General features: G+C 72.1%; 53 protein-coding genes, 1 tRNA gene and 1 pseudogene (1 of these 55 only partly in view). 39 read left to right on the forward strand and 16 right to left on the reverse strand.

Annotated elements, in window-relative coordinates:
- A pseudogene (locus tag B9O00_RS33155) lies at positions 1-346 on the forward strand (IS481 family transposase); the annotation flags it as partial.
- A gap of 133 nt (positions 347-479) precedes the next feature.
- Here B9O00_RS33155 and B9O00_RS22840 read toward each other — a convergent pair.
- Positions 480-1,238 carry an SDR family NAD(P)-dependent oxidoreductase gene (locus B9O00_RS22840; RefSeq protein ID WP_085125059.1) on the reverse strand — a complete coding sequence of 253 codons (759 nt, stop codon included), beginning with the start codon at positions 1,236-1,238 and terminating at the stop codon, positions 480-482.
- Between the two features lie 61 nt (positions 1,239-1,299).
- Positions 1,300-2,247: a diacylglycerol/lipid kinase family protein gene (locus B9O00_RS22845; protein WP_085125060.1), complete on the reverse strand. Its 948-nt coding sequence runs from the start codon at positions 2,245-2,247 to the stop codon at positions 1,300-1,302.
- A 170-nt stretch (positions 2,248-2,417) separates the two neighbouring features.
- Here B9O00_RS22845 and B9O00_RS22850 point away from each other — a divergent pair, with 170 nt between their 5' ends.
- Positions 2,418-3,323, forward strand: a complete 906-nt coding sequence (locus B9O00_RS22850) for a UDP-2,3-diacylglucosamine diphosphatase (RefSeq protein WP_085125061.1) — start codon at positions 2,418-2,420, stop codon at positions 3,321-3,323.
- Positions 3,323-4,333, forward strand: coding sequence for a glycosyltransferase family 4 protein (locus B9O00_RS22855; protein ID WP_085125062.1), 1,011 nt, complete (start codon positions 3,323-3,325; stop codon positions 4,331-4,333). Before B9O00_RS22850 ends, B9O00_RS22855 begins: the two co-directional genes overlap by 1 nt.
- Positions 4,334-4,394: 61 nt before the next feature.
- On the opposite strand, the gene B9O00_RS22860 is transcribed toward B9O00_RS22855, so the two are convergent.
- Positions 4,395-5,348, reverse strand: a complete 954-nt coding sequence (locus B9O00_RS22860; RefSeq protein ID WP_143596324.1) for a DUF1176 domain-containing protein — start codon at positions 5,346-5,348, stop codon at positions 4,395-4,397.
- A 187-nt stretch (positions 5,349-5,535) separates the two neighbouring features.
- On the opposite strand from B9O00_RS22860, the gene B9O00_RS22865 reads away from it, so the two are divergent.
- From B9O00_RS22865 to B9O00_RS22880, 4 genes are read left to right on the forward strand one after another with little or no spacing between them, the layout of a single operon-like run.
- Positions 5,536-7,356 (forward strand): ABC transporter ATP-binding protein, encoded by a 1,821-nt coding sequence (locus B9O00_RS22865; protein WP_235017181.1) that lies wholly within the window; start codon positions 5,536-5,538, stop codon positions 7,354-7,356.
- Positions 7,357-7,370: 14 nt separating this feature from the next.
- Positions 7,371-8,129, forward strand: a complete 759-nt coding sequence (locus tag B9O00_RS22870) for a lysophospholipid acyltransferase family protein (protein ID WP_085125065.1) — start codon at positions 7,371-7,373, stop codon at positions 8,127-8,129.
- A 12-nt stretch (positions 8,130-8,141) separates the two neighbouring features.
- Entirely contained in the window at positions 8,142-9,119 is a 978-nt protein-coding gene (gene lpxK / locus B9O00_RS22875; RefSeq protein ID WP_085125066.1) for a tetraacyldisaccharide 4'-kinase, read from the forward strand.
- Positions 9,100-10,011, forward strand: a complete 912-nt coding sequence (locus B9O00_RS22880; RefSeq protein WP_085125067.1) for a lysophospholipid acyltransferase family protein — start codon at positions 9,100-9,102, stop codon at positions 10,009-10,011. Before lpxK ends, B9O00_RS22880 begins: the two co-directional genes overlap by 20 nt.
- Before the next feature lie 221 nt (positions 10,012-10,232).
- Here B9O00_RS22880 and xseA read toward each other — a convergent pair whose 3' ends face one another.
- On the reverse strand, positions 10,233-11,720 hold the full coding sequence (gene xseA, locus B9O00_RS22885; protein ID WP_085125068.1) for an exodeoxyribonuclease VII large subunit: 1,488 nt from the start codon (positions 11,718-11,720) through the stop codon (positions 10,233-10,235).
- Positions 11,721-12,050: 330 nt separating this feature from the next.
- Here xseA and purD point away from each other — a divergent pair, with 330 nt between their 5' ends.
- Positions 12,051-13,325, forward strand: coding sequence for a phosphoribosylamine--glycine ligase (gene purD / locus B9O00_RS22890; protein ID WP_085125069.1), 1,275 nt, complete (start codon positions 12,051-12,053; stop codon positions 13,323-13,325).
- A 22-nt stretch (positions 13,326-13,347) separates the two neighbouring features.
- Here the strand turns inward: purD and B9O00_RS22895 are convergent, their stop codons facing one another.
- The 4 genes from B9O00_RS22895 to B9O00_RS22910 form a co-directional block, all read right to left on the reverse strand.
- Positions 13,348-13,665, reverse strand: a complete 318-nt coding sequence (locus B9O00_RS22895) for a hypothetical protein (RefSeq protein ID WP_085125070.1) — start codon at positions 13,663-13,665, stop codon at positions 13,348-13,350.
- On the reverse strand, positions 13,662-14,363 hold the full coding sequence (locus tag B9O00_RS22900) for a class I SAM-dependent methyltransferase (protein ID WP_085125071.1): 702 nt from the start codon (positions 14,361-14,363) through the stop codon (positions 13,662-13,664). The genes B9O00_RS22895 and B9O00_RS22900 overlap by 4 nt, the downstream gene beginning before the upstream one ends.
- Positions 14,360-15,514 carry an aminotransferase class I/II-fold pyridoxal phosphate-dependent enzyme gene (locus B9O00_RS22905; RefSeq protein WP_085125072.1) on the reverse strand — a complete coding sequence of 385 codons (1,155 nt, stop codon included), beginning with the start codon at positions 15,512-15,514 and terminating at the stop codon, positions 14,360-14,362. The genes B9O00_RS22900 and B9O00_RS22905 overlap by 4 nt, the downstream gene beginning before the upstream one ends.
- A 149-nt stretch (positions 15,515-15,663) precedes the next feature.
- The gene (locus tag B9O00_RS22910) at positions 15,664-16,257 is read right to left on the reverse strand and encodes a DUF6615 family protein (protein ID WP_143596325.1); all 594 of its coding nucleotides are present in this window, start codon (positions 16,255-16,257) and stop codon (positions 15,664-15,666) included.
- Between the two features lie 199 nt (positions 16,258-16,456).
- Between B9O00_RS22910 and B9O00_RS22915 the strand changes: the two genes are divergently transcribed.
- A complete protein-coding gene (locus tag B9O00_RS22915) occupies positions 16,457-17,299 on the forward strand; it encodes an HTD2 family dehydratase (protein WP_085125074.1) in 843 nt (280 codons plus the stop codon).
- Here the strand turns inward: B9O00_RS22915 and B9O00_RS22920 are convergent.
- Entirely contained in the window at positions 17,296-17,997 is a 702-nt protein-coding gene (locus B9O00_RS22920; RefSeq protein ID WP_085125075.1) for a class I SAM-dependent methyltransferase, read from the reverse strand. The two genes, B9O00_RS22915 and B9O00_RS22920, sit on opposite strands and share 4 nt — an antisense overlap.
- Positions 17,998-18,007: 10 nt before the next feature.
- On the reverse strand, positions 18,008-19,093 hold the full coding sequence (gene mutY / locus B9O00_RS22925; protein ID WP_085125076.1) for an A/G-specific adenine glycosylase: 1,086 nt from the start codon (positions 19,091-19,093) through the stop codon (positions 18,008-18,010).
- A 41-nt stretch (positions 19,094-19,134) separates the two neighbouring features.
- Between mutY and B9O00_RS22930 the strand changes: the two genes are divergently transcribed.
- From B9O00_RS22930 to B9O00_RS22965, 8 genes are all read left to right on the forward strand, one after another.
- Positions 19,135-19,635 (forward strand): DUF721 domain-containing protein, encoded by a 501-nt coding sequence (locus B9O00_RS22930; protein ID WP_085125077.1) that lies wholly within the window; start codon positions 19,135-19,137, stop codon positions 19,633-19,635.
- Between the two features lie 241 nt (positions 19,636-19,876).
- Positions 19,877-20,530: a DsbA family protein gene (locus B9O00_RS22935; protein WP_085125078.1), complete on the forward strand. Its 654-nt coding sequence runs from the start codon at positions 19,877-19,879 to the stop codon at positions 20,528-20,530.
- A gap of 48 nt (positions 20,531-20,578) precedes the next feature.
- On the forward strand, positions 20,579-24,043 hold the full coding sequence (gene smc, locus B9O00_RS22940) for a chromosome segregation protein SMC (protein WP_085125079.1): 3,465 nt from the start codon (positions 20,579-20,581) through the stop codon (positions 24,041-24,043).
- A 223-nt stretch (positions 24,044-24,266) separates the two neighbouring features.
- The gene (locus B9O00_RS22945; RefSeq protein ID WP_085125080.1) at positions 24,267-24,641 is read left to right on the forward strand and encodes an AtpZ/AtpI family protein; all 375 of its coding nucleotides are present in this window, start codon (positions 24,267-24,269) and stop codon (positions 24,639-24,641) included.
- Between the two features lie 18 nt (positions 24,642-24,659).
- A complete protein-coding gene (locus B9O00_RS22950; protein ID WP_200808637.1) occupies positions 24,660-25,409 on the forward strand; it encodes a F0F1 ATP synthase subunit A in 750 nt (249 codons plus the stop codon).
- An 83-nt stretch (positions 25,410-25,492) separates the two neighbouring features.
- A complete protein-coding gene (locus tag B9O00_RS22955) occupies positions 25,493-25,717 on the forward strand; it encodes a F0F1 ATP synthase subunit C (protein WP_085125081.1) in 225 nt (74 codons plus the stop codon).
- Positions 25,718-25,815: 98 nt separating this feature from the next.
- A complete protein-coding gene (locus B9O00_RS22960; protein ID WP_085125082.1) occupies positions 25,816-26,436 on the forward strand; it encodes a F0F1 ATP synthase subunit B family protein in 621 nt (206 codons plus the stop codon).
- 6 nt (positions 26,437-26,442) lie between these two features.
- On the forward strand, positions 26,443-26,925 hold the full coding sequence (locus tag B9O00_RS22965; RefSeq protein ID WP_085125083.1) for a F0F1 ATP synthase subunit B family protein: 483 nt from the start codon (positions 26,443-26,445) through the stop codon (positions 26,923-26,925).
- 16 nt (positions 26,926-26,941) lie between these two features.
- On the opposite strand, the gene B9O00_RS22970 is transcribed toward B9O00_RS22965, so the two are convergent.
- Positions 26,942-27,373, reverse strand: coding sequence for a nucleoside deaminase (locus tag B9O00_RS22970; protein WP_089229771.1), 432 nt, complete (start codon positions 27,371-27,373; stop codon positions 26,942-26,944).
- A 175-nt stretch (positions 27,374-27,548) separates the two neighbouring features.
- Here B9O00_RS22970 and B9O00_RS22975 point away from each other — a divergent pair, with 175 nt between their 5' ends.
- The 5 genes from B9O00_RS22975 to B9O00_RS22995 all read left to right on the forward strand — a co-directional run bounded on the left by B9O00_RS22975 (position 27,549) and on the right by B9O00_RS22995 (position 34,643).
- Complete coding sequence (locus tag B9O00_RS22975; protein WP_085125085.1) at positions 27,549-27,977, forward strand: DUF3775 domain-containing protein; 429 nt, start codon at positions 27,549-27,551, stop codon at positions 27,975-27,977.
- A 137-nt stretch (positions 27,978-28,114) separates the two neighbouring features.
- Entirely contained in the window at positions 28,115-28,921 is an 807-nt protein-coding gene (locus B9O00_RS22980) for a pseudouridine synthase (RefSeq protein ID WP_367575465.1), read from the forward strand.
- A complete protein-coding gene (gene rsmD, locus B9O00_RS22985; protein ID WP_085125086.1) occupies positions 28,902-29,471 on the forward strand; it encodes a 16S rRNA (guanine(966)-N(2))-methyltransferase RsmD in 570 nt (189 codons plus the stop codon). Before B9O00_RS22980 ends, rsmD begins: the two co-directional genes overlap by 20 nt.
- A gap of 287 nt (positions 29,472-29,758) precedes the next feature.
- Positions 29,759-31,960, forward strand: coding sequence for a calcium-binding protein (locus tag B9O00_RS22990; protein ID WP_085125087.1), 2,202 nt, complete (start codon positions 29,759-29,761; stop codon positions 31,958-31,960).
- Positions 31,961-32,117: 157 nt separating this feature from the next.
- Complete coding sequence (locus tag B9O00_RS22995) at positions 32,118-34,643, forward strand: beta strand repeat-containing protein (RefSeq protein WP_085125088.1); 2,526 nt, start codon at positions 32,118-32,120, stop codon at positions 34,641-34,643.
- 88 nt (positions 34,644-34,731) lie between these two features.
- Here the strand turns inward: B9O00_RS22995 and B9O00_RS23000 are convergent, their stop codons facing one another.
- On the reverse strand, positions 34,732-36,342 hold the full coding sequence (locus tag B9O00_RS23000) for a phosphoenolpyruvate carboxykinase (RefSeq protein WP_089229772.1): 1,611 nt from the start codon (positions 36,340-36,342) through the stop codon (positions 34,732-34,734).
- 108 nt (positions 36,343-36,450) lie between these two features.
- Positions 36,451-37,206 (reverse strand): HugZ family pyridoxamine 5'-phosphate oxidase, encoded by a 756-nt coding sequence (locus B9O00_RS23005; RefSeq protein WP_218822918.1) that lies wholly within the window; start codon positions 37,204-37,206, stop codon positions 36,451-36,453.
- 100 nt (positions 37,207-37,306) lie between these two features.
- Here B9O00_RS23005 and B9O00_RS23010 point away from each other — a divergent pair, with 100 nt between their 5' ends.
- From B9O00_RS23010 to ptsP, 7 genes are all read left to right on the forward strand, one after another.
- Positions 37,307-37,507, forward strand: coding sequence for a YgaP family membrane protein (locus B9O00_RS23010; RefSeq protein WP_085125089.1), 201 nt, complete (start codon positions 37,307-37,309; stop codon positions 37,505-37,507).
- Between the two features lie 265 nt (positions 37,508-37,772).
- On the forward strand, positions 37,773-38,471 hold the full coding sequence (locus tag B9O00_RS23015) for a response regulator transcription factor (RefSeq protein WP_085125090.1): 699 nt from the start codon (positions 37,773-37,775) through the stop codon (positions 38,469-38,471).
- Between the two features lie 81 nt (positions 38,472-38,552).
- Positions 38,553-40,292 (forward strand): sensor histidine kinase, encoded by a 1,740-nt coding sequence (locus B9O00_RS23020; protein WP_085125161.1) that lies wholly within the window; start codon positions 38,553-38,555, stop codon positions 40,290-40,292.
- 93 nt (positions 40,293-40,385) lie between these two features.
- The gene (gene rapZ, locus B9O00_RS23025) at positions 40,386-41,756 is read left to right on the forward strand and encodes an RNase adapter RapZ (protein ID WP_085125091.1); all 1,371 of its coding nucleotides are present in this window, start codon (positions 40,386-40,388) and stop codon (positions 41,754-41,756) included.
- Between the two features lie 113 nt (positions 41,757-41,869).
- On the forward strand, positions 41,870-42,280 hold the full coding sequence (locus tag B9O00_RS23030; RefSeq protein ID WP_085125092.1) for a PTS sugar transporter subunit IIA: 411 nt from the start codon (positions 41,870-41,872) through the stop codon (positions 42,278-42,280).
- Positions 42,281-42,292: 12 nt separating this feature from the next.
- Positions 42,293-42,580, forward strand: a complete 288-nt coding sequence (locus tag B9O00_RS23035) for an HPr family phosphocarrier protein (RefSeq protein WP_085125093.1) — start codon at positions 42,293-42,295, stop codon at positions 42,578-42,580.
- Positions 42,570-44,384, forward strand: coding sequence for a phosphoenolpyruvate--protein phosphotransferase (gene ptsP, locus B9O00_RS23040; protein ID WP_085125094.1), 1,815 nt, complete (start codon positions 42,570-42,572; stop codon positions 44,382-44,384). The genes B9O00_RS23035 and ptsP overlap by 11 nt, the downstream gene beginning before the upstream one ends.
- Positions 44,385-44,416: 32 nt before the next feature.
- On the opposite strand, the gene B9O00_RS23045 is transcribed toward ptsP, so the two are convergent.
- Complete coding sequence (locus tag B9O00_RS23045; protein WP_085125095.1) at positions 44,417-45,109, reverse strand: YfbU family protein; 693 nt, start codon at positions 45,107-45,109, stop codon at positions 44,417-44,419.
- Positions 45,110-45,379: 270 nt separating this feature from the next.
- Here B9O00_RS23045 and rpmI point away from each other — a divergent pair, with 270 nt between their 5' ends.
- The 4 genes from rpmI (at position 45,380) to pheT (ending at position 49,613) form a co-directional block, all read left to right on the forward strand.
- Positions 45,380-45,583, forward strand: a complete 204-nt coding sequence (gene rpmI / locus B9O00_RS23050) for a 50S ribosomal protein L35 (protein ID WP_085125096.1) — start codon at positions 45,380-45,382, stop codon at positions 45,581-45,583.
- A 30-nt stretch (positions 45,584-45,613) separates the two neighbouring features.
- Positions 45,614-45,970: a 50S ribosomal protein L20 gene (gene rplT, locus B9O00_RS23055; protein ID WP_085125097.1), complete on the forward strand. Its 357-nt coding sequence runs from the start codon at positions 45,614-45,616 to the stop codon at positions 45,968-45,970.
- A gap of 161 nt (positions 45,971-46,131) precedes the next feature.
- Entirely contained in the window at positions 46,132-47,202 is a 1,071-nt protein-coding gene (pheS, locus tag B9O00_RS23060; protein WP_085125098.1) for a phenylalanine--tRNA ligase subunit alpha, read from the forward strand.
- A 2-nt stretch (positions 47,203-47,204) separates the two neighbouring features.
- The gene (gene pheT / locus B9O00_RS23065) at positions 47,205-49,613 is read left to right on the forward strand and encodes a phenylalanine--tRNA ligase subunit beta (RefSeq protein ID WP_085125099.1); all 2,409 of its coding nucleotides are present in this window, start codon (positions 47,205-47,207) and stop codon (positions 49,611-49,613) included.
- 126 nt (positions 49,614-49,739) lie between these two features.
- Here pheT and B9O00_RS23070 read toward each other — a convergent pair whose 3' ends face one another.
- A complete protein-coding gene (locus B9O00_RS23070) occupies positions 49,740-50,489 on the reverse strand; it encodes an SIMPL domain-containing protein (RefSeq protein WP_179243980.1) in 750 nt (249 codons plus the stop codon).
- Positions 50,490-50,674: 185 nt separating this feature from the next.
- Here B9O00_RS23070 and lepA point away from each other — a divergent pair, with 185 nt between their 5' ends.
- The gene (gene lepA / locus B9O00_RS23075) at positions 50,675-52,477 is read left to right on the forward strand and encodes a translation elongation factor 4 (RefSeq protein WP_085125100.1); all 1,803 of its coding nucleotides are present in this window, start codon (positions 50,675-50,677) and stop codon (positions 52,475-52,477) included.
- Between the two features lie 34 nt (positions 52,478-52,511).
- Here the strand turns inward: lepA and B9O00_RS23080 are convergent, their stop codons facing one another.
- Positions 52,512-52,826, reverse strand: coding sequence for a hypothetical protein (locus B9O00_RS23080; protein ID WP_085125101.1), 315 nt, complete (start codon positions 52,824-52,826; stop codon positions 52,512-52,514).
- Positions 52,827-53,006: 180 nt separating this feature from the next.
- Between B9O00_RS23080 and B9O00_RS23085 the strand changes: the two genes are divergently transcribed.
- From B9O00_RS23085 to B9O00_RS23105, 5 genes are all read left to right on the forward strand, one after another.
- A tRNA-Ser gene (locus B9O00_RS23085) sits at positions 53,007-53,096 on the forward strand.
- A gap of 93 nt (positions 53,097-53,189) precedes the next feature.
- The gene (locus B9O00_RS34190; RefSeq protein ID WP_085125102.1) at positions 53,190-53,576 is read left to right on the forward strand and encodes a GIY-YIG nuclease family protein; all 387 of its coding nucleotides are present in this window, start codon (positions 53,190-53,192) and stop codon (positions 53,574-53,576) included.
- The gene (gene bla / locus B9O00_RS23095) at positions 53,573-54,433 is read left to right on the forward strand and encodes a class A beta-lactamase (RefSeq protein ID WP_085125103.1); all 861 of its coding nucleotides are present in this window, start codon (positions 53,573-53,575) and stop codon (positions 54,431-54,433) included. The genes B9O00_RS34190 and bla overlap by 4 nt, the downstream gene beginning before the upstream one ends.
- A 103-nt stretch (positions 54,434-54,536) precedes the next feature.
- Positions 54,537-55,322 (forward strand): polyphosphate kinase 2 family protein, encoded by a 786-nt coding sequence (locus B9O00_RS23100; protein WP_085125104.1) that lies wholly within the window; start codon positions 54,537-54,539, stop codon positions 55,320-55,322.
- A gap of 80 nt (positions 55,323-55,402) precedes the next feature.
- Positions 55,403-55,590: the 5' portion of a M48 family metallopeptidase gene (locus tag B9O00_RS23105; RefSeq protein WP_085125105.1), read on the forward strand. It continues 544 nt past the right edge of the window; only the first 188 of its 732 coding nucleotides appear in the window; the start codon lies at positions 55,403-55,405; the stop codon falls past the right edge of the window.

Below are 55,590 nucleotides of genomic sequence, written 5' to 3' on the forward strand. Positions count from 1 at the left end.
CAACCTGGAGCGGCCGCACGAGGCGATCGGCATGAAGGTCCCCGTCGAGCGCTACCAGCCCAGCCGGCGGGCCTTGCCCGAGCGCCTGCCGGCGATCGAGTACGAGCCCGAGGACGTCGTGCGCTGGGTCGACCAGAACGGCTGGATCAGCTACCGCGGGCGGCGCCGCAAGATCGGCAAGGCCTTCCGTGGCACCCCGGTCGCCCTGCGCCCCACCCAGATCGACGGACGCCTCGACATCTTCTTCTGCCATCAGAAGCTGGCGTCCCTCGACCTCACCGAGCAGACTGAGCTCAAACCCGTCCACAATGTCCCCGAACGGGTGTCCACTATGTCCCCGGTCTGAACAGCCTGTCGAAGGGTGAAGCGAAAGCGGCCCCGGCCGTGCCGGGTCGGCTCGCGCTTCGCGCCGCGCTACGCGCGGTTCGACAGGCTCACCATGAAGCCGATTGGGCGCGCGTGGCGTGGAGTGTCGCCCCTCACTGCATCCGCATGCCGCCGTCGAGGCGGATGGTGTCGTTGCTCATCATCGGGTTGCCGACGATGGTCATGACCAGCGAGGCGAACTCCTGGGGCGTGCCGAAGCGCTTCGGGAAGGGCGTCTGCTGGGCCAGGTTGTCCTGGACGTCCTGGGGCATGTTGAGCAGCAGCGGCGTGCCGATCAGGCCCGGCGCGATGGTCATGACGCGCACGCCGAAGCGCGCCAGCTCGCGCGCCGCCGGGGTCATCATGCCGATGATGCCGGCCTTGGAGGCCGAATAGGCGGCCTGGCCGACCTGGCCCTCGAAGGCGGCGATCGAGGCGGTCGAGACGATGACGCCGCGCTCGCCGTCGGCGTTCAGCGGCTCGGCGGCGGTCATGTCGGCGGCGGCCAGGCGCAGCAGGTTGAAGCTGCCGATCAGGTTGACCTCGATGACCTTCTTGAAGGCCTCGAGCGGCATCGGGCCCTCCTTGCCGACGATGCGCTTGGCCGGCGCGATGCCCGCGCAGTTGACCAGCACCCGGCAGGGGCCGTGGGCCTCGCGCGCCCGGGCCACGGCGGCCTCGGCGGCGGCGGCGTCGGACACGTCGCAGGCCAGGCCCAGGCCGCCGATCTCCTTGGCGACGGCCTCGGCGGCCTCGCCGTTGAGGTCGAGCAGCGTCACCTTGGCGCCGGCGGCCGCCAGCGTGCGCCCGACCGCGGCGCCCATCCCCGACCCGCCGCCCGTGACGATCGCGCCCAAGCCCTTGACGTCCATGACTTCCGCTCCTCGCTGTCCTGTTGGCGGGGCGCGATATAGCAGAGCCCCGGCGAGGGGGCTAGCGTCGGGGCGGGAACACCAGGTTGAGGGCGTCGGGCAGCACGCGGATCGCGGCCGGCAGCGAGGCCAGGATGTCGCCGTCGCCCTGGATCGGGTCCTCGGCCGGGCCCTGGATCGAGACCTGGCGGCCGGTGACGATGCGGTAGTCGGGCAGGCGCGGCAGCAGGCCGAGCAGCAGGGCTGCGGCGTACTTGACGGCGTGCAGCCGGCCGGTCCGGCCGAACAGGCAGACCTCCAGGCTCGGATCGTCGAGCAGGGCGTCCGGGGCCAGCACGTAGCGGCCGCCGTAGAAGTGGGCGTTGCAGGCGACCGCCGAGGCCGCCGTGAAGACCTCGCCGTCGACGGTCACGCGGTAGAGCGGGAAGTCGTAGACCGCGAGCTGGCGCAGGGTCTGCCAGACGTAGGCCAGCTTGCCGATCCGCTTCTTGAGGCGGCCGTCGACCTGGGCGACGACATGGGCGTCGAAGCCGACCCCGGCCATCAGCGTGAAGGCGCGGCCGTTGGCCTCGCCGAGCGCGATCGGGCGGGCGGCGCCCTGGAGGATCATGCGGGCGACCGCCGCCGGCCGGGTCGACAGGCCGATCTCCTGGGCCAGCACGTTGGCCGTGCCGAGCGGCAGGATCGCCAGGGGGATGGTGCGGCCGCCGGCCTGGTTGGCGAGCAGGCCGTTGATCGCCTCGTTGATCGTGCCGTCGCCGCCGGCCACGACCAGGCGGTCGCAGTCGTCGCGGGCGAGCGCGGCGGCGTAGGCCTCGGCGTCGCCGCGCCGGCCCGTCGCCAGCTCCTCGATGCGGGCGCCGGCCCGGTCGAGCCGCTCCAGGACCGCGCCGTAGCGGCGCCAGCGCGCGCCTCCGGCGGTCGGGTTGTGGATGATGCGCAGGCGCAGCGGCCCGGCGGCCGGCGAGACGGGCGGAAAGAAACGCGGTCGGTAGTCGCTCGGTCTCATCTGGCGGTGATTACTTGTCGTGCGAACGGTTGCAGTTTTGTTTCCTTGGTGTGTATCTTTGCTTAATATTGTGCTTTTCGGTGGAGTCGCGCGCGATATCTTGATATAGCCGCTCTGGAGAAGTCGGGCAACGGCCGGATTTCCCACAGAGACTGCGACGAGAACGGCGCATGCAGGCCAGTCTTCGAAGTCAACGCTATCGGACGATCTTCCTGTCCGACATCCACCTCGGCACGCGCGGCTGCAAGGCCGAGTTCCTGTTGGACTTTCTCAGGTTCAACGAGGCCGAGACGATCTATCTGGTCGGCGACATCTTCGACGGCTGGCGCCTGCGGCGCTCCTGGTACTGGCCGCAGGCCCACAACGACGTCGTCCAGAAGCTGCTGCGCAAGGCGCGCAAGGGCGCGCGGCTGATCTACCTGCCCGGCAACCACGACGAGCTGCTGCGCGCCTACACCGGCCGTCACTTCGGCGGCGTCGAGGTGATGAGCGAGGCGATCCACGAGACCGCCGACGGCCGCCGCATGCTGGTGCTGCACGGCGACGCCTTCGACGGCATCGTCACCTACGCCAAATGGCTCGCCCGGCTCGGCGACTGGACCTACAACCTCGCGCTGACCGTGAACCACTGGTTCAACCTCGTCCGGCGTCGCTTCGGCTTCGGCTACTGGTCGATGTCGGCCTGGCTGAAGGGCCGGGTCAAGAACGCCGTGCAGTTCATCGACCAGTACGAGCAGGCGGTCGCCGAGGAGGCCCGCCGGCGCGGCGTCGACGGCGTGATCTGCGGCCATATCCACAAGGCCGAGCAGCGCATGATCGGCGAGGTCCTCTACATCAACGACGGCGACTGGGTCGAGAGCTGCACGGCCCTGGTCGAGCACTTCGACGGCCGCCTCGAGATCCTCAACTGGGCGGAGCTGCGCAACTTCTCGATGCTCGAGGCGGCCCGCGCGCTGCCCGAGCTGGAGGAGGAGGACGTGGCCCAGCCGGCCGCGGCCGCGCGCAGCGGCCTGGCCGACGGGCCGCAGCGCGACCTGGTGGAGGTGCTGCGGCGCCGGCTCGAGACCGCCGGCTGATGCGCATCCTGCTCGCCACCGACGCCTGGTTCCCGCAGATCAACGGCGTGGTGCGCACCCTCAGCCGGGTGGTCGAGGAGCTGGCGGCGCTGGGCCACGAGATCGAGGTGGTCCATCCCGGCCGCTTCCGCACCGTGGCCTGCCCGACCTACGCGGAGATCCGCCTGGCGGTGCTGCCCAGGTCCGGCGCGCTGGCGATCATCGAGGAGTTCCGGCCCGAGGCCGTGCACATCGCGACCGAAGGCCCGATCGGCTGGGCCGTGCGCAGCCTCTGCCTCGCCCGCAAGCTGCCCTTCACGACCAGCTACCACACGCGCTTTCCCGAGTACGTCTCGGCGCGCATGCCGGTGCCGACGGCGCTCGGCTACCTGGTGATGCGCTGGTTCCACCGGCCGTCCAGCGGGGTCATGGTCGCCACGCCGAGCCTGCAGCGCGAGCTCGAGGGCCGCGGCTTCCGCAACGTCAAGGCCTGGTCGCGCGGCGTCGACACCGAGATGTTCAAGCCGCGCAACGATCCGGCGGTCGACCTGCCGCGGCCGGTCTACCTCTACGTCGGGCGGGTCTCGGTCGAGAAGAACCTGGAGGCCTTCCTCGGGCTCGACTTCGCCCTCGGCAGCAAGCTGGTGGTCGGCGACGGCCCGCAGCTCGCCGAGCTGAAGGGGCGCTTCCCCAAGGCGCACTTCGTCGGCGCCAAGCAGGGCGAGGAGCTGGCCCGCCACTACGCCTCGGCCGACGTCTTCGTCTTCCCGAGCCGCACCGACACCTACGGCCTAGTCATGCTCGAGGCGCTGGCCAGCGGCCTGCCGGTCGCCGCCTTCCCGGTGCCGGGCCCGCTCGACGTCGTCGACGGCCACGGCATCGGCGTGCTCGACGAGGATCTCGCCTATGCCGTCGAGCGGGCGCTGGCGATCCCGCCCGAGCGCTGCCGGGCCCACGCCCTCAAGTTCTCCTGGCGCGCCTGCGCCGAGCAGTTCCTCGGCAACCTGCAGCCCTTCGCGGCGGCGGCGTAGCCCGGCTTCCGGCCCCGGGGCGGGGGGGGCCGGCCCCGGGGCCAACGGACCGCGACGCTGCTCAGTTGCGCTCGACCGTCCAGCGCAACTGGTCGGGATCGCGGCTGATGCGAAGCGCATCGCAGCGGCCGTCGTCGATCTTCAACACCGGGCAGCGCTGGCCGGTCTCGACCGACAGGGTCGCGTCGATGCCGCAGAGCCCGTCCTGCCGCTCCGAATCGACCGGGAAGGGGCCGATGCGCTCGCCGCTGGCCGCGGCGAAGAGCGAGATCTCCGGCGGCTCCTGGCCGTCGTCGAGCCCCAGCACCCAGCGGTCGGTGGCGCCGTCGCAGCCCGCCTCCGCCGCGACCAGGCTGCCCGCCAGCCAGGCGAGCTGGGGCGAATCCGCCTGCAGCCGGGCCAGCGTCTGGGCGGCCTGCCAGCTGCGGTCGGCCGGCCGGTGCGCCTTCAGCCAGGTCCCCGCCACGGCCGGCCAGTTGTTCGGGTCGGCGTCGGCCTCGCTCGGCGCGTCGGGGCAGTCCGGCTGGCTGCGATAGTCGAGGGCGACCGGCAGCGGCTGGGACAGGTCCCAGACGATCCGCTCGCCGCAGTCGCCCAGGCCGCGCGCCTTGGTCGTCAGGGTCAGGCTGTCGCCGTCGACGTCGGCCAGGCCGACCAGCTCGGGACGCCAGGCCAGCGTCGCCTGGTCCTGCCAGACGATACGGAAGGGGAAGAGCAGCGGCAGGGCGGTCAGGATGCCGGCGTCGTCGCCGCGCACCCGCCAGGCGCGGTAGCGCAGCTGGTAGGCATAGCTCTCGCAGGCCGCAAGCAGCAGCCAGTCGTTCCCGTCGAGCCGCGCGACCTTGAGCGGCGACGGCGGCATCGCCTCGGGCTGGCAGCCCTCGGGCCAGTCGACGCGCTCGCTCCAGGCCGCGAGATCGCCCTGCTGCAGCGCCGGCGGCAGCTCCATGGCCCGGCCGACGGCCGGCAGCAGCAACAGCGCCAGACCGAGCAGCGCCGACAAACCGTTCCTCATGCCCTTCTCCCGCCCGGTCGCTCCGCCGCCGGATCGCAAGCCTAGCGCCTGCAGGCCCCTGTCGGCCATGCGCCCTTTGCCCGCTGGCCTCCGGACCGGGGACGCCGGCCCTGCGCCCTTTGCTTGGTTCTGCCGCTGCGGCCATGCTAGACCACGCGCTCCCGAGACAGAGGCTTTCCGAGGGGCCGTGAGCGAGAAGCACAAGGCCAAGGTGCGCTGGGACGAGTCGACCAGGGTTCTGGTCGGCCGGCTGTGGCGCGAGCATGTCCGCCGCTACCGCGGCCGGATCGCCGTGGCGATCGTCTTCATGGCGCTGGTCGCCGGCTGCACCGGCGCCATGGCGCAGCTGATGGACCCGATCATCAGCTACGTCTTCTCCGAGAAGAACGCCGACCTGCTGTGGGCGATCGCCGGCGCCGCGCTGGTCGTCTTCACGGTGCGCGGCTTCGCCGCCTACGGCGAGTCGGTGCTGATGAGCCAGGTCGGCTTCCGGGTCGTCGCCGACCTGCGCCAGCGGCTCTACGAGCGCCTGATCCGCGCCGACGTCGCCTTCTTCAACGAGATGCCGCCGGGCCAGCTCGGCGCGCGCTTCGTCAACGACGTGCAGCAGCTGCAGAACACCGTCTCCCACGTCTTCACCGGCCTCGGCCGCGACTTCCTGACCGCCCTCGCGCTGGTCGCGGTGATGTTCTACCAGAACTGGATCCTGGCCCTGATCGCCTTCGTCGCCTTCCCGACGGCGATCCTGCCCGTGCTGCGCATCGGCAAGCGGATGCGCCGGGTCTCGGGCAACACCCAGCACCAGATCGGCCTGCTCTCGACCCTGCTCGACGAGACCTTCCACGGCGCCCGCCACGTCAAGGCCTACGGCATGGAGGGCTACGAGTCGGAGCGGGCGCGCGCGCGCATCGACGAGGTCTACGCCCTGCAGCTCAAGGGCAGCCGGGTACGCAACGTCACCCAGCCGCTGCTCGAGGTGCTCGGCGGCCTGGCGGTGATCGGCGTCATCCTCTACGGCGGCAACCTGGTGATCGCCGGCGACCAGGGCCCCGGCTCCTTCGCCGCCTTCATCACCGCCGTGCTGCTGGCCTTCGAGCCGGCCAAGCGCGTCGCCAAGCTGAACAACAACCTGCAGGAGGGCCTGGCGGCGGCCCAGCGCGTCTTCGAGCTGATCGACTACCAGCCCGAGATCGTCGACCGGCCGGGCGCGCGGCCGCTCGCGCTGGACGGCGGCGCGGTGCGCCTGGAGGGCGTCCGCTTCGCCTACGACGGCGCGCCGGAGGCGGCGCTCGACGGCCTCGACCTGGAGGCCCGCGCCGGCCAGACCGTCGCCCTGGTCGGCCCTTCGGGCGCCGGCAAGTCGACCGTGCTGAACCTAGTTCCGCGCTTCTACGACGTGACCGCGGGCCGCGTGCTGGTCGACGGCCAGGACGTCCGCGACGTCACCCTGGCCTCGCTGCGCCGCGCCGTCGCCTACGTCAGCCAGGAGGTCATGCTGTTCGACGACACGGTGCGCGCCAACATCGCCTACGGCCGCATGGAGGCGTCCGAGGCCGAGCTGGTCGCCGCGGCCGAGGCGGCCGGCGCCGACGGCTTCATCCGCGAGCTGCCCCAGGGCTACGACACGCCGGTCGGCCCGCGCGGCAGCAAGCTCTCCGGCGGCCAGCGCCAGCGCATCGCGATCGCCCGGGCGATGCTGAAGAACGCGCCGATCCTGCTGCTCGACGAGGCGACCTCGGCGCTCGACAGCGAGAGCGAGCGCCACGTCCAGCAGGCGCTCGGCAAGCTGAAGGAAGGCCGCACGACCCTGGTCATTGCCCACCGCCTCTCGACCGTGGTCGACGCCGACCTGATCCACGTGCTCGACAGGGGCCGGGTGATCGAGAGCGGCAGCCACGCCGAGCTGCTCGCCAGGGGCGGCGCCTACGCCCGGCTCTATGCCCTGCAGTTCGCGGACGAGCCGGCGCCGCAGGGCGAGGCCCGGCCGGTCGCCGTGGCCGGCGAATAGCGGACCGCGCGCCGATGAGTCTCGCCAAGCGTTTCGCGCGCTCGGACCGGGGCCGCCGCCTGCTGGCCGGCGCGATCGCGCTCTACATCCGCCTGGTCCACCGCACGACCCGCTGGGAGCGCGAGCTGCCCGAGGCGACGCGGGCGCTGATCGAGGGCGGCAGGCCCTGCGTCGTCGCCTTCTGGCACGGCCGCATGCTGGTCATGCGCGGCGCCTGGACCGACCGCCCCGAGCGCCTGCACGTGCTGATCTCGGGGCACCGCGACGGCCGGCTGATCTCGACGGCCCTCGAGGGGCTCGGCTTCCCCTCGGTCTCCGGCTCGAGCCGGCGCGGCGGCGCGACGGCCCTGCGCGCCATGGGCCGCGAGCTGGCCCAGGGCGCCTGCGTCGCGATCACGCCGGACGGGCCGAAGGGGCCGCGCATGCGGGTCAAGCCGGGTGCGATCAAGGCGGCCCAGCTGGCCGGCGTGCCGATCGTGCCGGTCAGCGGCTCCGCGCGCCCGGCCCGGCTGCTCGATTCCTGGGACCGCTTCCTGCTGCTGCGGCCCTTCGGCCGCGCCCGCATCGTCTGGGGCGAGCCGCTCGCGGTGCCGCGGCGCGCCGGCGAGGCCGAGCTCGAGGCCCTGGCCGAGGAGCTGGAGCGCCGCCTGATCGCGCTGACCGAGCAGGCCGATCGCGCCTGCGGCCAGGTCCCGGTCGCGCCGGACCCGAGACCGGCGCCGCGCGCGACGGCGACCATCGGGCGGAGGGCGCCCCTGGCGCCCGCCGACTAGGGACTCCCGGCCTTGCGCGCGCCCGACTTCTGGAGCGGACGGGGGGCGCTGTCGAGCCTGCTGCTGCCGCTGGCGCTCGGCTACGACCTGGCCGGCTGGCTGCGCTGGCGGGTCGTCAATCCGGTTCGGCTGCCCGTCCCGGTGATCTGCGTCGGCAACCTGACCGCCGGGGGCGCCGGCAAGACGCCGACCGTGCTGGCGCTGGTCGAGCTGCTGGCCGAGCGGGCGCTCGCCGTCCATGCCGTGACCCGCGGCTACGGCGGCCGCGAGCGCGGGCCGCTCAGGGTCGATCCGGCGCTGCACGACGCGGCGGCGGTCGGCGACGAGCCCCTGCTGCTGGCGCGCGCCTGCCCGACCTGGGTGGCGCGCGAGCGGGCGGCTGGTGCGCGGGCGGCCGCGGCGGCCGGCGCCGAGGTGCTGCTGCTCGACGACGGCCTGCAGAATCCCGGTCTCGCCAAGGACCTGGCGCTCGCGGTCGTCGACGGCGCCGCCGGGCTCGGCAACGGCCGCGTCCTGCCGGCCGGGCCGCTGCGCGAGAACCTGACCCGGGGCCTCGGCCGGGCCGACGCCCTGCTGTCGGTCGGCGGGGACTGGGCGCCGCCGCCGGCCGCCGCCGGCAAGCCGCTGCTGCGCGCCGAGCTGGTCGCGGAGACGGCCGGCGCGTGGCGCGGCCGGCGGGTCCTGGCCTTCGCCGGCATCGGCCGGCCGGCCAAGTTCTTCGACACCCTGGCCGGCCTCGGCGCCGAGCTGGCCGGCACCCGCGCCTTCGCCGACCACCACCCCTACACGGCCGCCGACGGCCAGGCGCTGCTCGCCGAGGCCGGACGGCTCGGCGCCGAGCTCGCGACGACGGAAAAGGACTTCGTGCGCCTGCCGCCGCCGCTCGCCGCGGTCACTCGGGTCTTGCCTGTGCACCTGCGATGGCGCGACAAGCGGAAGATCGACGCGCTGCTGGAGCGAGCCCTGGCCGATGGCCACCCCCAACCGTGACAAGTTCCTGACGAAGTACCTCCGCTATCCGGTCGAGGCGGCCTTCGCCTTCGCCTTCATGGGGCTGTTCAAGATCCTGCCGCTCGACTGGGCCTCGGCCTTCGGCGGCTGGCTGGGCCGGACCGTCGGGCCGCTGCTGCCGCTGTCGAAGCGCGCCTGGCGCAACCTCGAGCTGGTCTTTCCGGAGATGCCGGAGGCGCGGCGCCGCGAGATCGTCCGCGCCATGTGGGACAACCTCGGCCGCACCGCCGCCGAGTACCCGCACCTCGACACGATCAGCGATCCGAAGACCGGGCGGGTCGAGATCATCGGCGCCGAGCTGGTCAAGGGACCGGCCTCGGAGGGCCGGCCGGTGATCATCGCCGCCATGCACCAGGCCAACTTCGAGGTGTCGGTGGTCACCGCCGGCGCCCAGGGCATCCCGATGGTCGGGATCAGCCGGGCCGCCAACAACCCGCTGGTCCAGAAGGTCGCCGAGAAGATGCGCGGCGTCACGCCCGGCAAGCGCATCCCCAAGGGCGCCCAGGGCGCCCGGGCGCTGATCGCCGAGATGCAGAAGGGCTCGACGATCGGCGTGCTCAACGACCAGAAGTTCAACGAGGGCTTCGAGGCGCGCTTCTTCGGCCTGCCGGCGATGACCGCCGACGGTCCGGCCCAGATGGCCCTGCGCTTCGCCTGCCCGATCGTGCCCTCGCGCCTGGAGCGCCTGGGCGGCGCGCGCTTCCGCATGACCATCGAGCCGACGCCGGCCTTCACCCCGACCGGCAACAAGCGCGGCGACGCTCAGGCCCTGACCCAGGCGATCAACGACCGCTTCGAGGCCTGGGTGCGCGAGCGGCCCGAGGACTGGCTCTGGCTGCACCGCCGGTTTCCGAAGAGCTACTACCGGTAGGGTGGCGGCTTTCCTCAACCGTCGCCGCCACGCTCCCCTCCGTCATCCTCGCGAAAGCGAGGATCCAGAGAAAGGCGCCTGGAGCGCGGACGGACGACCGTCCGCGTGGGTGGAACCATCCTCTGGATCCTCGCTTTCGCGAGGATGACGAAATGGGGGGACGGAGAGAGAAGCGGACGACGGCGGTAGAGAAAGGGGACGGCTGCGAGAGGTCTCGCCCCCTACAGCAGCCGCTCCTGCGTCGGCGCAGCGGGTGGCGGCGCCTTCTTCCTCGGCGTGCCGCCGCCGCCGGCCACGGCCGGAGCGCGGCCGTCGGCGAACTGCAGCTCCAGGGCCTCGCCGGCCGCGAGCTGGGCGGCGCGGGTGACCAGGCCGTCGGGGCCGTGGACCACCGCGAAGCCGCGCTCCAGGGTCTTCTCGTAGGACAGGGTCTCCAGGCGCGCGCCCCAGGCCTCCAGGGCGTCGCGGGCCCTGGCGAGCTGGCGCTCGGCGCAGAGCGGCAGGCGCGTGCCGGCCTGGACCTCGGCGAGCGCGCGCCGGGCCGGCAGGGTCAGGCGCGGCACGACGCCCTCCAGGCGGTGCCTCAGCTCCGCGAGGCCCCGCTCGGCATAGGCGATCTGCTGGCGCGGGTGCGGCAGGCGGGCGCCGAGCTCGGCGGCCCGCGCGGCGCGGGCCTGCAGGAAGCCGCGCCAGGCGAGCTCCAGGCGCTCGATCCGCTCGTCCAGGGCCTGGCTCTTCTCGCCGAGCAGGCGGACCGGGTCTGGCAGGCCGCGGCCCAGGCTCTCGACCGCCGTGCGCCGCTCGGCCAGCAGGCGCTGGCCGGCGCCGAGCTTGCGCCGCTCCAGGTCGAGCAGTGTCGCGACCAGCTCGCCGCGCACCGGCACGGCGATCTCGGCGGCCGCGGTCGGCGTCGGCGCCCGGCGGTCCGAGGCGTAGTCGATCAGGGTCGTGTCGGTCTCGTGGCCGACCGCGGAGATCAGCGGGATCGCCGACTCGGCCGCGGCGCGCACCACGACCTCCTCGTTGAAGGCCCAGAGGTCCTCCAGGGAGCCGCCGCCGCGCGCCACGATCAGCACGTCGGGCCGCGGCACCGCCCCGCCTTCCGGCAGGGCGTTGAAGCCGCGGATCGCGCGGGCGACCTGCTCCGCCGCGCCCTCGCCCTGGACCAGCACCGGCCAGACCAGGACGTGGCGCGGGAAGCGGTCGGCGAGGCGGTGCAGGATGTCGCGGATGACGGCGCCGGTCGGCGAGGTGACCACGCCGATGACCTCGGGCAGATAGGGCAGCGGCCGCTTGCGCGCCTCGGCGAACAACCCCTCCTCGGCCAGCCTGCGGCGCCGGTCCTCGAGCAGCTTGAGCAGCGCGCCCTCGCCGGCCAGCTCCAGGCTGTCGATGACCAGCTGGTACTTGGAGCGGCCGGGGAAGGTGGTGATGCGGCCGGTCGCGACGACCTCCATGCCGTCCTCGGGCCGGAGGCCGAGGCGCGCCGCCGTGCCCTTCCAGCAGACCGCGTCGATCGCCGCCTCGGCGTCCTTCAGCGTCAGGTAGAGGTGGCCCGAGGCGGCGCGCTTGAAGCCGGAGATCTCGCCGCGCACGCGCACCCGCTCGAAGCGGTCCTCGAGGGTGCGCTTGATCGCCCGGCTGATCTCCGAGACGGAGAGCTCGGGCAGGTTGCCGGGGGTGGCTGCGGGGAGGTCGAGATCGGTCATGGCTTCTTTCTAACAGATTCCTCTCATGAGAGGATCGTGGATGTTGAAGCACTCATGACCGCGGAGCGAACCATGACTTCTCATGACTTGGCGCAAGATGGGCTCTCAGTTCTCAAGAAGGCAATATGCCAGTATCTTGGAGAAAATCCTGAGGGAAGGACTAATTCTCAGATCTCCAGAGACCTGGGGATTCAATCTCATCAAAACGGCAACCAACCAAATTATTTAGCATGGTCTGTCCTGGGTCTTCTAATGGAAGAAGGTCGCGTTTGTCGGGATGGCAGGCTATACCGACGCCGACAGGACTAGAAGCATAGAGAGATAACTCGCATGAGAATCCTGGTGGTCGGCGGCGGCGGCCGCGAGCATGCGCTCTGCTGGGCGATCGCGGCCTCGCCGCTCTGCGAGAAGCTGTGGTGCGCGCCGGGCAACGCCGGCATCGCCGAAGAGGCCGAGTGCCTGCCGATCGCGGCCGAGGACATCGACGGCCTGGTCGAATTCGCCGTCGAGCAGCAGCTCGACCTGGTTGTCGTCGGCCCAGAGGGGCCGCTGGTGCTCGGCCTGGTCGACCGGCTCGAGTCGGCCGGCATCAAGGCCTTCGGGCCGAGCGCCGCGGCGGCGCGCCTGGAGGGCTCCAAGGGCTTCATGAAGGATCTCTGCGCGCGCCACGGCATCCCGACCGCGCGCTACGGCCGCTTCTCCGACCCGCAGGCCGCCAAGCGGATGGCCCGCGAGCTCGGTGCGCCGGTCGTGGTCAAGGCCGACGGCCTGGCCGCCGGCAAGGGCGTCACCGTCGCCGGGACCCTGGACGAGGCCGAGCGGGCGATCGAGGAGGCGCTGGTCGGCGGCCGCTTCGGCGCGGCCGGCCACGAGGTCGTGGTCGAGGAGTTCCTGGCCGGCGAGGAGGTCTCCTTCTTCGCGCTCTGTGACGGCGAGCGGGCGCTGCCGCTGGCCTCGGCCCAGGACCACAAGCGCGCCTTCGACAACGACGAGGGCCCGAACACCGGCGGCATGGGCGCCTACTCGCCGGCGCCCGTCCTGACGCCGGCGCTGCAGGCCCGGGTCATGGCCGAGATCGTCGAGCCGACGGTCGCCGCCATGAAGGCCGAGGGCGCGCCCTTCAAGGGCGTGCTCTTCGCCGGCCTGATGATTGCGGCCGACGGCACGCCGCGGCTGCTGGAGCACAACGTCCGCTTCGGCGATCCCGAGTGCCAGGCACTGATGCTGCGCCTCAAGAGCGACCTGCTGCCGGCGCTGATCGCCGCGGCCGACGGGCAGCTCGCCAGCTTCGACCTGCGCTGGTACGACGAGGCCGCCCTGGTCGTAGTGCTGGCCGCGAAGGGCTATCCCGGCCGCTACGAGAAGGGCACGGAGATCCGCGGCCTGGAACGGGCGGCGCAGGTCGAGGAGGTGACGATCTTCCACGCCGGCACCAGCTGGTCCGAGAGCGGCGCCCTGACCGCGACCGGCGGCCGCGTGCTCGGCGTCGGCGCGCTCGGCGCGACCCTCGCCCAGGCCCGCGACCGTGCCTACCAGGCGGTCGAGCGGATCGACTGGCCCGAGGGCTTCTGCCGCCGCGACATCGGCGGGCGGGCGCCGAGGTGAGGGCGCAGGACGACCTGCGCCGTCACCCCTGAGCCGGCCGGCTGCGCCCGCGCCAGCCGCCGCGGCGGCCGCGGGCCGGCGGCTCCGCCGAGGCGGCCTCGCGCAGCAGGGCGATCAGGCGGCCGCGCGGGTCGTCGGGCGGCGGGCCCTCGGCGAGATCGTAGGCCTCGAGCAGGCGCGCCGCGGCGGCCTTCATGTCGAGGCCGTCGGGCAGCTTCAGGGTCCAGGCGAGCAGCAGGTCCTGGGCCGGGCCGGGGAACTCGGGGCCCATGCGCAGCACCTCGAGCACCAGGCCGCCCGGGTCCTCCGGGGCCGGCCGCTCGGGCAGCGGCGCGCTCATCGCCGGACCAGCAGGTTGGCGCGCATCGGCTGGGAGAAGACCCAGCCCTTCTCCGTCTCGCGGCCGAGCGCGCGGAAGGCCTTCTCCCAGTCGCTGCGGATCGCGGCGATCTGCGGGGCCCGCCTGGGGTCGACCTTCTCGAAGTCCCGCGCCGCCGCCTCGAAGTCGGCATAGACGACCTCGGTGTCGTAGAAGAGCTCCCGCTCCTGGCGCCAGCCGGGCCCGTCGGCGGCGCGTCGCAGGGCCGCGTAGGCCTCGGCGCGCACCGCCCTCTCGTCGTCGATCGGCCTGCCGAACTCGTAGGAGGCGCCCTCGGCGAGCGGCTCGACGATGCAGAGCCGGCCGTCTGCGGCCAGCACCCGCTGCGCCTCGGCCAGGGCCCGATCCATCAGGGCGGCCGGCACGTGGTGCAGCGAGTTGAAGAAGATCGCCGCGTCCTGGCTGCCGTCGGCCAGCGGCAGGGCCTCGGCGCCGGCCGTCAGGTAGCGCTCGTCGGCCAGCCGCGGCTCCGCCTCGGCCTCGGCGACCCGCGCCGCCTGCGGCTCGACGCCGGTCATCCGGGCGCCGCGCCTGGCCAGGGCCCGGACCAGCGAGCCCGAGCCGCAGCCGATGTCGACGATCCGGCTGCCCTCGAGCGCCAGCAGCTCGCCCAGCACCTCGGTGTGGCGGCGCTTCGGCAGGTTCCCCGCGGCGCTCATTCCGCCGGCTCCAGCCGCTCTTCGCCGAGCGCCTCCAGCGCGTCGGCGAAGAGCGGCGCGAAGGCGGCGCGCTCCTCCTCGGTGCCGACCGTGACCCGGACGTAGCGGTCGAGCGGCGGCTGGCCGGGCCGGCGCACGAAGACGCCGCGCTCGCCGAGCAGCTCGACCATGCGGATCGAGCGCCCGGCGCTGCCCAGGTCGAAGGCGACGAAGTTGGTCAGCGACGGCAGGGTCGGCAGGTCGAGGCGCTGGCCCAGGCGCCGGTAGTCCTCGCGGCCTTCGGCGACGCTGCGCACGACCGTGCCGGCGAAGGCCTGGTCGTCGAGCGCGGCCGCGGCGGCGAGCTGGGCCAGCCGGCCGACGCCGAAGTGCAGGCGGATCTTGTCGAAGGCCGCGACGATCTCGCGCGCCGCGACGGCGTAGCCGACCCGCATGCCCGCCAGGCCGTGGGCCTTGGAGAAGGTGCGCAGCCGGATCAGCCGCGGGTCCTCGGCCTCGACCGGCAGCAGCTCCTCGGCCGGTGCGAACTCGGCATAGGCCTCGTCGAGCAGCAGCAGGCAGTTCTCCGGCAGGCCCTCGAGCAGCGCCGTCACGGCGTCGCGGCCGTGGAAGCTGCCGCTCGGGTTGTCCGGGTTGGCGAGGTAGAGCAGCTTGGCCCGCTCGCGGCGGGCCGCGGCCAGCAGAGCCTCCAGGTCGTTGTCGCCGGCCTCGCGGTAGGGCACGAAGACCAGCCGGCCGCCGTAGCCGTTGACCTGGTAGTTGAAGGTCGGATAGGCGCCGAGCGAGGTGACGACCGCCTCGCCGGGCTCGACGAAGGCGCGCACGATCAGGCCGAGCAGGCCGTCGATGCCCTCGCCGACGACCAGGTTGCCGCGCGTCACGCCGAGCCGGGCCGCCAGCGCCTCGCGCAGCTCGTGGTGCTCCGGGTCGCAGTACCAGTTGGCGCGCTCCGATTCCCGGTGCAGCACGGCCTGGACCCGCGGCGAGACGCCGAAGGCCGACTCGTTGGCGCCGAGGCGCAGCGCGAAGACGCCGCCGCGCCGCCGCTCCAGGGTCTCCGGGCCGACGAAGGGCGTGGTCGCCGGCAGCGCCTCGAGCAGGCCGGTGAAGGCGGGGCGGAGGAGGGGGGAAGGGCGCGGGGCCTCGGACATCGCGCGGCTTTCTGCTGTCGTACGGTTTCGAGGGGGCGATGGGCGCGCCGCATCAGTCGACGCGCCGCGACCGCACCCTCGGCGGACAGCTTTATGGCACGGGCGATCTCCGGTTTCGAGAGGCGAAGGCGGGGGTGGCCGCCGGGCGATCAGCCGAGCCCGACCTCGTTCGCGAAGGCCGAGAGCGGCTGGTAGAAGCTGCTCTTCTTCAGCGCCGCCAGCGAGGTCTTGCCCTGGGACACGAGGGTCTTCACGACGTCCGCCGGCAGCCAGAAGATGCCGTTGTCGGCGCTGCTCAGCGGATTGAAGTTGTAGAAGAAGTAGTAGGCCTTGGCGAAGCCGCCCTCGTCCTGCGCCTCCTCGTCGATGCCGGCCGTCGTCTCCAGCAGCAGATCGACCTGCAGCTTGCCGGTCGATCCGACCGTGTGGTCGAGCTCGTCGTACTGCAGGGTCAGGGGGTTGAGCCGCTTGGCCTGGATCAGGAACAGCTTCTTGCCGCCGCTCGCCTTGTCGATCCAGATCAGGTCGGCGCCGGTCTTCGGCTCGTTGGGGAAGGACGGCACCAGGACGTCTGGGTCCTGGTCCTGCACCGTGCCGACCATCAGGGCCGTGAAGCCCTCCTCGCGCAGGGCGCCGAGGCTGAGCTGGAGGGTCTGCATGAGCTTGGCGACGGCCGTGCTCGCCGCGGTCAGGGCGGCCGCGAGCTGCTGCGTCGGCGTCTGGGTCGGGGGCTGGTCGGACATGCTTGTCTCCTTCGGTTCCGCGGCGGCGGCCGGGCGCGGGCTCTGCGTCAGGGCACCGATCAGCAGCGGCGCCAGCCAGTCCGTCATTGCCGCCTTTCCCCTCGCTCCGCTCCGCCGCTAAGCTTCGCGCCCGAAGCCAAGACGCGAGAGGAGCCAGCGGCGTGACGCGAGCAGAGGAACCGGGAGCGGCGGGCGGCCGATGAGCGGGGATTTCCAGGACTGGATCGGGCGCGAGCGGCTGGCCGAGGACCGCATCGACCTCAATCGCGCCGAGGGGCTGCGCGTCACGCTGGAGAGCCCGGACCCGGCCTTCGCCGAGGGCCGGCCGCTGCCCGAGCTCTGGCACTGGGCCTATTTCTGGGAGTTCCCGCCGCTCTCCGGAGTCGGGCCGGACGGCCATGCGGCGCGCGGCGAGTTCCTGCCGCCGCTGCCGCTGCCGCGGCGCATGTGGGCCGGCAGCCGCCTGACCTGGCACGCGCCGCTGCCGGTCGGCGCGGCGGCGCGGCGGACCTCGACCATTCTGAAGGTGGAACAGAAGACGGGGCGCAGCGGCCGCCTCGCCTTCGTGACGGTCGGCCACCGCATCGAGGGTCCCGGGGGCCTGGCGATCGAGGAGGAGCACGACATCGTCTACCGCGAGGCCGCCCAGCCCGGCGCGCCGCCCGCGGCCGGCCCCGCGCCGGCGCCGGCGGAAGCGCCCTGGCGCCGCGAGATCCGGCCGACGCCGGTGCTGCTGTTCCGCTACTCGGCGCTGACCTTCAACGGCCACCGCATCCACTACGACCAGCCCTATGCGACCGGCGTCGAGGGCTATCCCGGCCTGATCGTCCACGGCCCCCTGCTGGCGACCCTGATGGTCGACCTGGCGCGGCGCGAGGCGCCGGGGCGCCGGATCGCCGGCTTCGCCTTCCGCGCCCGCTCGCCGATCTTCGACACCGCGCCCTTCGCGGTCTGCGGCGCGCCGAGCGGCGACGCCGCCGCGGTCTGGGTCGCCGGCCCGCAGGGCGAGCTGGCGATGCAGGGCGAGGTGACCTTCGGCTAGCGGCGCCCTCTCTGGCCCGGCCTGCGGGCGGCGATCACGGCGAAGCGCTTGTCCTGGAACGGGCAGGCGACGGCCTCGAAGCCGAGGTCGCGCAGCCAGCCGAGCTGGCGCCCGAGCGGCGCGCAGCGGTCGTGCGCCATGCGTGCCTGCGCCGCCGTCAGGTCCTTGTTGGTGACCCCGGCCGCCTTGACCCGGAGCAGCCAGTCGAGGGCCCAGTCGCGCTCCTCGGCCTCGCTGCCGCCCAGCACCTGCTCGGCGTTGACGAAGACGCCGCCGGGCCTCAGCGCGGCGAGGACCCGGCCGTAGAGCGCCCGCTTGCCGGCATCGTCCAGGTGGTGGACGGCGAGCGCCGAGACGACCGCGTCCCAGGGGCCGCCGAGGGCATCGGTGGCGAAGTCCAGGCTGCGGAACTCGGCGAGCGGATCGCCGGCCAGGCGCTCGCGCGCCCGGGCCAGCATCTCGGCGCTGCCGTCGGTGACGGTCAGGCGCGCCCTGGGCAGGGCCTGGCGCAGCATCGCCGAGAACAGGCCGGTGCCGGCACCCAGGTCGAGGATCGCCGGCGACTCGGCGGCGGCGAAGGGCAGGGCGGCCAGCGCCGCCCCGTAGAAGCCGTCAAAGCAGGGGATCAGCTGGCGCCGGGCCCGGTCGTAGTCGCCGGCGTCGGCGCCGAAGGCGCGGGTCACCTCGGGCGTGCTCATCGTCTCTCCGTCACGCGAGGCCGTGGCGCAGCAGCTTGCGCATCACGGTCGGCAGGGCCTCGCCGGCGAGGCCGTCGATCGGCACCCAGCGCGCGCCGGCCGGCGAGTCGGTCGCCGCCGGCAGCTCCGCGCGCCAGACCCCCAGCTCCAGGTGGAAGTGGGTGAAGGTGTGGCGCACCAGACCGGGCAGCGCGTCCCAGGCGGCCGGCAGCGGGGCGCTGCCCAGGGCCTCGGCCTCGGCCCAGGACTCGGTTCGCCAGTCGGTCGAGGGCAGCTCGGCCATGCCGCCGAGCAGGCCCTTGTCGGGGCGACGGCGCAGCAGGACGCGGCCGTCGGCGCGCCGGGCCAGGAAGGCGACGCCGCGCCGGGTCGGCCTCTCGGCCTTCGGCGCCTTCGCCGGCAGGCGCTCGGCGATGCCCAGGGCACGGGCGCGGCAGTCGGCTTCGAGCGGGCAGAGCAGGCACTTCGGCTTCGCCGGCAGGCAGACCGTGGCGCCCAGGTCCATGGCGGCCTGGGCGTAGTCGCCCGGACGCGCGCTCGGGGTCAGGGTGGCGGCCAGGCGGCGCAGCTCGGGCTTGGCGCCGGGCAGCGGCTCGGCGACGGCGAAGAGCCGCGCGACGACCCGCTCGATGTTGCCGTCGAGCGGGCTCGCCGGCCGGTCGAAGGCGATCGCGGCGACGGCGGCCGCGGTGTAGGCGCCGACGCCGGGCAGGGCGAGCAGCGCCGCCTCCTCGTCCGGGAAGGCGCCGCCGTGGCGCTCGACGACGGCCCGGGCGCAGGCGTGCAGGTTGCGCGCGCGGGCGTAGTAGCCGAGCCCCGCCCATTCGGCGAGCACGGCGTCAAGCGGCGCCGCGGCGAGCGCCGCGACCGTCGGCCAGCGCGCCGTGAAGCGCTCGAAGTAGGGGCCGACCGTGGCCACGGTCGTCTGCTGCAGCATGATCTCGGACAGCCAGACCCGGTAGGGGTCGGGCGTCTCGCCCGGCCCGGCCCGCCAGGGCAGCCGGCGGCGGTGGCGGTCGTACCAGGCGAGCAGCCGGCCGGCGACCGTCTCGGCCGTCGGGCTGTCGGGCTGCGGCGGAGGTGGCCGGCTGTCCATGGGCTCCTCTATACTGGCCGCCGCCAGCAGCGGGAACCGCCTTGCGCAAGGACGACGACGAGACCAGGGGCCGGGGCCTGCGTGCCCTCGGTGTCATGGTGCCGGGCCTGACCCGGCCCCTGATGGCCCGGCGCAGCCGCGCCGAGGCGACGCTGATTCTCGACTGGCCGCAGATCGCCGGCCCCCTGGTCTCGGCGCGCAGCCGGCCGCTGCGACTCGCCTTCCCGAATCCGGCCGAGCGCCGCGACGGCGTGCTGACCCTGACCGTCGAGCCGTCCTTCGCCCTCGACCTGCAGCACCTGACCGGCCCGCTGGTCGAGCGCATCAACGGCCACTTCGGCTATCGCCTGCTGGCCGGCGTCAAGCTGGTCCAGGCTCCGCTGCCGCGCACCGCCGCGCCGGCCGCCACGCCGCGGCGCGCGCCCCTGTCGGCCGCCGAGTCGGCCCGGGTCGCGGCGCGCACCGCCGCCGTCGAGGATCCCGAGCTCCGCCAGGTGCTGGAACGGCTCGGCGCGGCGGTCTACGCCGACCGTTCCGAGTGACCGGGAGGTGGCCGGCAGCGCCCCGCTTGACGCCCTTGTGACTGGCGGCCGGCCGCGACGCTTGGCATCAGCAGGGCGGGCACCGGAAGGCGCTACAAGGCCGGGCGGACTCGGAATGCGCGACGACAGACGCCATGTCGGGCGTTGAACGTCAGGACGGCGGCAGGCCGGCCTTGTGGATATCTCCGGGCTTGAGCAGGGCGGTCGCCTTGCTTAGCATCAACATATAGTAGGTGAGACCATGAAACGCAGGACGATCTTGTTGGCGGCCCTGGCCGCTCCGCTGCTTCCGGCCGGCCTGGCGATGGCCCAGGACGCGAGCAAGAGCGAGTCGGGCACGGCCGCCCCGGCCTTCGATCCCAAGGTCGTCCATCCCGACGATCACGTCATGGGCAAGGCCGACGCGCCGGTCACGATCTTCGAGTACGCCTCGCTGACCTGCCCGCACTGCGCGCACTTCTCCAAGGAGGTCCTGCCCAAGGTCGAGAAGGACTGGATCGACACCGGCAAGGCGCGCCTGGTGTTCCGCCACTTCCCGCTCGACAAGCTGGCCCTGCTCGCCGCGGTGACCGCCGACTGCCTGGGCTCGGACAAGGCCTTCTTCGCCTACATCGAGATGCTGTTCGCCGACCAGGAGACCTGGGCGCGGGCCAGCGACCCCCTGGCCGCCCTCGGCCAGCGCGCTGCCCTCGCCGGCCTCGGCCACGACCGCTTCGAGGCCTGCATCAAGGACCAGAAGGCGATCGACGCCCTGCTGCAGCGGGTCATCGCCGGCCGCGACACCTTCAAGATCGAGGCGACCCCCACCTTCATCATCAACGAGCGCAAGGTCGAAGGCGCCCTGCCCTACGACGAGTTCTCCGCCGAGCTCAAGAAGGCTTACGGCGGCGCGTAGCGGCGGGCGCCGGCTCGGCCGGCGCGTCCCTCGGGAGCGACCGAAGGCTTGGTCCAGTTTCACAGACTCCGACTCTCAGGCTTCAAGTCCTTCGTCGATCCCACCGAGCTGCTGATCGAGCCGGGCATGACCGGCATCGTCGGGCCGAACGGTTGCGGCAAGTCGAACCTGGTCGAGGCGCTGCGCTGGGTCATGGGCGAGACCTCGGCCAAGCGCATGCGCGGCTCCGGCATGGACGACGTGATCTTCGGCGGCACCGGCGCCCGGCCGGCGCGCAACCTTGCCGAGGTCACCCTGTCGGTCGACAACAGCGACCGCCTGGCGCCGGCCGCCTTCAACAAGGACGACGACCTCGAGATCGTCCGGCGCATCGAGCGGGAGAAGGGCTCGCTCTACCGGATCAACGGCCGCGAGGTGCGCGCCCGTGACGTCCAGCTGCTGTTCGCCGACGCGGCCAGCGGCGCGCAGTCGCCGGCCATCGTCGGCCAGGGCCGGATCGGCGCGATCATCAACGCCAAGCCCTCGGAGCGCCGGGCCTTGCTGGAGGAGGCGGCCGGCATCTCCGGCCTGCACTCGCGCCGGCACGAGGCGGAGCTGAGGCTCAAGGCGGCCGAGACCAACCTGGAGCGCCTGGACGACGTCATCGGCACGCTGGAGACCCAGCTGCAGGGCCTGAAGCGGCAGGCCCGCCAGGCGACGCGCTACCGCAACATCGCCGACCAGCTGCGGCGCAGCGAGGCGGTGCTGTTCCACATCGACGCCGAGGCGGCGAAGGGCCGCGTCGCCCAGGCGCGCGGCGACCTGGCGGCGATCCAGGGCAAGGTCGCGGAGCTGACCGAGCTGGCGGCGACCGCCGCGACGCGCCAGAGCGAGGCGGCAGCGGCCCTGCCGAGCCTGCGCCAGGGCGAGGCGGAAGCCGCCGCCGCCCTGCAGCGCCTGCTCAGCGAGCGCGACAGCCTCGACCGTCAGAAGGCGGAGATCGAGGCGGCGCAGCGCCAGGCGGGCGAGCGGCTCGCCCAGCTCGACGCCGACCTGGCGCGCAGCGGCGCCCTGGCCGAGGACGCGGTCGAGGCCGAGACGCGCCTCGGCGAGGAGCGCCAGCGGCTGGAGCAGGCCGCGGCCGGCGAGGGCGCGGCGCGCGAGGAGCGCCAGCAGCTGCGCGACGGGCAGGCCGCAGAGGTCGCCCGGCTGGAGGGTGAGCATGCCGCGGCCGCCAAGGCCATCGCCGAGGGCGAGGCCCAGGGACGGGCGGTCGAGCGCCGTGTCCAGGAGCTCGGCCAGCGCCTGGCGCGCCTGCGCGAGCAGCTCGAGCGGGTCGGCCGCGAGCGCGGCGAGGCCGAGGCCAACTCCGCCTTCGCCGCCGAGGTCGAGGCCGCCGAGACCGCGGTCGGCGAGGCCGAGCGCGCCCTGGAGACGGCGCGCCGCGAGCTGGAGCTGGCCGAGGCGGCGACCCAGGCGGCGCAGCAGGCCGAGGCCGAGGCGCGCGAGGAGATGCAGCAGCGCGACCGGGCGCTGCACACGCTCGACGCCGAGATCCAGGCCCTCGACAAGCTGCTGCAGCGGCCGAGCGGCGACCTCTGGCCGCCGCTGCTCGATTCAGTGACCGTCTCGTCCGGCTACGAGGCGGCGCTGGGCGCCGCGCTCGGCGAGGACCTGGAGGTGCCGGCCGACGAGGCGGCGCCGGTGCACTGGCTGACCCTGCCGCCGTTCCGCGAGGCACGGCCGCTGCCGGCGGGCGCGCGGCCGCTCTCCGAGCTGGTCGAGGCGCCGGCGGTGCTGGCCCGCGCCCTGTCCCAGGTCGGTGTCGTCGAGAGCGAGGCCGCCGGGGCGCGGCTGCAGCCGGACCTGGGCCCGGGCCAGCGACTGGTCACCAAGGGCGGCGCGCTGTGGCGCTGGGACGGCTACGTCGCCGCGGCCGGCGCGCCGACCGCCGCGGCCCAGCGCCTGGAGCAGCGCAACCGTCTGGCCGAGCTGCGCCGGGAGCGGGCGCAGGTTGCCGGCCCGGTCGAGGCGGCGCGCACTGCGATGGCCGAGGCCAAGGCCGAGAGCGAGGCCCGCGTCGCCGCCGAGCGCGCGACCCGCGAGCGCCAGCGCTCGGCCTTCGCCGCCCTCGACCGGGCGCGCGCCGAGGCCGGGCGCCTCGCGGCGCGCCAGGCGGCGGCCGAGCAGCGCCTGGCGGCGCTCGCCGAATCGGCCGAGCGGGTCGCCGGCGAGGTCGCCGAGGCCGAGGCGGCACTGGCGGCGGCCGAGGCGGACCGGGCGGCGCTGCCGGATCTCGCCGAGGCCCAGGCGCGGGTCCACGAGCTGCGCGCCGCCCTCGCCGAGCGCCGTGCCGCGCTGACCAGCGCCGAGGCCGACCTGCAGCGTCTGGCCCGCGAGGCCGAGACGCGCCAGGAGCGGCTGCTGGCGATCGGCCGCGAATCGGCGAGCTGGCGCCGGCGCATCGAGGAGACCGAGCGCCACCAGGCCGAGCTCGCGGAGCGCCGCCAGCGCCTGCAGGCCGAGCTGGCCGGCCTCGCCGAGCGGCCGGCCGAGATCACCGCCCGCCGGGGCGCGCTGTCCGAGCAGATCGAGCGGGCGGAGGCGGCGCGCAAGCAGGCCGCCGACGGCCTGGCGCTCGGCGAGGCGGCCCAGGGCGAGACCGACCGGGCGCTGCGCGTCGCCGAGCAGGAGCTCGGCAAGGCGCGCGAGCTGATGGTGCGCGCCGAAGGCGGGGTCGAGCAGACGGAGCAGGCGCTGAAGGCCCTGGCCCAGCAGGTCGCCCAGCAGCTCGAGGTCAGGCTCGAGGGGCTGCTGCGCCTGGCCGAGGTCGCGCCCGACCAGGAGCTGCCCTCGCGCCCCGAGGTCGAGAGCAGGGTCCAGCGCCTGATCCGCGAGCGCGAGGCGATCGGGCCGGTCAACCTGCGCGCCGAGACCGAGGCCCAGGAGATCGGCGAGCGGATCGACGGCCTCAACACCGAGCGCGCGGACCTGATCGCGGCGATCGGCCGGCTGCGCCAGGCCATCGGCAGCCTGAACCGCGAGGGCCGCGAGCGGCTGCTCGCCGCCTTCGAGCTGGTCAACAAGCACTTCGGCGTGCTGTTCGAGCGGCTGTTCGGCGGCGGCCGGGCGCATCTGACCCTGACCGAGAGCGACGACCCGCTCGACGCCGGCCTGGAGATCATGGCCTCGCCGCCGGGCAAGAAGCTGCAGGTGCTGTCGCTGCTCTCGGGCGGCGAGCAGACCCTGACGGCGATCGCCCTGCTGTTCGCCGTGTTCATGACCAATCCGGCGCCGGTCTGCGTGCTCGACGAGGTCGACGCGCCGCTCGACGACGCCAACGTCGACCGCTTCTGCAGCCTGGTCGAGGAGCTGGCGCACTCGCTGTCGACCCGCTTCCTGGTCATCACCCACCACCGCCTGACCATGGCGCGCATGGACCGGCTGTTCGGCGTCACCATGGCCGAACGGGGCGTCAGCCAGCTGGTTTCCGTCGACCTGGAGCGCGCGGCGGCGCTGCGCGAGACCGCCTGAGCCGCCATATGCCGGCGCCCGGGCCTGGGGTGGATCGAATTATCCTTTTTTCCTCAATGACTTGCCCCGTCTTCGCGAGCGCGGCATCCAGGCTTGACGCCTCAACAGCCCGTCCGTATGGTGCGCGCGCTTTCCGGCGCACCCGAGGCCTCAAGTCGGGTCGGGTCGGCGGGCGTCCGCGGCACGGAGAGGTCGGCCCAGCCGGCCGGAAGGAGTGGCGCGCATGACCGACGGCGACGAGCCGCGTCCCGGAGACGGGAGTGGCGGGAGGCTGGAAGCGAGGATCTCGGCGGCGCGCAAGCGTCGCGACGACGGCCGGCGGCGGGTCGGGTCACTGGCCGGGGGCGGTACCAACGGGCTGGCGGTGGGCTTGCGCATCGCCAGCGAGATGGTCGCGGCCCTGGCGGTGTCGATAGGGATCGGGCTGCTGCTCGATACCTGGCTGGGGACCAAGCCCTGGCTGATGCTGCTGTTCGTCGTGCTGGGCGTGATGACGGCGTTCTACAATGTCGTGCGCACCGCCAAGGAGCTGGAGCGCCGGCGCAAGGCAGAGAAGGCGCAGGCCGGGCCCCCGGCCGCCGATGAACGACGAGGGTGAGGGAAGACGTTGGCCGAGTTGCCTGAGACCCCCGACAAGGTTTTTCCTGTCGATCCGCTGCACCAGTTCCAGATCCATTCGATCGTGCCGGTGAACGTCGGCGGCGTCGACCTGTCGTTCACCAACTCGGCGCTCTGGATGGCCATCGCGATCGGCCTGATTGGGCTGTTCTTCGTGCTCGCCACCGGCGGGCGGCAGCTGGTTCCCGGCCGCCTGCAGTCCGTCGCCGAGCTGATGTACGAGATCGTCGCCAACATGGTGCGCGACAACGTCGGGACCGAGGGGCGCCGGTACTTCCCCTTCGTCTTCACGCTGTTCATGTTCACCCTGTTCGGCAACGTGCTGGGCATCATCCCGCACAGCTTCACCTACACCAGCCACATCATCGTCACCTTCTTCATGGCCTTCGTGATCTTCATCGCGGTCACGGTGATCGGCTTCGCGCGCCACGGGCTGGGCTTCCTGCGCCTGTTCTTCCCGCACGGCGCGCCGCTGTGGACCTCGGTGATCCTGGTGCCGATCGAGCTGATCTCCTACCTGTCGCGGCCGGTCAGCCTCTCGGTGCGTCTCTTCGCCAACATGATGGCCGGGCACATCATGCTGAAGGTCTTCGCGGGCTTCGTCCTGCTGATGGGCCTGGCCGGCGTCGTGCCGCTGGCGGCGCTGGTCGGCATCACCGTGCTGGAGCTGCTGGTCGCGGTGCTGCAGGCCTACATCTTCACGATCCTGACCTGCGTCTACCTGCACGACGCGATCCACCTGCACTGACCGCCGGGGGCGCGGCGGGGCCGCGCGCCGGGGGCTGGCTTGTTCAATCCCTTGACATGAACGACTGACGAGGAGCCGGAAACATGGAAATCGAAGCCGCCAAGATGATCGGCGCGGGCCTGGCGACGCTGGGCATGATCGGTGCCGGCCTGGGCGTGGGCCAGGTCTGGGGCAACTACTTCACCGCGATCGCGCGCAATCCCGCCGCCAAGGACGAGATCGGCGCGAACATCTGGATCGGTTTCGCGGTGACGGAAGCCATCGCGATCTACGCGCTGGTCGTCGCCCTGCTGGTCCTGTTCGGCTGATCGTCGCGTCCTCGGCGCGGACGCCGGCCGGCCGGCCGGGCGTCCCGCGCCGAACGACACCGAGACAGCCGATCCCCTCGCGAAGGAGCCGGAACGCCATGCGGCGCATTCCCAGCCCGTTCCCGACGACGCCGCTGCAGAAGGCGGCCGCCGTGCTCACGGTGGCCGGCGGTCTGCTGTCGGCGCTGCCGAGCCTGGCTCAGGAAGCGGGCGAAGCCGCCCACAAGGGCCTGCCGCAGATCTCGCAGACCGACACCTTCCCGAGCCAGGTGTTCTGGGCGATCGTCACCTTCGCCCTGCTCTACGTCATGGTCGCCCGCGTGATCCTGCCCCGGATCGCCGGCACCATGGAGGAGCGGCAGGACAAGATCGACGACGACCTCAGCCGCGCCGAGAAGCTGAAGGGCGAGGCCGATCAGGTCATGGCCGACTACGAGCGCGGCCTGCAGACGGCCCGCTCCGAGGCCCTGGACCTGCTGCGCAAGGCGCAGGAGGCCTGGCAGGTCGAGGCCGACAAGCGCAACGCCGCCGAGGACGCCAAGCTGGCCGAGCGGATCAAGGCCGACGAGGACCGCATCGCCAAGGCGCGGGCCGAGGCCGAGGGCAACCTGAAGAGCGTCGCCGCCAGCGTGGCCGTCGCGCTGACCGACAAGCTGATCGGCGTCACCCCGCCGGACCAGCAGGTGTCCAAGGCCGTCGACGCTGTCGTGCAGAGGTAGCAAGCCATGTTCTCCAGTGAATACACCTGGCTCGCCCTCGCGCTGCTGATCGTCCTCGGGACGATCCTCTGGAAGGGCCTGAAGCCGATCCTGGCGGCGCTCGACGCCCGCGGCGAGCGCATCCGCCGCGAGCTCGAGGAGGCCCAGTCGCTCCGCGAGGAGGCCCAGAAGCTGCTCGCCGAGTCGAAGCGCCGCCAGCGCGACGCGATCGAGGAGGCCAAGCAGATCGTCGAGCACGCCCGGCACGAGTCGGAGCGCATGCGCGAGACTGCGCAGAAGGAGCTCGAGCAGTCGATCGAGCGGCGCCGCCACATGGCCGAGGAGAAGATCCGCCAGGCCGAGCTCGAGGCGCTCAACCAGGTCCGCAACCACGCCGTCGACGCCGCGGTCGCGGCCGCATCCCGCCTGATCGCCGAGAATCTCGACGAGGCGCGGATCGCCGAGGTGACCGCCAGGTCGATCCAGGACGTCGCCGCCAAGCTGAACTGACGGCCGCCGGGGCGCTTCAGCGGCGCGCCCGGAAGAAATCCTTCAGCAGCGCGCCGCAGTCGCGCTCCAGCACGCCGCCGATGACCTCCGGCCGGTGGTTGCAGGTCGGCTGCTCGAAGATCCGCGCGCCGTGCTCGACGCCGCCGCCCTTCGGATCGTAGGCCCCGAAGACCAGCCGCTCGATGCGCGCCAGGGCGATCGCCTGGGCGCACATGGCGCAGGGCTCCAGCGTCACGTAGAGCCGGCAGCCGGTCAGGCGCGGTGCCCCGAGCCGCCGCGCGGCGGCGCGGATCGCCAGCAGCTCGGCATGGGCCGTAGGATCGCGGTCGGTCTCGACCCGGTTGTGCGCCGCCGCCAGCAGGCGGCCCCGCGCGTCGAGCAGGACCGCGCCGACCGGCACCTCGCCGACGGTGGCGGCGCGGCGCGCCCAGTCCAGCGCGTCGGCCATCGGTGACGAAGGTTCTTCGCTCGGCGCAGCGTCCATGGCGGAGGACATGAGCCCCGCGATTGCTTTGCCGTCAAGCTTCGCGCTAACAGAGGCGCGGAGCGCCGGACCGGATCGATCACGCGAATCCGGCCCGACGCTCGAAGGGTGGAGCCGCCCGCCGGAGAGGGGAGAAGCCATGGCGAGCCTGGATATCGATCCTGACAAGGTCTGCTTCGTCGTAGCCCGCTTCCGCGAGCTCGAGGAGGAGGACCTGATCGAGGACCCCGATGCCGAGGAGGAAGACAAGCCCGACCTCGACCACGAGGAGGCCTTCGACGAGCTCGAGGACGGCGAGGAGGAGCTCGACCCGCTGCGCGAGGAGCTGACCGGCTTCATCGAGGCGCTGCCCGAGGACGAGCAGATCGAGATGGTCGCCCTGGCCTGGCTGGGCCGCGGCGACTACGACATGGAAGAGTGGGACGACGCCCTGGAGGCCGCGGCCGACCAGCACAACGAGCGCACCGCCGGCTACCTGCTCGGCATGCCGCGTCTGGCCGACTTCCTGGAGGAGGGGCTCGTGGCCTTCGGGCTGTCCTGCGCCGATTTCGACGAGAACCGGATCTGAGCGCGACCCCGCCAGGACCCGGACCGGACGACGACGCGGAGGCCGCCGAGGCCGGTCCGGCGCCGGCGGCTGCCGAGCGTGTCGCCAAGGCGATCGCGCGCTCCGGCCTCTGCTCGCGGCGCGACGCCGAGGCGCTGATCGCCGCCGGCCGGGTCACGCTCGACGGCCGGCGGCTCGACAGCCCGGCGACCCTGGTCGCGCCCGGCCAGCGCCTCGCCGTCGACGGCAAGCCGCTGCCCGAGCCGGAGGCGTCGCGCCTGTTCCGCTTCCACAAGCCGCGCGGCCTGCTGACCACGGCGCGCGACCCCCAAGGCCGGCCGACGATCTACGAGGGCTTCCCGGCGGAGCTGCCGCGGCTGATGCCGATCGGCCGGCTCGACATGAACTCCGAGGGCCTGCTGCTGCTGACCAACGACGGCGCGCTCAAGCGCCGGCTCGAGCTGCCGGCGACCGGCTGGGTGCGGCGCTATCGGGTGCGCGTCTTCGGCCGGGTCGAGGAAGCGGTCCTGGCGCAGCTCGCCGACGGCCTGGTCGTCGAGGGCGTCGCCTACGGCCCGATCCGCGCCCGGCTCGATTCCCAGCGCGGCGACAATGCCTGGCTGACCATGGCCCTGACCGAGGGCAAGAACCGCGAGATCCGGCGGGTGTGCGAGCATCTCGGCTACCGCGTCAACCGGCTGATCCGCCTCGCCTACGGCCCCTTCCAGCTCGGCGGCCTGCCGCGCGGCGCGCTGGAGGAGGTGCCGGCGCGCATGCTCGCCGAGCAGCTCGGCAGCACCGCCGGCGGCGTCCGCACGCCCGCCAAGCGCAAGGTCGGCACGGCCAAGGCGAAGCCGCCGAAGCCCCGCCCCGGCCACCGCAAGGCGGCGGCCGCCCGCAAGGCGTCCGGACGCAAGCCCGCCGCCCGCGGCAAGGGAGCCGGCGATGCGGATCGTCGCCGGTAGCCTGCGCGGCCGGCCCCTGGTCGCGCCCGAGGGCCAGGCGGTACGGCCGACCGCCGACCGCACCCGCGAGGCGCTGTTCGGCATCCTCGAGGGCGGCCGGCTCAGCGACGGCGTCTCGCCGCTGACCGGGGCCCTGGTGCTCGACGCCTTCGCCGGCACCGGCGCCCTCGGGCTGGAGGCGCTGTCGCGCGGCGCCGCCGAGGCGGTCTTCATCGAGCGCGCGGCCCCGGCCCTGAATGCGCTGCGCGCCAACGTCCGCAGCCTGGGGGTCGCCGCGCGCTGCCGGATCGTCGAGCGCGACGCCCTGCATCCGCCGCCGGCCGAGCGGCCGGCCGGCCTGGTGCTGCTCGACCCGCCCTACAACCAGGGCCTGGTCGGTCCCGCGCTCGAGGCCCTGCGCTCGGCCGGCTGGATCGGGCCGGAGACCCTGGTCGTGGTCGAGCTGCTCAAGGCGGAGACGCCGCCGCTGCCGGAGGGCTTCGAGTCGCTCGACGACCGCCGCTACGGCAAGACGCGGCTGCTGTTTCTGCGCCTGTCCACAGCAGAGTAGCCGGCCGCGGGCCCGCTGCCGAGGCAGCCGTCAAGTCGAGGGTCCGTGATCCGGCGGCCCGGATGCCTGTTTCCGGGGCATTCTTCTTCGAGTCTCGAAGCGAGACGGTGGCGAAGCGCGGTCCGTCACCGGATTGAGCCAGATCATCCGATTGTAAACTACTTGTGGCGTAGCCTGCCCGCTACCAAGTCCGGATCGGCTCGGACGCGTCTGTCCGAGCTTTTTCGCGTCCGTCCCGGCCGGTTCGGGAAAGCGGCGGGGGCGGGGCGGCACAGGCAGACCGAGGCATGGCCAACTACACCGGTACCAGCGGCAACGACACCTATGTCGGGACGACGGCCAACGACCGTATCGAAGGTCTCGCCGGCGACGACCTGTTGTCCGGCCTGGACGGCAAGGACTCGATCTCCGGCGGTGCCGGCAGCGACACGATCGACGGCGGCGCCGGCAACGACAAGCTGCTCGGCGACAACAACTGGTACAGCGCCGACGATGGCGACGACACGATCTACGGCGGCGCGGGCAGCGATTCCCTGATCGGCGCGGGCGGCCGCGACCTGCTGTCCGGCGGCGCCGACGCAGACATCCTCTACGGCGACCTGGCCTACGAGGACAGCAGCTACGCCGCCCGGCCGGCGGACTACTACAACGACACGATCGACGCCGGCGGCGGCGACGACACCGCCTTCGGCGGCCAGGGTGACGATACGATCTACGGCGGCGAGGGCGAGAACGTCCTCTACGGCGACCTGTCCTACGGCGGCAGCGACGACGGCGACGACGCGCTCTACGGCGGCAGCGGCAACGACACGCTCTACGGCGGCGCCGGCAACGACCTGCTGCAGGGCGGCGGCGGCGCCGACAGCCTTTACGGCGGCAGCGGCGCCGACGTGATCTCGAACAGCGGCTCGGCGGCCCAGCTGGTCTATGGCGACGACACCTACGGCGGCGCCGGCGACGGCGCCGACACGATCGCGGTGGGCGACGGCGCGGACACGATCCACGGCGGCGGCGCGGGCGACACGATCGACGCCGGCGGCGGCGACAACCTGATCTACGGCGACGGCACCTACGGCGGTGCCGGCGACGGCGCCGACACGATCACGGCGGGCGAGGGGGCCGACACGGTCTACGGCGGCGGCAGCGGCGACGTGATCGTCGCCGGCGGCGGCGAGAACCTGGTCTACGGCGACGGCACCTCGGAGAGCGCCTACGACGGCGCCGACAGCATCACCGGCGGCGGTGGCAGGGACGTCTTCTACGGCGGCGGCGGCGACGACAGCCTGGAGGGCGGCGCAGGCGGCGCCGACAGCCTGTACGGCGGCACCGGCAGCGACCACATCCATTCGAGCAGCGCCGCCGACCTGCTGGTCTATGGCGACCAGGCCTACAGTGGCGCCGAGGACGGCGCCGACGTCATCCAGACCGGCGCCGGCGGCGACCAGGTCTACGGCGGCGGCGGCGGCGACGTGATCGACGCCGGGGCCGGCGACAACGTCGTGTACGGCGACCTTCCCTACGGCGGCAGCTACGACGGTGCCGACACCATCACGACCGGCGAGGGCGCCGACACGCTCTACGGCGGCGGCGGCGCGGACAGCCTGTCCGCCGGCGCGGGCGACGACCTGCTCTACGGCTACGTCGATCCCTACGGCGGCGCGGGCGATGACGATTCCCTGGACGGCGGGGCCGGCAACGACACGCTCTACGGCGGCGGCGGCAACGACGTCCTGACCGGCGGCCTCGGCGCCGACGTCCAGATCGGCGGTGCCGGCGACGACGTCGTCTACTGGGACTGGCAGGACCCGACGCTGCGCGGCGGCGAGGGCCACGACACCCTGATGGGCACCGGCGCCGACGACTCGATCTACCTGGACGACCCCGCCTTGCGGGACGGCGAGGAGGGCTGGCAGTCGCAGGCCGGCCAGTTCGAGGCCGTCGACCTCGGTGCCGGCGACGACACCCTGATCGGCGACCGCATCAGCACCCAGGACGTCAGCCTGTCGGTCTACGGCGGCGAGGGCGTCGACGTGATCTCGCTGTTCGGCCAGGGCAACGACAGCATCTACGGCGGCGCCGGGACCGACTGGATCTGGGGCGGCGCGGGCAACGACCGGATCGAGGGCGGCGCCGAGACCGACTACCTCTATGGCGGCACCGGCGACGACAGCCTGATCGGCGGCGACGGCTACGACGTCTACTACTTCCTGCGCGGCGACGGCACCGACCGGATCGCCGACGGCGGCGCCGGCGGCGCCAACGGCCTGGTCATCGCACCGGGCTGGGACGACCTCGGCAACGGCGTCTACCCCGACGACGTGACCTTCACCGACAACGGCGACGGCAGCTGGACGATCACGATCGACGGCGGCAGCGGCGGCGCGGTGACCTTCGAGGCGGGAGAGATCGACGCGATCAACCTGCGCGGCGACGACAACGCCAGCGTCACCGAGTACGAGTGGGACGGCGACGAGTACGTCCAGGTCTGACCGCTACCCCCGCGAGACACGATCTCCGAATCCTCTGATCTACTTGTGAGGCGGGCCGTTTTCGATTACGTTACATTCGGCTCGGAGGGGTGTCTCCGGGCCGTTTGGTGCGCGCTCGCAACGGAGCGCTGGGGAAGGGGACTCGCTCGGGACCGGCATGGCGAGCTACTACGGCGGCAGCGGCGACGACAGCTACACCGGGACCTCGGGATCCGACGCGATCTACGGGAACGGTGGCAGCGACCTGCTGTCCGGCCTCAAGGGCAACGACACGCTCTACGGCGACAACGGCTGGTACGCCTCGACCGACGGCAACGACACGCTCTACGGCGGTAGCGGCGGCGATTCGCTGGTCGGCGCCGGCGGCCAGGACCAGCTGTTCGGCGGCAGCGGCAACGACGTCCTCTACGGCGACCTCGCCTACCAGGACAGCGGCTACGCCTCCAGGCCGGCCGGCTTCTACGACGACTTCCTGGACGGCGGCGGCGGCAACGACACGGCCTACGGCGGCCAGGGCAGCGACACGGTCTACGGCGGCGAGGGCAGCAACCTGCTCTACGGCGACCTCGCCTACGGCGCTAGCGACGACGGCAACGACACGCTGGCGGCCGGCTCGAGCAGCGACACGATCTACGGCGGCGGCGGCAGCGACTCCGTCGACGCCGGCGGCGGCAACAACCTAGTCTACGGCGACAGCCTCTACGGCGGCGCCTCGGACGGCGCCGACAGCATCACGGCGGGCGACGGCAACGACACGCTCTACGGCGGCGGCGGGGCCGACACGATCGCCGCCGGCAACGGCACCAACACCGTCTACGGCGACTATGTCGACGGCGGCAGCTACGACGGCGCCGACCACATCACCGGCGGCACGGGCAAGGACATGCTCTACGGCGGTGGCGGCGACGACAGCCTGGACGGCGGCAGCGGCGGCGCCGATACGCTCTACGGCGGCTTCGGCAACGACCACCTCGTCTCGGCCAGCAACGACTCGCTGCTGATCCACGGCGACCTGGGCTACAGCAACGGCGGCGACGGCAACGACCTGATCCAGGCCGCCGGCGGCGACGACACGCTGTACGGCGACGGCGGCAGCGACGTGATCGACGCCGCCGCGGGCAACAACCTGATCTTCGGCGACGCGGTCTCGGCCGGCCCGAACGACGGCGCCGACACGATCACGGCCCTGGGCGGCGACGACACGATCTACGGCGGCGGCGCGGCCGACCACATCGACGCGGGCGCCGGGGACAACCTGGTCTACGGCGACTGGGCCTCGCCGAACTCGGCCGACGGCGCCGACCACATCACCGCCCTCGGCGGCAACGACACGATCTACGGCGGCAGCTACGCCGACTACATCGACGCGGGCGGCGGCGACAACCTGGTCTACGGCGACTACGGCTCGCCCAACTCGACGGACGGCGCCGACACGATCGTCGCGGCGGCCGGCAGCGACACGATCTTCGGCGGCAGCGCCGGCGACCACATCGACGCCGGCGAGGGCCACAACCTGATCTACGGCGATTTCACCTCGCCCAATTCGTCGGACGGCGTCGACAACATCACCAGCGGCAGCGACTCCGACACGATCTACGGCGGCGGCGATGCCGACGTCATCCAGGCCGGCGACGGCGACAACCTGATCTACGGCGACTTCACCTCGACCAACTCGTCGGACGGCGCCGACAGCATCACCGCGGGCTCGGGCTCGGACACGATCTACGGCGGCGGCAACGCCGACCACATCGTCGGCGGCGACGGCGACAACCTGATCTACGGCGATTTCCTCAGCAGCGTATCGGGCGACGGCGGCGATTTCATCTCGACCGGCAGCGGCGCCGATACGCTCTACGGCGGCGGCGGCGCCGACAGCCTGTCGTCCGGCGGCGGCAGCGACTTCCTCTACGGCGGCGACGGCAACGACATCCTCGACGGCGGCCTCGGCGCCGACGTGCAGATCGGCGGTGCCGGCGACGACGTCATCGCCTGGGACTGGCAGGACACGACGCTGCGCGGCGGCGAGGGCCACGACACCCTGATGGGCACCGGCGCCGACGACTCGATCTACCTGGACGACGCCGCCTTCCGCGACGGCAGCCATGCCTGGCAGTCGCAGGCCGGCCAGTTCGAGGTCGTCGACCTGGGCGCCGGCGACGACACCCTGATCGGCGACCGGCTGAGCAGCCAGGACGTCAGCCTGACGGTCTACGGCGGCGACGGCAGCGACGTGGTCTCGCTGTTCGGCAACGGCAACGACAGCATCTACGGCGGCGCCGGGACCGACTGGATCTGGGGCGGCGAGGGCAACGACAAGATCTACGGCGGCGGCGGCACCGACTATCTCTACGGCGGTTCCGGCAACGACACCCTGGCCGGCGGCGAGGGCTACGACGTCTACTACTTCCTGCGCGGCGAGGGGAACGACACGATCAGCGACGGCGCCAGCGGCACCAACGGCCTGGTCATCGCGCCCAGCTGGAGCCACTCCGGCAACGGCGTCTATGCCGACGACGTGACCTTCACCGACAACGGCAACGGCAGCTGGACGGTCTCGCTCGACGGCGGAGACGGCTCGATCACCTTCAATTCCAGCGAGATCGACACGATCAACCTGCGCGGCGACCACAACAGCAGCGTCACCGAGTACAGCTGGGACGGCCACGAGTACGTGCTGGGCTGAGCGGCGCTGCCGTCTCCCGGGGAGGCAGGGAATCGAAAAAGGGCGGAGCCGTCGGCTCCGCCCTTTTCGCGTCCGCTCCGCGGCGCGATCAGGCCGCGGCGTAGATGCCCGCGGCCTTGACCTCGTCGCCGACGTAGGGCTCGAACTGCTTGAAGTTCTGCTCGAAGCGCCGGGTCAGCTCGCGCGCGGTCTGGTCGTAGGACAGCTTGTCCTTCCAGGTCTGGCGCGGGTCCAGCACCTCGCTCGGCACGCCCTCGCAGGACTTCGGCACGGCGAGGCCGAAGTGCGGGTCGGTGAAGAACTCGACCTTCTCCAGGCCGCCGTTGAGCGCGGCGCGCACCAGCGTCCGGGTGTGGCCGATCGCCATGCGCTTGCCGACGCCGTAGGCGCCGCCCGACCAGCCGGTGTTGACCAGCCAGCAGTTGGCGCCGGTCTTGGCCATCTTGGCGCCGAGCATCTTGGCGTAGACGCTCGGGTGGCGCGGCATGAAGGGGGCGCCGAAGCAGGTCGAGAAGGTCGCCTTCGGCTCGCTGCCGACGCCCTTCTCGGTGCCGGCGACCCGCGCGGTGTAGCCCGACAGGAAGTGGTACATCGCCTGCTCCGGCGTCAGCCGCGAGATCGGCGGCAGCACGCCGAAGGCGTCGGCGGTCAGCATGACGATGTTCTTCGGCAGGCCGCCCTGGCCCGAGTCGCTGACGTTCGGGATGAAGTCGATCGGGTAGGAGGCGCGGGTGTTCTCGGTGAAGTGCGCGCTGTCGAGGTCGAGGACGTGGGTCTCGGGATCCATGACCACGTTCTCGAGCACCGTGCCGAAGCGGTGGGTCGTCGCGTGGATCTCCGGCTCGGCCTCGGCCGACAGGCGGATCACCTTGGCGTAACAGCCGCCCTCGAAGTTGAAGACGCCGTGCTCGGACCAGCCGTGCTCGTCGTCGCCGATCAGCGTGCGCGTGCCGTCGGCCGACAGGGTCGTCTTGCCGGTGCCGGACAGGCCGAAGAAGATCGCCGTGTCGCCGTTCGGGCCGATGTTCGCCGAGCAGTGCATCGGCAGCACGTCCTGCCGGGGCAGCAGGTAGTTCAGCACCGAGAAGACCGACTTCTTGATCTCGCCGGCGTAGGAGGTGCCGCCGATCAGGACCAGCCGGCGCTCGAAGCTGACCAGCACGAAGCACTCGGTCTTGGTGCCGTCGACCTCGGGGTCGGCGTGCAGCCCGGGCACCTGGACGATGGTGAAGTCGGGATCGAACTCGCTCAGCGCCGCGTGCGAGGGGCGCAGGAACATGTTGCGCGCGAACAGCGCGTGCCAGGCGTTCTCGCAGACCACCCGGACGTTGAGCCGGAAGGCCGGGTCGGCGCCGGCGTGACAGTCGACGACGAAGGCCTCGCGGTTCTGCAGATAGGCCTGGACCTTCTTCAGCACGCCGTCGAAGTGGCCGCGGCTGATCGGCTTGTTGACGTCGCCCCAGGCGATGTCGGCCTTGCTCGATGCCTCCTCGACGATGAACTTGTCGTTCGGCGAGCGTCCCGTGTGATGGCCGGTATAGGCGACCAGCGGGCCGCCCTGGGCCAGCTGCGCCTCGCCCCGACGGATCGCGGCCTCGTAGAGCCGGGGGACACTGAGATTGAAGTGCGCCGCGGCGAGGTTCTTCAAACCCAGGGCTTCCAGCCCCTGGCGGCTGGCGACCGGACCATCGATTGTCACGCGTTCCTCCGGAAGAGCTAAGGACGACTTCCCTGAACCCCACTCTTGCCGGCGGGGTTCCGATCTTTAGACCTTGGAAAGCGGCGGTTCAACAGCAACAATTCGACATCACGGAGCGGGGTTTTCGGGATTCGCCGCGGCCTGCGCAGCCCGGGCCCGCCTGGCCAGCCGGAGCAGCTCGACCCGGCAGCTCTCCGCGTCGAGGACCGGGCTCTCGAAGGCGATGCGCGCCCGCTCGACGTCGCGGCGCAGGTCGGCGCCTTCGGGATCGACGCCCGTCAGCTGCCAGGCGCCCGCGGCGCGGCCGAGCAGGGCGGTCGCGATCAGCCGCACGGCCTCGCCGTGGTCCAGGTTCATATGCTCGACGATCGCGGCCTCGGCCTCGGCCAGCGCCGCCGCAGCGTCGCCGAGCAGCGCGTCGGCGCCGATCCAGTGGATGCGGCCGAAGCCGGCGACCAGGTGCGCGCGCTCCAGCACGACCCGGTAGAGGTGGAAGTCGCGGAAGCCGGCATAGAGCTCCGCCGAGGGGTGCCGGCGCACGTAGCGGGCCAGGCAGCGCGGCTCGTCGAAGCGCTCGGCACGGCCGAGCAGGCCGGCGCGCGCGCCTTCCAGCGGGTCGGCGAAGCCCTCCGTCTCCTCGACCAGCAGGCAGATCCGCGGGTCGGCCTCGAGGTTCTTCGTGTGATCGGCGAGATCGGAGAGCAGCAGCAGCGGCGTCGCGTCCAGGTCGACCGCGAGCAGGGCCAGGGAGCCGTAGGGCGCGCCCGAGCCGTCGCGCGCCAGGGCCGTCGAGAGCCGGCAGCGGTCGGCCCGGCGCAGCATGCCGCGCACGGCCGTCCCGACCTCGTTCGCTTGCTCCGACATGGCGCTCATCGTGTGCGGCCGCTTGACCAGGATCAAGGAGGAACCGCGGGCGCGGTGTCATGGTTGGCCATCATATTCACCTTTCTGAAAGGGTCCAACCGTGAGGCGCAACCTGGCTACCTGGGACCGCGTCGCCCGCCTCGTCGTCGGCGCCGTCCTGATCGCCCTCGTCTTCGTCGGGCCGCAGACGCCCTGGGGCTGGATCGGCATCGTGCCGATCGTCACGGCGCTGGCCGGCTTCTGCCCGGCCTACCGGATCTTCGGCCTCTCGACCTGCCCCCTGAGCCCGAAGCGTCCCTGACCGGCACCCCTGCCGGGATTCCCCTCCTGCGGCCGCGCCCCCGGCTCCCCGGGCGCGGCCGCCAGTCCTATCCGCAATCGTTCGGGCGCTCGGGCACAAAATCGTTGCATCGTGCGTTACGCTGACGATTTGAACGGAGGCGCGGAAAAGCGCGGCCGGCCCAATGGCGCCAAGCCGCCGCCGCAATCGCGTCAAAAGTGGCGACTATCCATAATGCCGATCGGCGGCCCGCACGGGCCGGGGGCATTTCCGGGGAGCCTGACAGATGCAGAACAACATCGCCCTGGTCGACGACGACCGGCACATCCTGACGTCGGTGTCGATCGCCCTGGAGGCCGAGGGCTTCAAGGTGCGCAGCTACGCCGACGGCTCCGAGGCGCTGCGCGGCCTGACGGTGCAGCCGGCCGACCTGGTCGTGCTCGACATCAAGATGCCGCGCATGGACGGCATGGAGCTGCTGCGCCGGCTGCGCGAGGACTCCAACGTGCCGGTCATCTTCCTGACCTCGAAGGACGACGAGGTCGACGAGCTGCTCGGCCTGCGCATGGGCGCCGACGACTACATCAAGAAGCCCTTCTCCCAGCGCCTGCTGATCGAGCGGATCCGCGCCCTGCTGCGTCGCGAGCGCTCGGCCAAGGAGGAGACCCAGCCGACCAGCGAGGCGCCGATCGTGCGCGGCGAGCTGGTGCTCGACCCGGGCCGCCACCTCTGCACCTGGAAGTCGGCCCAGGTGAACCTGACGGTGACCGAGTTCCTGATCCTGCGCGCGCTCGCCCAGCGGCCCGGCCACGTCAAGAACCGCGACCAGCTGATGGACGCCGCCTACGGCGAGCACATCTACGTCGACGACCGCACGATCGACAGCCACATCAAGCGCCTGCGCAAGAAGTTCAAGGAAGTCGACGACGACTTCGCGCAGATCGAGACGCTCTACGGCGTTGGCTACCGCTACAAGGACGGGTGAGCCGCGTCAGGGTCGAGACCTCTGGGGGGAGGGATGCGAACGTGACCGGCCGCTCCCGGAGACTGTAGAGTGGGCGCCATCATGAGTCCGGACACCCCTGTCCCGCCGCGGTCGTCGCGGTCCCGACGAGCACGCGCCCGGGCGCAGGCTGCCCTCGACCGCTCGTCGGCGACGGCGCACGGCGTCGCCGAGCGTCACGCCCGCGCCAGCGCGGCGGTCGGCCATCGGCGCCGGCCGGCCTGGCGATCGCCGCTGACCCGCCGCATCCTGATCCTCAACGTGATGGTCCTGGCGATCCCGGTGCTCGGCCTGCTGCACCTCGACCAGTACCGCATGAGCCTGATCAACTCCGAGCTGGCGGCGCTGCAGACCCAGGCCGACACCCTGGCCTCGGCGCTCGGCACCGCGGCGGTGCGCGACGGTGCGGACGGCAAGCAGGAGCTGATCCCCGACACGGCGCGCCAGCTGCTGCGCGTCGGCCTGTCCACGACCGGCGCCCGCGCCCGGGTGTTCGGCCGCGACGGCACGCTGGTCGCCGACTCGAGCCTGCTCGCCGGACCGCTCGGCCAGGTGCAGGTCGTCGAGCTGCCGCCGCCCGACCACACGCCGAGCTACCTGATCTGGATCGAGGACCTCTACCGCACGATCCGCCAGCTGCTCGAGGGCAAGCGCCAGCTGCCGCTCTACATCGAGGTGCCCGAGCAGACCGCGGCCTCCTACGAGGAGGCCGCCTCGGCCCTGCAGGGCGAGCACGCCAGCCGGATCCGCGCCGACTCGACCGGCCGGCTGTTCCTCTCGGTCGCCGTGCCGGTGCAGCGCTACCGCCAGGTCGTCGCCGCCCTGATGCTGACCAAGGACGGCAGCTCGGTCGACAAGGCGGTGCAGGACCGCCGGCGCGACGTGCTGCTGGTCTTCGGCGTGGCGCTCGGCGTCACGATCCTGCTGTCGCTCTATCTCGCGCGCACTATCGCGACGCCGATCCGCCGGCTCGCGGACGCCGCCGACCGGGTGCGCGGCACCTCCGGGCGCAGCGAGAACATCCCGGACTGGAGCAACCGCAAGGACGAGATCGGCGACCTCTCCGGCGCGCTGCGCGAGATGACCCAGGCGCTGCACGCGCGCATGGAGGCGATCGAGGGCTTCGCCGCCGACGTCGCCCACGAGATCAAGAACCCGCTGACCTCGCTGCGCAGCGCCGTCGAGACGGTCGCCCGGGTCGAGGACCCGGACCAGCAGAAGAAGCTGATGGGCATCATCGTCGACGACGTGCAGCGCCTCGACCGCCTGATCAGCGACATCTCCGACGCCTCGCGGCTCGACGCCGAGCTGGCCCGCGGCACCTCCGAGGAGGTCGACCTGAAGCGCCTGCTCGAGGCCCTGGTCGAGGTCCAGCGCGCCGGCATAGAGGCGGGCGGCCCGAGCTACCGGCTCGAGATCGACCCGCGCGAGGACCTGCGGGTCGAGGGCATCGAGGGGCGCCTCGGCCAGGTGTTCCGCAACCTGATCGCCAACGCGACCTCCTTCTCGCCGCCGCGCGGCACGATCCACCTGGCGGCCCGGCGCGAGCGCGGCCGCGGCCGCAACGACGACACCATCGTCGTCACGGTCGCCGACGAGGGCCCGGGCATTCCGCCCGACAAGCTCGACGACATCTTCGACCGCTTCTACTCCGAGCGGCCGAAGGGCGAGAAGTTCGGCACCCACTCGGGCCTGGGGCTCTCGATCTCCAGGCAGATCGTCGAGGCCCACGGCGGCGTCATCTACGCCGAGAACCGCTCCGAAGGCGGCGCCCGCTTCACCGTGACCCTGCCGGCCGGCTGAGCGCGCGTTGCGGAGCGGAAACGGCACCGTCGGCCTCGCCCCGTCATGCGGGCGATTCCAACTGCAACAAATCCGGCCTAGATAGGGGCCGGCATGCAAGAGATCCACGCCACCTGCGTCGCCCTGCCGAGCCCGATCGGGCCGCTCGGCCTGCTGCTGCTCGGCGCCCCGGGCAGCGGCAAGTCGGACCTGGCGCTGCGCCTGGTCGACGCCGGCGGCTGGCTGGTCGCCGACGACCGGGTCCGCCTCGAGGCGCAGGAGGGCCTGCTGCAGGCCCGCCCGCTGCCCGGCTTCGAGGGCCTGGTGGCGCTGCGCGGCCTCGGCCTCGCCCAGATCGCCCGTCTCGAGTCCGCCCCGGTCGCGCTGGCCGTCAGGCTCCAGCCGGGCGCGGGGCTGGCCGCCGACGCCGAGCCCCTGCCCGAGGAGAGCGCCGAGCGCATCGCCGGCTGCGACGTCCCCGTCATCGCCCTCGACCCGGCGGCCGCCTCGGCCGTGCCGCGGATCCGCCTCGCCCTGACCGCGCGCGCCGCCGCCCTGGCCAAGCCGGCCGAGCCGCCCGGCCGCCGCGCGCCGCTGGAGCGGCGCGGCGGCCCGCTGCCGGTGGTCCTGGTCACCGGCATGTCGGGGGCCGGCCGCACCACCGCGCTCAAGGTGCTCGAGGACCTCGGCTACGAGGCGATCGACAACCTGCCGCTCAACCTGCTGGCGCGCGCCGTCACCGAGGGCGAGCTGGGCCGGGCCGTCGCGATCGGCGCCGACGTGCGCAACCGCAACTTCGCCGCCGGCCCGCTGCTCGAGCAGCTCGGCCGGCTCGAGGCCGATCCCGCCCTCAAGGTCACGCTGCTGTTCGTCGACTGCGACGACGAGGTGCTGCAGCGCCGCTTCACCGAGACCCGGCGGCGGCACCCGCTGGCCGAGGAGCGGCCGCTCGCCGACGGCATCGCCGCCGAGCGCCGGCTGCTCGCCCCCCTGCGCGAGCGCGCCGACGTGATCATCGACACCTCCTCGATGGCCCTGCCGGAGTTCCGCCGCAGCCTGGCCGAGCGGCTGGCCCTGGCCCAGGGCCCGCGCATGGGCGTCTTCGTGACCTCCTTTTCCTTCCGCGTCGGCCTGCCGCGCGAGGCCGACCTGGTGTTCGACGTGCGCTTCCTGCGCAACCCGCACTACGACGCGGCGCTGAGGCCGCTGACCGGGCGCGACGCCGCGGTCGCCGACTACGTCGCCGCGGACGCCGCCTTCGCGCCCTTCTTCCAGTCCCTGACCGGCCTGCTGCAGCCGCTGCTGCCGCGCTACGAGGCCGAGGGCAAGAGCTACCTGACCATCGCCATCGGCTGCACCGGCGGCCGCCACCGCTCGGTCGCGACCGCCGAGAAGCTGGCGCACTGGCTGGCCGTGCTCGGCTGGCCGGTCGGCCTGGTGCACCGCGATCTGGACCGGGGGCAGGAGGGCAAGGCCCCGGCCTGACCGCCGCGCCGCGGCCCGTCCCGGCGGCCGATTCGGGCGAGGAAGACGATTCGCCGGTGTCACGCCGGCCGGTTTTGCGCTAGAACGCCGGACCTGCTCCATAAGGCACGAGCATGATCGGTCTGCTTCTCGTTACCCACGGCAACCTGGCCCGCGAGTTCGTTTCGGCCATGGAACACGTCGTCGGACCCCAGGCCCAGGTCGCCACCGTCTGCATCGGTCCCGAGGACGACATGGAGGAGCGGCGCCAGGAGATCCTGGACAAGGCCGCCAAGGTCGACAGCGGCACCGGCGTCGTCATCGTCACCGACATGTTCGGCGGCACGCCCTCGAACCTGGCGATCTCGCTGCTCGACCAGGCCAAGGTCGAGGTCATCGCCGGCGCCAACCTGCCGATGCTGATCAAGCTGGCCAGTCTGCGCGGCCGCGACAGCCTGCAGGATGCGGTGGCCCAGGCGCAGGAGGCCGGCCGCAAGTACATCGCCGTCGCCTCGCAGCTGCTGAAGGACGAGGCGGCCAGCTAGGAGACGGGCAGCATGTCGGAACAGACCGGCCAGGCGGCCGCCCGTCGCGTCGTCATCTGCAACAAGAAGGGCCTCCATGCCCGCGCCGCGGCGAAGTTCGTCAAGACGGTCGCGGCGCACGACGCCGCCGTCCTGGTGCGGCGCGGCGAGTCCGAGGTGCCGGGCTCCTCGATGCTCGGCCTGATGATGCTGGCGGCCGGCCCCGGCTGCGAGCTCGAGCTGGCGGCCGAAGGACCGCAGGCGGAGGCGGTGCTGGCCGCGCTCGCCGACCTGGTGGCGCGGCGCTTCGATGAAGACTGAGGCCAAGACAGGGGCGAAGACCGCGAAGGACGGCCGGAAGGCGGGGGGCGAGCGCGTCCTGCAGGGCCTCGGCGTCGCGCCCGGCATCGCCATCGGCGCCGTCTACCTGGCGCGCGGCGCCGAGCTGCGCGTGCCGCGCTACCAGATCCCGGCGCGGCGCGCCAAGCCCGAGGTCGAGCGCTACGAGGCGGCGATCCGCCAGGCCATGCGCCAGCTCGACAAGCTGCGCGCCAAGGCCGAGGCCTTCCACGGCGCCTCGGCCGAGGAGCTCGGCTTCCTGCTCGAGGCGCACGGCCAGATGCTGCGCTCCGGCCGCCTGCGCGAGGGCGTGCGCCGGCGCATCGTCGAGGAGCGCAACAACGCCGAGTACGCCGTCGCCGCAGAGATCGAGGCGATCGCGGAGGCCTTCGGCTCGGTCGAGGACGACTACCTGGCGGCGCGGGCCGAGGAGGTCCGCCAGGTCGGCCACCGCATCCTGCGCAACCTGACGGAGCGCACCTTCAGCTCCTTCGCCGAGCTGCCGGCCGGCTCGGTGATCCTGGCCGAGGAGGTGACGCCGGCCGACACCGCCCTGATGGACCCGCACAAGGTCGGCGGCTTCGCCTCGGTGCTCGGCGGCGCCGAGGGCCACACCGCGATCATGGCCCGCTCGCTCGGCATTCCGGCGGTGCTCGGCGTCGCCGAGCTCCTGGCCCACGCCGCCCAGGGCGCCCCGGTCATCGTCGACGGCGACCAGGGCCTGGTCGTGCTCAACCCGACCAAGCGGCGCCTGGAGAGCTATCGCAAGCGCCAGCTGAAGCAGCATGCCGAGAGCCGCTCGCTCGGCCGCCTGCGCGACCTGCCGGCCGAGACGCTCGACGGCTGCCGCGTCAGGCTGCTGGCCAACCTGGAGCTGCCCGGCGAGGTCGAGCCGTCGCTCGCCGCGGGCGCCGAGGGCGTCGGCCTGCTGCGCACCGAGTTCCTGTTCATGAACCGCGACGACCTGCCCGACGAGGACGAGCAGGCGGCGATCCTGACCGCCGTCGTCAAGGGCATGGCCGGACGGCCGGTGACGGTGCGCACGCTCGACGTCGGCGGCGAGAAGCTGGCGACGGCGCTCGGCGCGCACCTCGGCGAGTCGGCGAACCCGGCGCTCGGCCTGCGCGCCATCCGCCTGTCGCTGCGCGTGCCCGAGCTGCTCGAGGCGCAGCTGGCGGCGATCCTGCGCGCCGGCGCCCACGGCCCGGTGCGCATGCTGCTGCCGATGGTCGCCTCGGTCGAGGAGGTGCGCGCCGTGCGCGTGATCCTGCAGAAGGTCGTCGCCCGGCTGCGCCGGCGCGGCGTCGCGATCGCCGACCCGCTGCCGCCGCTCGGCGCCATGATCGAGATACCGGGCGCCGCGCTGGCCGCCGACGCGCTGATCCGCGAGGTCGACTTCTTCGCGATCGGCACCAACGACCTGATCATGTACACCCTGGCCATCGACCGCGGCGACGAGCGGGTCGCCCACCTCTACGACCCGCTGCACCCGGCGGTGCTGCGCCTGATCCACTTCGCCGCCGACGCCGCGCTGCGTGCCGGCAAGCCGGTCTCGGTCTGCGGCGAGATGGCCGGCGACCCGCGCTTCGCCGGCCTGTTCGTCGGCTGGGGCATCCGCGAGCTCTCGATGCGCGCGCCGGCGATCCCCCAGGTCAAGCGCCGCCTGCGCGCCATGGACAGCGGCGGCGCCGGCCGCCTGGTCGCGACCGCGATGCTGGAGAGCGACCGCGCCGCCGTCTCGCGCCTGCTCGAAGCCTTCGAGCAGGCCGAGGCGCGGCGCCGCTAGGGGTCGCTCGGTAGCCCCCTGCCGCAATCTCGCTACTCTCGCCGACCTGCCTTCAAGATTTTCACAATCTGTTCGCCGGTGAGGTCGATGCCGATGAGCTGTGCTCGCATAGGGTCAAAGACTTGTAGCATGCGGCGATACACTGCCACTCTCGGCATATGAGAATTTAGGTCTCTGCCTTTGAATTCGGCAAAACGACCCATCTTCTCTATGAGGAAGCGCGCGACCCCAAGGTGTTCTGACTCGTTATTTCCATCAAATCCGATGAATTCAACATTGTTGAGCCCGATCTCTCCTTTAATTTTTTCCTTCTCGGGCTTTGGCATTTTCTTGAAGCTGCCCTCTATGAAAGACCACATATCAAGAACGTTGACAACTTCTGAGACAATGACTGGGCTGTCTTCGTGTTCGTGCAGAATTACTTGTAGTTCCCACCCAAGTGCCCAATAGTGACCGCCAGTAATAGCGGACATGACGAATTCAGGATCTATTTCTCTACTTATTAGATTCTGTCTGTAAAGGTCGCTAATCATGGCAATTATAAGGCGTTCGCCTGGGGTTAGTTTCGTGGCCGGCGCGCTTTCGGCTTCGAATCCCTTTTCAATTAGGCGACGTGCTGCTTCCGAGCGGGAGGGAAGGTCAGATTGTCGACCACGCCATTGGTCGAGTCGATCCAGCGTCGTCTGATCCAAGCGCATCTCGAAACGTTCGCTCTTAGGCTGCATCTCGTTCTCCGTATTTTTGCCGTCGTGTACGGTGTTTATACGGAATATACGGCGTTGATTGCGGGTGTCAAGGTTCGGTCAGATGGCCGCTTTCTTGAGGTACGCGATGCAAAGTAACCGAGCCTCGCTCGACGGCGTCTTCCGTGTCGCTTGCATCGCCCGGGCCGCACCGCTATAACCGCCCGCTTCCGAACCGGTGGTCCGGGCCAACAGGCATGCCTGGCCGCCGCGAAGGTCCCGACAGCGGGACCGCCACTCATGAGGATGAAAATGCCGAAACTGAAGTCGAAGAGCGGCGCCAAGAAGCGCTTCAGCGTGACCGGCTCCGGCCGCGTGCGCGCCAACTCCGCGGGCCTCCGCCACGGCCTCCGCAAGCGTCCCCAGAAGATGAAGCGCCAGGCGCGCGGCACGATGATCCTGGCGGACGCCGACGGCAAGGTCGTCAAGCGTCACTTCCTGCCCTACGCCAAGTAGCGGCCGAACGCTTTCCAGGAGGCTGAGACTATGGCTCGCATCAAGCGTGGTACGACGGCGCACGCCCGTCACAAGAAGGTCATCAAGCTGGCCAGCGGCTATCGCGGCCGCGGCAACAGCGTCTATCGCGTCGCCATCGAGCGCGTCGAGAAGGCGATGCAGTACGCCTATCGCGACCGCAAGGTGCGCAAGCGCGATTTCCGCGGCCTGTGGATCCAGCGCATCAACGCGGCGACGCGCGAGTGCGGCATGACCTATTCGACCTTCATGGACGGCCTCAAGAAGGCCGGCATCGAGCTCGACCGGAAGATCCTGGCCGAGCTGGCGGTGTCGGAGCCCGAGGCCTTCAAGTCCCTGGTCGAGCAGGCCCAGGCCGCCCGCGGCTGATCCCGGAAGGCGGGGCGGGCGCCCCGCCGTTCCCCTCTTCTCCAAGGCTCGTCTCGACCGCCCTTGCCCTCGGCTCGGCGGCCGGTTAGACCGCTTCGCGCGGCACGCCCCCGCCGGCCCTGGCCGGGTGGGCGGCGGCGTGCGCTAACCGGAGCCAAGCAATGCAGGACCTGGAAGAGCTCGAAGCCGAGCTTTTCGCCGACCTCGAGGCGACGGGCGACCTTCCCGGGCTGGAGGCGCTGCGCGTCTCGACGCTCGGCAAGAAGGGCCGCCTGACCGAGCAGATGAAGGGCCTGGGCGGGCTCGATCCCGAGGCGCGCAAGGCGCGCGGCCAGGCGCTGAACGCCGTCAAGGACCGCTTCCAGTCGGCCCTCGAGTCGCGCAAGGCCGGCTTCGAGGAGCAGGCCCTGGAGGCGCGCCTCGCCGGCGAGCGGGTCGACGTCTCGCTGCCGGCGCGGCCGCACGCCATCGGCCACGTCCATCCGATCAGCCAGACCGTCGAGGAGCTGGTCGCGATCTTCGGCGAGATGGGCTTCTCGGTCGCCGAGGGCCCGCACATCGAGGACGACTTCCACAACTTCGAGGCGCTCAACATCCCGGCCTGGCACCCGGCCCGCCAGGACATGGACACCTTCTACCTGAGGCCCGCCGCGGACGGCGTGCGCCCGGTGCTGCGCACCCACACCTCGCCGGTGCAGATCCGCACCATGCAGAAGGTCGCGCCGCCGATCCGCATCATCTGCCCGGGCCGCACCTTCCGCGCCGACTCCGACGCGACCCACTCGCCGATGTTCCACCAGGTCGAGGGCCTGGTGATCGACGAGAAGACCCACATGGGCCACCTCAAGGGCACGCTGATCGAGTTCTGCCGGGCCTTCTTCGGCGTCGACGACCTGCCGGTGCGCTTCCGCGCCAGCTACTTCCCCTTCACCGAGCCCTCGGCCGAGCTCGACATCGGCTGCGCGCGCCGCGACGGCCAGCTGATCATCGGCGGCGGCGAGGACTGGCTGGAGATCCTGGGCAGCGGCATGGTCCACCCGAAGGTCCTGGAGAACTGCGGCATCGATTCCAGCCGCTACCAGGGCTTCGCCTTCGGCATGGGCATCGAGCGCATCGCCATGCTGAAGTACGGCATCCCGGACCTGCGCACCTTCTACGACAGCGACCTGCGCTGGCTGCGCCACTACGGCTTCGTGCCGCTCGAGGCGCCCTCGGTCGTGAGAGGCCTCTGACCATGAAATTCACGCTGAGCTGGCTGCGCGATCACCTGGAGACCGCGGCCTCGGTCGAGAAGATCTGCGAGACCCTGTCGCTGATCGGCCTGGAGGTCGAGAGCGTCGAGGACCGCGGCAGGGCGCTGGCGCCCTTCACCGTCGCCTACGTCGAGGAGGCGGCGCCGCACCCCAACGCCGACCGCCTGCGCGTCTGCCAGCTCCGGACCAAGGACGGGCCGGTGCAGGTGGTCTGCGGCGCGCCCAACGCGCGGACCGGCATGACCGGCGTCTTCGCGCCGACCGGCACCCACATCCCCGGCACCGGCATCGACCTCAAGAGCGGCATGATCCGCGGCGTCGCCTCCAACGGCATGCTGGTCTCCGAGCGCGAGATGGGCCTGTCGGACGACCACGAGGGCATCATCGACCTCAGCCCGGCCGAGGGGGCCGCGGCGCCCCAGGTCGGCACGCCCTTCGCCCGCATCCTGGGGCTCGACGACGTCATCATCGAGGTCGGCATCACGCCGAACCGCGGCGACTGCCTGGGCGTGCGCGGCATCGCCCGCGACCTGGCCGCCGCGGGGCTGGGTCGCCTGAAGCCCTTCCAGGCGCCGAAGGTCGAGGGCAGCTACGCCTCGCCGATCGAGTGGCGGATCACCGAGGGCGCCGAGGGCTACTGCCCCTTCGTCGCCGGCCGCCACTTCCGGGGCCTGACGAACGGGCCCTCGCCGGCCTGGCTACAGCGCCGCCTGACGGCGATCGGCCTCAGGCCGATCTCGGCGCTGGTCGACATCACCAACTACGTCACCTTCGACCTCGGCCGGCCGCTGCACGTCTTCGACGCCGCCAAGGTCAAGGGCGACCCGACCATGCGCTTCGCCCGCGAGGGCGAGGAGATCCTGGCGCTCGACGGCCGGACCTACGCGCTCGATCCCGAGACCCTGGTGATCGCCGACGGGAACGGCCCCGAGGGCATCGGCGGCGTCATGGGCGGCGAGCTCTCGGGCTGCACCGAAGAGACCACGGAGGTCTTCCTGGAGGTCGCGCTGTTCGACCCGATCTCGGTCGCCTTCGCGGGGCGGCGCCTCGGCATCCACTCCGACGCGCGCTACCGCTTCGAGCGCGGCCTCGACCCCGAGTCCGGCGCCTGGGGCCCGGAGGTCGCGGCGCGGCTGATCCTCGAGCTCTGCGGCGGCGAGGCCTCGGAGGTCGTGACCGCCGGCACCATTCCGGACACGAAACGCAGCCTGGTCCTGCGCAAGGATCGCTGCGAGACCCTGGGCGGCGTGCCGGTGCCCGACGGCGAGCAGGTGCGCATCCTGCAGGACCTCGGCTTCGAGGTCACCGACCGCGGCGACGACCTGGAGGTGGCGGTGCCCTCGTGGCGGCCCGACGTCGAGTGCGAGGCCTGCCTGGTCGAGGAGGTGCTGCGCCTGCACGGCTACGAGCACCTGCCGACCTCGCCGCTGACCCTCGACACGGCGATGCCGCTGCCGGCGCTCTCGACGGCCCAGCGCCGCGCCTCGGCGGCGCGCACCGCGCTCTGCTGGAGCGGCCTGGAGGAGTGCGTCACCTTCTCCTTCGTCGCCGAGCGCCACGCCCGCCTGTTCGGCTGGAGCGACGAGGCCCTGCGCCTCGACAACCCGATCTCGGCCGAGCTCGACGTCATGCGGCCCTCGGTGCTGATCCCGCTGATCGAGGCGGCGGCACGCAACGCCGACCGCGGCTTCGGCGACTCCGGCCTGTTCGAGGTCGGCCCGGCCTACGAGACCGCGGCGCCGGACGGCCAGCGCCAGGTCGCCGCCGCCCTGCGCGTCGGCCACGCCGCGCCGCGCCACTGGGCGGCCGAGCGACGGCCGGTCGACGCCTTCGACGCCAAGGCCGACGCCCTCAGGGTGCTGGAAGCGGCCGGCGCGCCGGTCGACAACCTGCAGGTCTCGACCGACGCGCCCGGCTGGTACCACCCGGGCCAGTCCGGCTGCCTGCGCCTCGGCCCCAAGGTGCTGGCCCGCTTCGGCACGCTGCACCCGCGGGTGCTCAAGGCCTTCGACCTCAAGGGCCCGGCGGTCGCGACCGAGATCTTCCTGGAGACGGTTCCGGAGCCGAAACGGAAGGGCACGGCCAAGCCGGCCCTGGCGCTCTCGCCGCTGATGCCGGTCGAGCGCGACTACGCCTTCGTCGTCGACCGCGATATCCCGGCCGACAAGCTGATCCGGGCCGCCAAGGGCGCCGACCGGGCGCTGATCGCCGAGGTCGCCCTGTTCGACGACTACCGCGGCGCCGGCCTGCCCGAGGGCAAGAAGTCGCTCGCCCTCGCCGTCACCCTGCAGCCGCGCGAGAAGACCCTGACCGAGCAGGACCTGGAGGCGGTCTCGAAGAAGATCGTGGCGGCGGTCGAGAAGGCGACGGGGGCTGTCCTGAGGGGGTAGGGGCGATTTCGCTCCGCCCTTCGACAAGCTCAGGACGAAGCCATCTTGTCGACTTTCCTCTATTCGCTTCGTCCTGAGCTTGTCGAAGGGCGAAGCCATTCAGGCCCTTTCGCCGGGGTAAGCCGCTCAGTCCGTCAGCAGGTATTCCATCGTCGTAACGACCCGCAACCTCTTGACCGGCTGCTTGGGCTCGTAGGCGCCGGGATAGTCGTCGCGCGGCAGGATCTGGAACAGGCCCTGGCTGGCGCTGCGGATCGGGCCGACCGTCGAGCCGGAATCGCGGGCGAACTGCTCGGCCGCCGCGCGGGCGTTGGCGGTCGCCTGGGCGATCATCTCGGGCTTGACGTCGTTGAGCCTGGTGAAGAGGTAGACCGGGCCGCTGACCGGCTGGCCCTCGCTGGACAGCACGACGCCGGCGTCGACCAGCTGGCCGACGTTCTGGGCGGCCTTGCCGACCTTGGCGATGTCGTTCGAGCGGACCAGCAGGGTCTGGGAGAGGATGTAGCGGCTCTGGACCGGGCCGCTCTGGTACTGCTGGGCCAGGCGGTCGGTGACCTGGTAGTCCTCGAGCTCGACCTCGGCGTCCGAGAAGCCGGCCTTGGTCAGGAAGTCCCGGACCCGGCCGGCGTCGGCCTGCAGCCGGCCCTGGGCCGCCGAGAGGTCGTCGTCGGTCGCCACGAAGCGCAGCGACCAGAGCGCAAGGTCGGCCTTGACCTCGCGCTCGGCCAGGCCCTTGACCGTGACGCTGCGCTCGCCGGTACGGAACTCCCTCAGGCCCTGCTGGACCAGCCAGCCGCAGGCGGCGAGGCCGATCATGACGAACAGGCCGGCGAAGAAGAGGTGCGGCCCGGCGGCGTTAGGGGATCGTTCGCTCATGGCGGCGATGATAGCGCGGATTGCGGCGGCGCGGTGGCCCGATCGCGGGCATTGAGCAGGGCATTGCCCAGGCCATTGCCCAGGCCATTGCTAGGAGAGGGTCGCCCGCCTATGTTGCGCCTGCGTTCCAGCGCCCCGGCAGCCGGCGGCGCGGCCGCGATACGTTCCCTCAGCAAAGTCCGTCGATGACCGATCTCTCGCACATCCGCAACTTCGCCATCATCGCCCACATCGACCACGGCAAGTCGACCCTGGCCGACCGCATGATCCAGCTGTGCGGCGGCCTGACCGAGCGCGAGATGAAGGAGCAGGTGCTCGACTCCATGGAGCTGGAGCGCGAGCGCGGCATCACCATCAAGGCGCAGACCGTGCGGCTGCGCTACGAGGCGCGCGACGGCAAGGTCTACACGCTCAACATGATCGACACGCCGGGCCACGTCGACTTCTCCTACGAGGTCAGTCGCTCGATGAAGGCCTGCGAGGGCTCGATCCTGCTGGTCGACGCCAGCCAGGGCGTCGAGGCCCAGACCCTGGCCAACGTCTACCTGGCCCTCGAGCACGACCACGAGATCATCCCCGTGCTCAACAAGATCGACCTGCCGGCCGCCGAGCCGCTGCGCATCATGGAGCAGATCGAGGAGGTCATCGGCCTCGACACGAGCGACGCGCTGATGATCTCGGCCAAGACCGGCAAGGGCGTCGCCGAGGTGCTGGAGGCGATCGTCAAGCGCCTGCCGCCGCCGGCCGGCGACGCCGAGGCGCCGCTCAAGGCGCTGATCGTCGACTCCTGGTACGATTCCTACCTCGGCGTGGTCACGCTGATCCGGGTCATGGACGGTCGCATCAAGGCCGGCACCAAGATCCGCATGCTGGGCACCCGCGCCGTGCACGACGTCACCGAGGTCGGCATCTTCGGCCCGGCCCGCAAGAAGGTCGCCGAGCTCGGCCCGGGCGAGCTCGGCTACGTGATCTCCGGCGTCAAGGACATCGCCGACGCCAAGGTCGGCGACACCGTGACCGACGAGCGCCGGCCCTGTGATGCGCCGCTGTCCGGCTTCAAGCCCTCGATCCCGGTCGTGTTCTGCGGGCTCTTCGCGGCCGACACCGCCGAGTACGAGGACCTGCGCGACTCGCTCGGCAAGCTGGCGCTCAACGACTCCTCCTTCGTCTTCGAGCCGGAGGTCAGCCCGGCGCTCGGCTTCGGCTTCCGCTGCGGCTTCCTGGGCATGCTGCACCTCGAGATCGTCCAGGAGCGGCTGGAGCGCGAGTTCGACCTCGACCTGATCACCACGGCGCCCTCGGTGGTCTACAACATCCATCTGCGCAACGGCGCGGTCGAGCAGCTGCACAATCCCAGCGACATGCCCGATCCGACGCGCATCGAGTTCATCGAGGAGCCCTGGATCAAGGCGACGATCCTGGTGCCGGACGAGTTCCTCGGCGCGGTGCTGAAGCTCTGCGAGGAGAAGCGCGGCATCCAGCAGGAGCTGACCTACGCCGGCAGCCGCGCCATGGTGGTCTACGAGCTGCCGCTCAACGAGGTCGTCTTCGACTTCTACGACCGCCTGAAGTCGGTGACCCGCGGCTACGCCTCCTTCGACTACCACCTGATCGGCTACCGCGAGGGCGACCTGGTCAAGGTCTCGATCCTGGTCAACAACGAGCCGGTCGACGCGCTGTCGCTCATCGTGCACCGCAACCTGGCCGAGCCCCGCGGCCGCGCGCTCTGCGCCAAGCTCAAGGAGCTGATCCCGCGGCAGCTCTTCAAGATCGCCATCCAGGCGGCGATCGGCGGCAAGGTGATCGCCCGCGAGACCGTCTCGGCCCTGCGCAAGGACGTCACCGCCAAGTGCTACGGCGGCGACGCCACCCGCAAGCGCAAGCTGCTGGAGAAGCAGAAGGCCGGCAAGAAGCGGATGCGCCAGTTCGGCAACGTCGAGATCCCGCAATCCGCCTTCCTCGCGGCCCTCAAGATGGACGCGAACTGAGGAGCAGGGGCGACGCCGGGCGACCGGCCTTGCTTCAACTCTTCTTGAAGACGCCGTCGCGCCGGCCGGAGCCGCCGCGCCCGAGCAGCAGGAAGACCAGGCCGAGGACCAGGAAGACGACGAGCGCGGGCTGCAGCAGCACCCAGAACAGGCCGTCCCACAGCGGCGGCCAGATGTGGCGCTCGATTACCGCCTGCACGAGATTGAGGCTGGGCCGGTCGATCTTGGCCCAGAGGTCGCCGACCTCCGACAGCCGGAAGCTGCCCCTCGTCGACCAGGCCAGCAGGTCGAACGCCAGGGAGGCGATGGCGGCGAACAGGAAGAGATAGCCGAGGAGGCGGGCCAGCAATCGCATGGGTTTCGGCAATACGCCCCTTTTTCCGGCTCATCAAGAGCGCTGCTCCGTACAACCGGGCGGGGAGGTCGCGCGGGGCGCGCGATGCGGCCCGCCCCGGCCCCCCTCGCACAGCGTTGCAAGCCGCGACGAGCTTCGCTAACTTCCCGCCTCCCCGCGTCGGGCAGAGCCGGGGGTGAGGTGGCCGAGCGGTTGAAGGCGCACGCCTGGAACGCGTGTAAGGGTGCAAGCCCTTCGTGGGTTCGAATCCCACCCTCACCGCCATCCTGCTTCGCGCTGCGCGCTTCGCAGGATTTGCGCCAGCCTCGCCGAGAAGCAGGATGCCCTCCGAAGCTTCAGCGAAGGAGGGCTGTCTCCGTGCACTACGTCTATCTCCTGGAGAGCGACGCTGTCCCGGGACAGCGATATGTGGGCGTTACGGCCGATCTGAAGCGCCGGCTGCTCGACCACAACGCCGGGCGATCACGGCACACGTCGAAGTTCTGCCCGTGGCGGCTCGTCACCTATCTCGCGTTCTCCGACCGGCGCAAAGCGGAGGCGTTCGAGCGCTATATCAAGTCCGGATCGGGGCACGCCTTTGCGAACAGGCGCCTCTGGTGGAAACGCCGGGCCGTATTTCCCGCAAGATCTCCTGAGGCGTCGCCCGCGGAGAAAATCGACCGGCGCCTTTACGATCGCTCCACCTTCTCTACGATAGACCGGCCGACGGGCGTTTCCTGTCTCGAGAAGGGGAGACCGGGATGACGGCATCGATGACCCGCCGCGCGGCCTTGGCCGGAGCGCTGCTTGCGGCACCCGCGTTGCTGGTGCGGCGCGCCGACGCGGCCGGCAGCCTGACCGGGCTGGAGCAGCAGGTGCGTGGCCGCATCGGCGTCGCGGCGCTCAACGTCGAGACCGGCCGGCGGCTGGACAACCGCTCGGACGAGCGCTTTCCGCTCTGCAGCACCTTCAAGTTCCTCGCCGCGGCCTGCGTGCTGCGGCGGACCGACCAGGGCGTCGAGCGCCTGGACCGCCGGATCGCCTTCACCGAGGGTCAGGTCGTCGCGCTTTCGCCGGTCACCGAGCGGCGCACCGGCGGCGCCGGCATGACGCTGCGCGATCTCTGCGAGGCGGCGATCACCGCCAGCGACAACACCGCCGGCAACCTGCTGCTCGACAGCTTCGGCGGGCCTCCGGCGCTGACCGACTTCTGCCGCTCGATCGGCGATTCGGCGACCCGGCTCGACCGCAAGGAGCCCGAGCTGAACGACGTGGCCGCGGACGACCCGCGGGACAGCACGACGCCGGCGGCGATGCTGGAGGACCTGCGCAAGATCCTGCTGGGCGACGTGCTCTCGAAGCTGTCGCGCGACCGCCTGGCCGCCTGGCTGGTCGCCAGCCACACCGGGCGGGCCCGGCTGCGCGCCGGCCTGCCCGGCCACTGGCGCGTCGGCGACAAGACCGGCACCGGCCTCAAGGGCGCCTCCGCCGACATCGCGGTCGCCTGGCCGCCGGGGGGCGGGCCGATCCTGATCGCGGCCTACCTGACCGGTGCCCTGGTGCCGGACGGCATGCGCGACGCGATCTACAGCCAGATCGGCCGCATGGCCGCGGGGCTGTAGCCGGCGCCGCGCGACGCCGGCAGCGTGCCGGCGGCGCTCGCTTCCGGCTCCGAAGCCGCCGGTGCTAGCGTGGCTCCCGGCAGAGCGATGCAAGGGGAGCGAGATGTCGAGGAAAGCAGCGCCGGCCCGGCTCGCCGAGCTCGACCTCGGCCGGAAGCTCGGCAAGAAGGCCTACGACAAGCGCATCGCGGCGCTGCAGCAGCAGCTCCGCGTGATCCAGCTCGCCTACTGGAGCCAGGGCCGGTCCGGCGTCGTGGTCTTCGAGGGCTGGGACGCCGCCGGCAAGGGCGGCACGATCCGGCGCCTGACCGAGCTGCTCGATCCGCGCGGCTTCGAGGTCTGGCCGATCGGCGCGCCGAGCCGCAAGGAGCTGCGCCAGCACTACCTGCAGCGCTTCTGGATGCGCATGCCGGAGAACTGCGAGATCGCCGTCTTCGACCGCTCCTGGTACGGCCGGGTGCTGGTCGAGCGGGTCGAGAAGCTGACGCCCAAGGCCGACTGGCGGCGGGCCTACGAGGAGATCAACGCCTTCGAGAAGCTGCTGACCAACGACGGCATCCGCGTCGTCAAGCTGTTCCTCCACGTCTCGCTGGAGGAGCAGAAGCGCCGCCTGCGCGAGCGCGTCGCGGAGCCGCTGAAGCAGTGGAAGCTCGGCCGCGAGGACTTCCGCAACATCGAGCTGCGCGAGGCCTACAGCGAGGCCATCGAGGACATGCTGGCGCATACCTCGAGCGAGCATGCGCCCTGGCACCTGATCGCCTCGGAGGACAAGCAGTTCGGCCGGGTCGCCGCCCTGGAGGCGGTCGTCGAGGCGTTGTCGCGCGATGTCGACCTGTCGCCGCCGCCGCTCGACCCGGTGATCGAGGCCCTGGCCCGCGAGCTGCTGTGACGCCGGCGCAGCGGTCCCGCCGCTATTCTGTAACGCCCTTGCGGTTGCTCCGGCGCGGCGCTGCCCGATAGCCTGACGTCATGCCGCTCGATTCGCGCATTCCCAGCCATCTGACCTTCGAGGGTCGGGAGGTGCCGCTGGAGCTGCGCGTCTCGCCGCGCGCCCGCCGCCTGTCGCTGCGCCTCGACCCGGGCCGCGGCGGCCTGGTGCTGACCCTGCCCGAGGGCCTGCCGGTCGCCCGCGGCCTCGATTTCGTCGAGCGCCAGAG

This window comes from Tistlia consotensis USBA 355, from assembly GCF_900177295.1.
GTDB lineage: Bacteria > Pseudomonadota > Alphaproteobacteria > Kiloniellales > DSM-21159 > Tistlia > Tistlia consotensis.

Coding starts and splice junctions, on each gene's coding strand:
- B9O00_RS22840 (WP_085125059.1), bottom strand. CDS start 1,238: ATGGACGTCAAGGGCTTGGGCGCGATCGTCACGGGCGGCGGGTCGGGG.
- B9O00_RS22845 (WP_085125060.1), bottom strand. CDS start 2,247: ATGAGACCGAGCGACTACCGACCGCGTTTCTTTCCGCCCGTCTCGCCG.
- B9O00_RS22850 (WP_085125061.1), top strand. CDS start 2,418: ATGCAGGCCAGTCTTCGAAGTCAACGCTATCGGACGATCTTCCTGTCC.
- B9O00_RS22855 (WP_085125062.1), top strand. CDS start 3,323: ATGCGCATCCTGCTCGCCACCGACGCCTGGTTCCCGCAGATCAACGGC.
- B9O00_RS22860 (WP_143596324.1), bottom strand. CDS start 5,348: ATGAGGAACGGTTTGTCGGCGCTGCTCGGTCTGGCGCTGTTGCTGCTG.
- B9O00_RS22870 (WP_085125065.1), top strand. CDS start 7,371: ATGAGTCTCGCCAAGCGTTTCGCGCGCTCGGACCGGGGCCGCCGCCTG.
- B9O00_RS22880 (WP_085125067.1), top strand. CDS start 9,100: ATGGCCACCCCCAACCGTGACAAGTTCCTGACGAAGTACCTCCGCTAT.
- xseA (WP_085125068.1), bottom strand. CDS start 11,720: ATGACCGATCTCGACCTCCCCGCAGCCACCCCCGGCAACCTGCCCGAG.
- purD (WP_085125069.1), top strand. CDS start 12,051: ATGAGAATCCTGGTGGTCGGCGGCGGCGGCCGCGAGCATGCGCTCTGC.
- B9O00_RS22895 (WP_085125070.1), bottom strand. CDS start 13,665: ATGAGCGCGCCGCTGCCCGAGCGGCCGGCCCCGGAGGACCCGGGCGGC.
- B9O00_RS22900 (WP_085125071.1), bottom strand. CDS start 14,363: ATGAGCGCCGCGGGGAACCTGCCGAAGCGCCGCCACACCGAGGTGCTG.
- B9O00_RS22905 (WP_085125072.1), bottom strand. CDS start 15,514: ATGTCCGAGGCCCCGCGCCCTTCCCCCCTCCTCCGCCCCGCCTTCACC.
- B9O00_RS22910 (WP_143596325.1), bottom strand. CDS start 16,257: ATGTCCGACCAGCCCCCGACCCAGACGCCGACGCAGCAGCTCGCGGCC.
- B9O00_RS22915 (WP_085125074.1), top strand. CDS start 16,457: ATGAGCGGGGATTTCCAGGACTGGATCGGGCGCGAGCGGCTGGCCGAG.
- B9O00_RS22920 (WP_085125075.1), bottom strand. CDS start 17,997: ATGAGCACGCCCGAGGTGACCCGCGCCTTCGGCGCCGACGCCGGCGAC.
- mutY (WP_085125076.1), bottom strand. CDS start 19,093: ATGGACAGCCGGCCACCTCCGCCGCAGCCCGACAGCCCGACGGCCGAG.
- B9O00_RS22935 (WP_085125078.1), top strand. CDS start 19,877: ATGAAACGCAGGACGATCTTGTTGGCGGCCCTGGCCGCTCCGCTGCTT.
- B9O00_RS22945 (WP_085125080.1), top strand. CDS start 24,267: ATGACCGACGGCGACGAGCCGCGTCCCGGAGACGGGAGTGGCGGGAGG.
- B9O00_RS22955 (WP_085125081.1), top strand. CDS start 25,493: ATGGAAATCGAAGCCGCCAAGATGATCGGCGCGGGCCTGGCGACGCTG.
- B9O00_RS22960 (WP_085125082.1), top strand. CDS start 25,816: ATGCGGCGCATTCCCAGCCCGTTCCCGACGACGCCGCTGCAGAAGGCG.
- B9O00_RS22965 (WP_085125083.1), top strand. CDS start 26,443: ATGTTCTCCAGTGAATACACCTGGCTCGCCCTCGCGCTGCTGATCGTC.
- B9O00_RS22970 (WP_089229771.1), bottom strand. CDS start 27,373: ATGGCCGACGCGCTGGACTGGGCGCGCCGCGCCGCCACCGTCGGCGAG.
- B9O00_RS22975 (WP_085125085.1), top strand. CDS start 27,549: ATGGCGAGCCTGGATATCGATCCTGACAAGGTCTGCTTCGTCGTAGCC.
- rsmD (WP_085125086.1), top strand. CDS start 28,902: ATGCGGATCGTCGCCGGTAGCCTGCGCGGCCGGCCCCTGGTCGCGCCC.
- B9O00_RS22990 (WP_085125087.1), top strand. CDS start 29,759: ATGGCCAACTACACCGGTACCAGCGGCAACGACACCTATGTCGGGACG.
- B9O00_RS22995 (WP_085125088.1), top strand. CDS start 32,118: ATGGCGAGCTACTACGGCGGCAGCGGCGACGACAGCTACACCGGGACC.
- B9O00_RS23005 (WP_218822918.1), bottom strand. CDS start 37,206: ATGTCGGAGCAAGCGAACGAGGTCGGGACGGCCGTGCGCGGCATGCTG.
- B9O00_RS23015 (WP_085125090.1), top strand. CDS start 37,773: ATGCAGAACAACATCGCCCTGGTCGACGACGACCGGCACATCCTGACG.
- B9O00_RS23020 (WP_085125161.1), top strand. CDS start 38,553: ATGAGTCCGGACACCCCTGTCCCGCCGCGGTCGTCGCGGTCCCGACGA.
- rapZ (WP_085125091.1), top strand. CDS start 40,386: ATGCAAGAGATCCACGCCACCTGCGTCGCCCTGCCGAGCCCGATCGGG.
- B9O00_RS23030 (WP_085125092.1), top strand. CDS start 41,870: ATGATCGGTCTGCTTCTCGTTACCCACGGCAACCTGGCCCGCGAGTTC.
- B9O00_RS23035 (WP_085125093.1), top strand. CDS start 42,293: ATGTCGGAACAGACCGGCCAGGCGGCCGCCCGTCGCGTCGTCATCTGC.
- ptsP (WP_085125094.1), top strand. CDS start 42,570: ATGAAGACTGAGGCCAAGACAGGGGCGAAGACCGCGAAGGACGGCCGG.
- B9O00_RS23045 (WP_085125095.1), bottom strand. CDS start 45,109: ATGCAGCCTAAGAGCGAACGTTTCGAGATGCGCTTGGATCAGACGACG.
- rpmI (WP_085125096.1), top strand. CDS start 45,380: ATGCCGAAACTGAAGTCGAAGAGCGGCGCCAAGAAGCGCTTCAGCGTG.
- rplT (WP_085125097.1), top strand. CDS start 45,614: ATGGCTCGCATCAAGCGTGGTACGACGGCGCACGCCCGTCACAAGAAG.
- pheS (WP_085125098.1), top strand. CDS start 46,132: ATGCAGGACCTGGAAGAGCTCGAAGCCGAGCTTTTCGCCGACCTCGAG.
- pheT (WP_085125099.1), top strand. CDS start 47,205: ATGAAATTCACGCTGAGCTGGCTGCGCGATCACCTGGAGACCGCGGCC.
- B9O00_RS23070 (WP_179243980.1), bottom strand. CDS start 50,489: ATGAGCGAACGATCCCCTAACGCCGCCGGGCCGCACCTCTTCTTCGCC.
- lepA (WP_085125100.1), top strand. CDS start 50,675: ATGACCGATCTCTCGCACATCCGCAACTTCGCCATCATCGCCCACATC.
- bla (WP_085125103.1), top strand. CDS start 53,573: ATGACGGCATCGATGACCCGCCGCGCGGCCTTGGCCGGAGCGCTGCTT.
- B9O00_RS23100 (WP_085125104.1), top strand. CDS start 54,537: ATGTCGAGGAAAGCAGCGCCGGCCCGGCTCGCCGAGCTCGACCTCGGC.